The sequence below is a fragment of the Alteromonas profundi genome (assembly GCF_010500865.1).
Lineage (GTDB): Bacteria > Pseudomonadota > Gammaproteobacteria > Enterobacterales > Alteromonadaceae > Alteromonas > Alteromonas profundi.
This window is the reverse complement of the sequence record NZ_JAAAWN010000021.1, coordinates 1-57,671: the sequence shown is the minus strand read 5'-3', so window position 1 is coordinate 57,671 and position 57,671 is coordinate 1. Positions and strand designations below refer to the sequence as shown.

44 protein-coding genes (1 of these 44 running past the window's edge) are annotated in these 57,671 nt (G+C 44.4%); 23 read left to right on the top strand and 21 right to left on the bottom strand.

Going from position 1 to position 57,671, the window contains the following annotated elements; translation table 11 throughout:
- Positions 1–686 carry the final stretch of a catalase/peroxidase HPI gene (gene katG, locus GTH32_RS14400; protein WP_163087051.1) on the top strand. Its footprint begins 1,606 nt before the window's first position, so only the last 686 of its 2,292 coding nucleotides appear in the window; its start codon lies beyond the left edge, outside the window; its stop codon occupies positions 684–686.
- 52 nt (positions 687–738) lie between these two features.
- On the opposite strand, the gene GTH32_RS14395 is transcribed toward katG, so the two are convergent.
- Positions 739–2,064: a mechanosensitive ion channel family protein gene (locus tag GTH32_RS14395; RefSeq protein ID WP_163087049.1), complete on the bottom strand. Its 1,326-nt coding sequence runs from the start codon at positions 2,062–2,064 to the stop codon at positions 739–741.
- Positions 2,065–2,957: 893 nt separating this feature from the next.
- Between GTH32_RS14395 and GTH32_RS14390 the strand changes: the two genes are divergently transcribed.
- A complete protein-coding gene (locus GTH32_RS14390) occupies positions 2,958–4,310 on the top strand; it encodes a DEAD/DEAH box helicase (protein ID WP_163087047.1) in 1,353 nt (450 codons plus the stop codon).
- Between the two features lie 99 nt (positions 4,311–4,409).
- Here GTH32_RS14390 and GTH32_RS14385 read toward each other — a convergent pair whose 3' ends face one another.
- The 3 genes from GTH32_RS14385 to GTH32_RS14375 form a co-directional block, all read right to left on the bottom strand.
- Positions 4,410–5,477, bottom strand: coding sequence for a DNA topoisomerase IB (locus tag GTH32_RS14385; RefSeq protein ID WP_163087045.1), 1,068 nt, complete (start codon positions 5,475–5,477; stop codon positions 4,410–4,412).
- Positions 5,478–6,106: 629 nt separating this feature from the next.
- Positions 6,107–7,837 (bottom strand): M1 family metallopeptidase, encoded by a 1,731-nt coding sequence (locus GTH32_RS14380; protein WP_163087043.1) that lies wholly within the window; start codon positions 7,835–7,837, stop codon positions 6,107–6,109.
- A gap of 137 nt (positions 7,838–7,974) precedes the next feature.
- Positions 7,975–9,840: a CocE/NonD family hydrolase gene (locus tag GTH32_RS14375; RefSeq protein ID WP_163087041.1), complete on the bottom strand. Its 1,866-nt coding sequence runs from the start codon at positions 9,838–9,840 to the stop codon at positions 7,975–7,977.
- Positions 9,841–10,131: 291 nt separating this feature from the next.
- On the opposite strand from GTH32_RS14375, the gene GTH32_RS14370 reads away from it, so the two are divergent.
- Positions 10,132–11,355, top strand: coding sequence for an NHL repeat-containing protein (locus tag GTH32_RS14370; protein ID WP_163087039.1), 1,224 nt, complete (start codon positions 10,132–10,134; stop codon positions 11,353–11,355).
- A 166-nt stretch (positions 11,356–11,521) separates the two neighbouring features.
- Here GTH32_RS14370 and GTH32_RS14365 read toward each other — a convergent pair whose 3' ends face one another.
- Positions 11,522–12,541, bottom strand: a complete 1,020-nt coding sequence (locus GTH32_RS14365) for an alpha/beta fold hydrolase (protein ID WP_163087037.1) — start codon at positions 12,539–12,541, stop codon at positions 11,522–11,524.
- Positions 12,542–12,742: 201 nt separating this feature from the next.
- Positions 12,743–14,731: an Ig-like domain-containing domain gene (locus GTH32_RS14360; RefSeq protein WP_163087035.1), complete on the bottom strand. Its 1,989-nt coding sequence runs from the start codon at positions 14,729–14,731 to the stop codon at positions 12,743–12,745.
- A 792-nt stretch (positions 14,732–15,523) separates the two neighbouring features.
- Here GTH32_RS14360 and GTH32_RS14355 point away from each other — a divergent pair.
- From GTH32_RS14355 to GTH32_RS14325, 7 genes are all read left to right on the top strand, one after another.
- A complete protein-coding gene (locus GTH32_RS14355) occupies positions 15,524–16,798 on the top strand; it encodes a hypothetical protein (RefSeq protein ID WP_163087084.1) in 1,275 nt (424 codons plus the stop codon).
- 151 nt (positions 16,799–16,949) lie between these two features.
- Complete coding sequence (locus GTH32_RS14350; protein WP_163087033.1) at positions 16,950–18,257, top strand: ABC transporter substrate-binding protein; 1,308 nt, start codon at positions 16,950–16,952, stop codon at positions 18,255–18,257.
- 68 nt (positions 18,258–18,325) lie between these two features.
- A complete protein-coding gene (locus tag GTH32_RS14345) occupies positions 18,326–19,198 on the top strand; it encodes a carbohydrate ABC transporter permease (RefSeq protein WP_163087031.1) in 873 nt (290 codons plus the stop codon).
- Between the two features lie 3 nt (positions 19,199–19,201).
- Positions 19,202–20,032 (top strand): carbohydrate ABC transporter permease, encoded by an 831-nt coding sequence (locus GTH32_RS14340; protein ID WP_163087029.1) that lies wholly within the window; start codon positions 19,202–19,204, stop codon positions 20,030–20,032.
- Positions 20,033–20,043: 11 nt separating this feature from the next.
- The gene (locus GTH32_RS14335; protein ID WP_163087027.1) at positions 20,044–21,075 is read left to right on the top strand and encodes an ABC transporter ATP-binding protein; all 1,032 of its coding nucleotides are present in this window, start codon (positions 20,044–20,046) and stop codon (positions 21,073–21,075) included.
- 84 nt (positions 21,076–21,159) lie between these two features.
- On the top strand, positions 21,160–21,837 hold the full coding sequence (locus tag GTH32_RS14330) for an HAD family hydrolase (protein WP_163087025.1): 678 nt from the start codon (positions 21,160–21,162) through the stop codon (positions 21,835–21,837).
- 189 nt (positions 21,838–22,026) lie between these two features.
- Positions 22,027–23,736: a diguanylate cyclase gene (locus GTH32_RS14325; protein WP_246223272.1), complete on the top strand. Its 1,710-nt coding sequence runs from the start codon at positions 22,027–22,029 to the stop codon at positions 23,734–23,736.
- A 54-nt stretch (positions 23,737–23,790) separates the two neighbouring features.
- On the opposite strand, the gene GTH32_RS14320 is transcribed toward GTH32_RS14325, so the two are convergent.
- From GTH32_RS14320 to GTH32_RS14305, 4 genes are all read right to left on the bottom strand, one after another.
- On the bottom strand, positions 23,791–24,723 hold the full coding sequence (locus GTH32_RS14320) for an AEC family transporter (RefSeq protein WP_163087023.1): 933 nt from the start codon (positions 24,721–24,723) through the stop codon (positions 23,791–23,793).
- 125 nt (positions 24,724–24,848) lie between these two features.
- Positions 24,849–25,874 carry a LacI family DNA-binding transcriptional regulator gene (locus tag GTH32_RS14315; RefSeq protein ID WP_163087021.1) on the bottom strand — a complete coding sequence of 342 codons (1,026 nt, stop codon included), beginning with the start codon at positions 25,872–25,874 and terminating at the stop codon, positions 24,849–24,851.
- A 47-nt stretch (positions 25,875–25,921) separates the two neighbouring features.
- Positions 25,922–27,025, bottom strand: a complete 1,104-nt coding sequence (locus GTH32_RS14310) for a polysaccharide lyase family 7 protein (protein WP_163087019.1) — start codon at positions 27,023–27,025, stop codon at positions 25,922–25,924.
- 87 nt (positions 27,026–27,112) lie between these two features.
- Positions 27,113–29,833, bottom strand: a complete 2,721-nt coding sequence (locus tag GTH32_RS14305) for a TonB-dependent receptor (protein WP_246223271.1) — start codon at positions 29,831–29,833, stop codon at positions 27,113–27,115.
- Between the two features lie 8 nt (positions 29,834–29,841).
- Between GTH32_RS14305 and GTH32_RS14300 the strand changes: the two genes are divergently transcribed.
- From GTH32_RS14300 to GTH32_RS14280, 5 genes are all read left to right on the top strand, one after another.
- A complete protein-coding gene (locus GTH32_RS14300) occupies positions 29,842–30,111 on the top strand; it encodes an SDR family NAD(P)-dependent oxidoreductase (protein WP_343033440.1) in 270 nt (89 codons plus the stop codon).
- A 55-nt stretch (positions 30,112–30,166) separates the two neighbouring features.
- Positions 30,167–31,411: an Nramp family divalent metal transporter gene (locus GTH32_RS14295; protein ID WP_163087017.1), complete on the top strand. Its 1,245-nt coding sequence runs from the start codon at positions 30,167–30,169 to the stop codon at positions 31,409–31,411.
- Between the two features lie 12 nt (positions 31,412–31,423).
- Entirely contained in the window at positions 31,424–31,915 is a 492-nt protein-coding gene (locus GTH32_RS14290) for a gluconokinase (protein WP_163087015.1), read from the top strand.
- A gap of 55 nt (positions 31,916–31,970) precedes the next feature.
- Positions 31,971–34,211, top strand: coding sequence for a polysaccharide lyase 6 family protein (locus GTH32_RS14285; protein WP_163087013.1), 2,241 nt, complete (start codon positions 31,971–31,973; stop codon positions 34,209–34,211).
- Positions 34,212–34,376: 165 nt separating this feature from the next.
- Positions 34,377–35,495 (top strand): adenosylhomocysteinase, encoded by a 1,119-nt coding sequence (locus GTH32_RS14280; RefSeq protein ID WP_163087011.1) that lies wholly within the window; start codon positions 34,377–34,379, stop codon positions 35,493–35,495.
- 94 nt (positions 35,496–35,589) lie between these two features.
- Here GTH32_RS14280 and GTH32_RS14275 read toward each other — a convergent pair whose 3' ends face one another.
- Both GTH32_RS14275 and dld read right to left on the bottom strand, forming a co-directional pair.
- Entirely contained in the window at positions 35,590–36,876 is a 1,287-nt protein-coding gene (locus GTH32_RS14275) for a sensor domain-containing diguanylate cyclase (protein WP_163087009.1), read from the bottom strand.
- A gap of 142 nt (positions 36,877–37,018) precedes the next feature.
- A complete protein-coding gene (gene dld / locus GTH32_RS14270) occupies positions 37,019–38,722 on the bottom strand; it encodes a D-lactate dehydrogenase (protein ID WP_163087007.1) in 1,704 nt (567 codons plus the stop codon).
- 265 nt (positions 38,723–38,987) lie between these two features.
- On the opposite strand from dld, the gene GTH32_RS14265 reads away from it, so the two are divergent.
- On the top strand, positions 38,988–40,406 hold the full coding sequence (locus GTH32_RS14265; RefSeq protein WP_163087005.1) for an MBL fold metallo-hydrolase RNA specificity domain-containing protein: 1,419 nt from the start codon (positions 38,988–38,990) through the stop codon (positions 40,404–40,406).
- 75 nt (positions 40,407–40,481) lie between these two features.
- Here the strand turns inward: GTH32_RS14265 and GTH32_RS14260 are convergent, their stop codons facing one another.
- Positions 40,482–41,525 (bottom strand): YeiH family protein, encoded by a 1,044-nt coding sequence (locus tag GTH32_RS14260; protein WP_163087003.1) that lies wholly within the window; start codon positions 41,523–41,525, stop codon positions 40,482–40,484.
- Positions 41,526–41,626: 101 nt separating this feature from the next.
- Between GTH32_RS14260 and GTH32_RS14255 the strand changes: the two genes are divergently transcribed.
- From GTH32_RS14255 to GTH32_RS14245, 3 genes are all read left to right on the top strand, one after another.
- The gene (locus GTH32_RS14255; protein ID WP_163087001.1) at positions 41,627–42,508 is read left to right on the top strand and encodes a LysR family transcriptional regulator; all 882 of its coding nucleotides are present in this window, start codon (positions 41,627–41,629) and stop codon (positions 42,506–42,508) included.
- Positions 42,509–42,781: 273 nt separating this feature from the next.
- Positions 42,782–44,929: a methyl-accepting chemotaxis protein gene (locus GTH32_RS14250; RefSeq protein WP_163086999.1), complete on the top strand. Its 2,148-nt coding sequence runs from the start codon at positions 42,782–42,784 to the stop codon at positions 44,927–44,929.
- Positions 44,930–45,071: 142 nt separating this feature from the next.
- Positions 45,072–46,277, top strand: coding sequence for a M24 family metallopeptidase (locus GTH32_RS14245; RefSeq protein ID WP_163086997.1), 1,206 nt, complete (start codon positions 45,072–45,074; stop codon positions 46,275–46,277).
- 103 nt (positions 46,278–46,380) lie between these two features.
- On the opposite strand, the gene GTH32_RS14240 is transcribed toward GTH32_RS14245, so the two are convergent.
- Together GTH32_RS14240 and GTH32_RS14235 are read right to left on the bottom strand one after the other, a co-directional pair.
- Positions 46,381–48,099 (bottom strand): protein adenylyltransferase SelO, encoded by a 1,719-nt coding sequence (locus GTH32_RS14240; protein WP_163086995.1) that lies wholly within the window; start codon positions 48,097–48,099, stop codon positions 46,381–46,383.
- A gap of 109 nt (positions 48,100–48,208) precedes the next feature.
- Positions 48,209–48,766 (bottom strand): YceB family lipoprotein, encoded by a 558-nt coding sequence (locus GTH32_RS14235; protein ID WP_163086993.1) that lies wholly within the window; start codon positions 48,764–48,766, stop codon positions 48,209–48,211.
- A 378-nt stretch (positions 48,767–49,144) separates the two neighbouring features.
- Between GTH32_RS14235 and GTH32_RS14230 the strand changes: the two genes are divergently transcribed.
- Entirely contained in the window at positions 49,145–50,995 is a 1,851-nt protein-coding gene (locus GTH32_RS14230) for a TonB-dependent receptor plug domain-containing protein (protein ID WP_163086991.1), read from the top strand.
- Between the two features lie 90 nt (positions 50,996–51,085).
- Entirely contained in the window at positions 51,086–51,562 is a 477-nt protein-coding gene (locus GTH32_RS14225) for a DUF6314 family protein (RefSeq protein WP_343033439.1), read from the top strand.
- 1 nt (position 51,563) lies between these two features.
- Here GTH32_RS14225 and GTH32_RS14220 read toward each other — a convergent pair whose 3' ends face one another.
- Together GTH32_RS14220 and GTH32_RS14215 are read right to left on the bottom strand one after the other, a co-directional pair.
- Positions 51,564–52,421, bottom strand: coding sequence for an EamA family transporter (locus tag GTH32_RS14220; RefSeq protein ID WP_163086989.1), 858 nt, complete (start codon positions 52,419–52,421; stop codon positions 51,564–51,566).
- Positions 52,422–52,695: 274 nt separating this feature from the next.
- On the bottom strand, positions 52,696–52,923 hold the full coding sequence (locus GTH32_RS14215; RefSeq protein ID WP_246223269.1) for a hypothetical protein: 228 nt from the start codon (positions 52,921–52,923) through the stop codon (positions 52,696–52,698).
- A 219-nt stretch (positions 52,924–53,142) separates the two neighbouring features.
- Here GTH32_RS14215 and GTH32_RS14210 point away from each other — a divergent pair, with 219 nt between their 5' ends.
- Both GTH32_RS14210 and GTH32_RS14205 read left to right on the top strand, forming a co-directional pair.
- On the top strand, positions 53,143–54,168 hold the full coding sequence (locus GTH32_RS14210) for a serine hydrolase domain-containing protein (protein ID WP_163086987.1): 1,026 nt from the start codon (positions 53,143–53,145) through the stop codon (positions 54,166–54,168).
- Positions 54,169–54,328: 160 nt separating this feature from the next.
- Positions 54,329–55,198 (top strand): glucosamine kinase nucleotide-binding domain-containing protein, encoded by an 870-nt coding sequence (locus tag GTH32_RS14205; protein ID WP_163086985.1) that lies wholly within the window; start codon positions 54,329–54,331, stop codon positions 55,196–55,198.
- 76 nt (positions 55,199–55,274) lie between these two features.
- Here the strand turns inward: GTH32_RS14205 and GTH32_RS14200 are convergent, their stop codons facing one another.
- From GTH32_RS14200 to GTH32_RS14185, 4 genes are all read right to left on the bottom strand, one after another.
- On the bottom strand, positions 55,275–55,811 hold the full coding sequence (locus tag GTH32_RS14200; RefSeq protein WP_163086983.1) for a GNAT family N-acetyltransferase: 537 nt from the start codon (positions 55,809–55,811) through the stop codon (positions 55,275–55,277).
- An 84-nt stretch (positions 55,812–55,895) separates the two neighbouring features.
- Complete coding sequence (locus tag GTH32_RS14195; protein ID WP_163086980.1) at positions 55,896–56,444, bottom strand: phage tail protein; 549 nt, start codon at positions 56,442–56,444, stop codon at positions 55,896–55,898.
- 118 nt (positions 56,445–56,562) lie between these two features.
- Positions 56,563–56,967, bottom strand: coding sequence for a hypothetical protein (locus GTH32_RS14190; protein WP_163086978.1), 405 nt, complete (start codon positions 56,965–56,967; stop codon positions 56,563–56,565).
- A 22-nt stretch (positions 56,968–56,989) separates the two neighbouring features.
- Positions 56,990–57,427, bottom strand: coding sequence for a PEP-CTERM sorting domain-containing protein (locus GTH32_RS14185; protein WP_163086976.1), 438 nt, complete (start codon positions 57,425–57,427; stop codon positions 56,990–56,992).
- Positions 57,428–57,671: the final 244 nt, after the last annotated feature.

The following is a 57,671-nucleotide window of genomic DNA, read 5'->3' as shown; positions in this document are numbered from 1 at the left end:
AAGACATACAGCAAGACTTTAACGGAGCGATGTTCTCTAAAAAACAAGTATCGCTAGCTGACCTTGTGGTACTAGGAGGCGCGGCCGCCATTGAAAAAGCGGCAGCAGATGCAGGTGTCGAGGTGGAAGTACCGTTTGTACCGGGGCGCGGCGATGCTACCGCGCAACAGACGGATGTAGACTCATTTTCGTTATTAGAGCCTACTGCAGATGCGTTTCGCAATTATTACAATCCTGCTGAGAGCTATCGCCCACCTACAGAAATGTTGGTAGATAAGGCGGACCAGCTGTATTTAACAGTGCCTGAAATGACAGTACTGCTAGGCGGCCTTAGAGTGTTAGACGCGAATACTGGGGGGGTTAAGCATGGCGTGTTTACCGACAAGCCGGGTACGCTAACCAATGATTTCTTCGTTACCTTGATGGATATGGGGATCAAGTGGCAGAAGACAGATAGTGAAGAGGTGTATGAAGGGGTAAATCGACAAACCGGTGAAGTATTGTACACAGGTACGCCGGTGGATCTTATCTTCGGCTCTAATAGTGAGTTACGTGCGGTGGCCGAAGTTTACGCTTACGACGGCGCGAAACAACAGTTTGTAAATGACTTTGTAAAAGCATGGAGCAAAGTAATGACGCTGGATCGTTTCGATCTTCGCCACGATCTTAGCCAACCTATAAAATAGCCTGTTCAAGTGTGACTTATAAGGGAGCTTTAAGCTCCCTTTTTAATCAGCTTTAAGGCGTAGTATTTGATAGACCCATTTCTTGTTTATTTAATACACGTACTTCACGCTGAGGAAATGGAATTTCAATATTGTGTTCGCGCAAGGTTTCAAACACCGTAAGTAACAAATCTCCACCTACTCGGTTTTTACCGTCATCTACACCTTCCATCCAGAACTCTACAAACATATTAACCCCTGAATCGCCGAAGCTATCAATTTCACAATCGGGGCGTTCTTCAAAAGGAATATTTTCGCCACTTATCACTTGAGGATGTTGTGCTACTGCGTCTTTAATAATTTCTACCATTTGGCGGATATCAGTTTTATATGCCACCGAAAAATCTATTCTGTAGCGTTGCTTAGGATCTTTATGCGTCCAGTTAACCAGCAACGAGCTAATAAACTTCTCATTAGGCACTAAGATATCTTTACCGTCGTAGGTTTCTAATACCGCATAGCGCATTTTAAATTCTCGTACGATACCTTTTTGGCCATCTTCCAATTCAACGTAGTCGCCAACAGTTAATGAGCGGTCGAGGAGAATAATGATGCCAGAGATAAAGTTAGAAGCGATAGTTTGAAGCCCTAAGCCTAGCCCTACACCTAAAGCGCCGCCAAATACAGCAAGGGCGGTTAAGTTTATTCCCATTACGTTAAGGAGTAGGAGAAAAACAATACAGAAAAGCGCGACCTCGAAGAGTTTAGCGAAAACTTCTTTAGTCGTTACATCTAACGTATTGTGGTTACGAATGATATTTTGGCCCACGTTATTAGACGCCCGCCCAAGCCAAAATAGCAATGCACCAAAAATAATGACTCGGGTAACCCCATAGGCGGAAATCTGTACATTGCCCACAGCAATTGAGATAGATTCTAGTGCACCGGTAATCACCGGGAGTACACCTATTAGGTGTAGAAATAACAAGGGAAGGGCAACCCATCTAGCGAAGCTTGCAAACAAGCGGTTCTCAACAAAGTTTCGAATTAACGAATGAACAAACAACATGATAGCTAAGATAACCGCTACTTCTAATAACCAGGCGTTAAACTGAAATTGTTCGGAGACCACAGTAATCAGCTTCAGCGTACTTATAGTTAAAACAGGAAATAGCGTGCCTCTTAACTTGTAGATAAGCCCATGTAGCGCATGCGACCCTGCCGCGGGAGGCTTTCTAGTAAAGCTAAAGGAAAGCTTTACTTGGCGGGCAATGAGTAATGCTAGGGCGTAAATTAAACAAATTGCGCCCACCTGTAGCATAAAACTATCGCTATATACCAAACGTTCAATCGACAAAAATTGTTGTTGTATTGAATTGAAAAAGCTATCCAAATTCATAACTAAGATACCGCCAAAACATCCACTAACATGGAATTTAATAATAGGCGGTTTTTAACCTTTACGACGGGTAAGGTAAAGCTATTTATTGGGTAAGTCTTTTTTATTACACCTATTAGCAGCGAGCTCTACACCCAGAGCGTTACCCAATAAACCTGTCTTTGTGTATTGGTCTAACATTTATCTGTATATTGGTAATGATTGTTGTTGATCTTTGGTTTCCCATTTGATAAGTTTTGTCTACCGGTTTAGCAGAGGGCACGGTAAATAAATCATCTTACCCCGTCTTTTGCCTTAAACACTAATGTTTGTTCGTGAGACTTTTCATGTAACAGTTAATTTGCTTTCACCTGTGGTGGCGTAGGTGTGTGCGGGCCGCCGCGGGGTCTTTTATTGGTAAGGTGTTTTGGTTGTATTTTTGGTAATAATCTTTGACCGTGGTACCTAGCGTATTACGGGTATGTTACGAAAACAGCGAATAACACAGTCAGCACTAACTCAAGTAAATAAAAACAACATAACTCACTGAGTACCCTAGTAAGTAACAGGCTTCGTAAGAAGCCTGTTTTATTTTGGGCGTAAGAAAACGCGTGAACGATGAGTGATAATAGGGTTCATCACCACGATTACAAAGCCGCGTCACAAATAGCGCAGGTTCTTTGCTAGTGTTGGTTAAAAAATAAGCTGGCGAGAGAAGGGGAACAGTGGTAATATGCGCGCAAGATTTGTTGGTACTATTTAAATTTGATAAACGCTTCAGCCGTTAGTTCTTTGTCAGTCCCTCACGCGATTCACATTTTGACCTTTACCGTTTTAAGCTTGCTACAAACTGATAGCTCTCCAGCGCCATTCGGCTATGTCCTATAGTCATATTTATTTTTCAGGAGTCATCTATGCCATTTACTAAGTTGGGATTATCAGCCCCGCTTTTACAAGCTATTGAAAAACAGGGCTATACATCGCCATCTCCCATCCAGGAGAAAGCGATCCCACTGGTACTTGAAGGAAAAGATGTTTTAGCCGCTGCACAAACAGGTACAGGGAAAACGGCAGGTTTTTCTTTACCTATGCTACATAAATTATCTGAGGGGCGAAGGGCGTCGTCAAACAGTATCAGAGCATTAATACTCACGCCTACGCGAGAGCTAGCTGCACAGGTGGAAGACAATGTGCGTTCATTTAGTGAATTTTTGCCCCTCAAAACCGCAGTGGTGTTTGGTGGTGTTGGAATTAACCCACAAATGAAAGCGCTGCGTTCAGGGGTGGATGTACTGATTGCAACGCCTGGCCGGTTACTCGATTTATATCAGCAAAACGCAGTGAAGTTTAACGAGCTTGAAATGTTAGTGCTTGATGAAGCCGACCGTATGCTTGATATGGGCTTTATTCACGACATTAAGCGTATTTTGAAGTTGCTTCCAACAAAGCGTCAGACATTGCTATTTTCTGCGACTTTCTCACCAGAAATTACAACCTTAGCGCAATCTATTACTATAGACGCGGTTAAAGTTTCTACTGCGCCTGCCAATACTACGGTAGAAAAAATAGAGCAACGGTTAGTGCCTATCGATAAGTCGAAAAAAACCACTGGGTTAATCTGCCTGATCAAACAAAATAAGTGGAAACAGGTTTTAGTTTTCAGCAGAACCAAACATGGTGCCAACCGGATAGCGGAAAAGCTGAGTAAGGCGCGTATACCGAGTGCGGCTATTCACGGGAATAAAAGTCAAGGTGCTAGAACCAAAGCATTATCAGAGTTTAAGAATGGCCAAATTGATGTTTTAGTTGCGACCGATATTGCCGCACGGGGAATCGATATTAGTGAATTACCCGTGGTAATTAACTTTGATTTGCCTAACACCGCCGCCGACTATGTTCACCGTATCGGAAGAACTGGGCGAGCTGGGTCGAGTGGCCAAGCGTGGTCATTTGTTTGTCTTGAAGAATTACAGCAGTTAAAAGATATTGAAACCCTTATTCAGCGCCTGTTGCCACGCGAGATTATGGAGGGGTTTGAACCTCAGGTAAAAGTGCCAGAAACAACTCTATCGGCGCCTAAAAAAGCAAAGAAACCAAAGAAGCCCAAGCCAATGAATAGCGCATCTGCTGAGCGCAACGGCAACGATCGTCGTCACGACGCTGGGCGTTCTGCTCGCCGAAGAGCACACAGTAAGTCTGCAGGAAAAGGTAACACAGGACAACGCAATAAGACTCATAGCTCGACGCAACGCAGTGCCAGCGTATAAGCTTTGCTTAACACTCTAGTGGATTGAATAAAAAGCGTCTATCGTGAACGTGCTTTCCGTATACGTTTTTGCGCGTTGCCACACAAATTAACAGAAAATTCAGCTTTCTATTATTGTCATTAGAAGCTTTTCGACATAACGCGTGTGGTTATCCGAAGTGTCGTTGCGTGCATGTATCTGAACAACGTTTTCTAAAAGTCTTGTACGCTGAGTGGTGTTCTCTACGTACTTGAATATATTTGGGTGTATGTAATAGGCTTTACATACACTCGGGGTGTTTCCAAGCAATTTTGCAACGTGTTTACTAAGGGTTGTTGCCCACTTTCTATTACGCCCTTGAGTAACCTTTTCACCAACGTCAATCAAACTATCAACGGCGTAACGGCTGCCTGCCCATGTACGAAAATCTTTGCAAGAAAATTCGTTGCCCATATGTAGGTGAATGAATTCATTAACGTCGTCACTGGTTATGTCTTGCCATGTTTTATCATCGAGCTGGTACCTAAACAGAGTATACCCTTGTGACTCGGCACATTCGCACACTAATGACGCGAGCATGGGGTCATCGATGTGGATGATTCTGGTTTTGTGGTGCTTACCTGCATACCGTAATTCGACATATTTATCAGAGGCTTTTTGAACATGTTTGCGTCGCAACGTGGTAAGTCCATAGGTATCATTTTGCTTACTGTATTGTGGGTTTCCTATGCGTACGCCAGTATGGTCTAGAAGTAGACACGCGAGGGCACAAGCTCGATCTTTGTTCCAAATATTAGCGTCCAATAAACGCTTACACCGACCACGAAATTGTGCAATGTTTTTCCCAAAGTGGGCTAACTTTGCAAACTTTTCCGCCTGTTGCTGCTTATGCCATTTTTCATGGTATAAATATTGGCGACGTCCTTTCGCGTCAACACCAATAGCCTGAACGCTTTCGCTAGGATCTTTGCTAATGTAAACCTCTCGCCAATTCGGCGGAATGACCAACCTCTCTATACGCCTTAGTACGCGCTGGCCGGTAACTTTTTTACCCGAAGAGTACCGATAGTACGTGCCCTGCTTACCACATCGAACGCGCTTAATAGTAAGGTGTGGTTGTCTTTTATATACTTTATCTGTATTGGGTTGCAGGTCTACTTCCTCCGACTCATCTAAATTTGTACGCATTACGGTTAACCCTCAATGGTCTTTAGAGATTATTTCCGTATTGCCTAAATCTCTACGCGTTAACCGTCTAAACCGCTCACTATACAACCTAAGCATGTGTAACATTTTGTTCGCGAAGGTGCCCCCCGTGCAGGCTGGAAAATACTACAACTCACATAGATTTTACGCAGTAGGTGAGTGTTCTCACCTCATCAGCGGATAGCAAAGGAGTCACATTTTCGTGTCGATGCGCGCTGGATGCAGAAGACTGACAATTGCTTTTGCACCGCCATTTTTTAGCTGCGCTCTTCTTTCCCTCACTGACTAAATCCCTCTCGGTGTAGTGCCTTGTTCATCTTGTTCGAGCATAGGACTCTGGTGTTGATAGTCTTGTTGTATCTTTATTGATTGATGTTGACAGAAGGTGTCAATTTTCGGGGGTAACTAGGTGTTTTGTGCGCTTTCTTGGGGCAGATCTGCCGCCATAAAGTAGTAAAAGATCCGATACAATTTTTAAGCGGTATACTGGCAGAAAATGCCCACTTTGGCATTGGGCATCTATTAGTTCGCGGCAATAAGCCATGTAGGAAAAGAGTGACGTCGGCATCCCGCTCGATAGAGCTGTGATGATGCCAACGCCTACCTTAATATTACTGTTGTGACGTCCTCTTAGCTTTTGCTGCTCTATAGGCTTTAAAATCTTCATAGCGTTGCTCATAGCGCAGTATTTTACTGTTTGGATCGGCCATAACAGTATCAAATTTAGTTACTTCAACTGTTGCGTTATTTTGCATATCTAAGGTTACTACCTTGCCATTAATACTTACTTCTAAAGGCATTGGGAAAGGTAAGTCATTTTCAGTTTTCCAACTAAATGTAACTGCTGTATCGGTGCGTTTCACTAAAAGTTCCGGTAATTTTGCGCTATACAGATAGACATCGAAGAACCAATCTAAATTTTGCTCACTGTTTTTATTTACAATATCGATAAAGTCTTGGGTATTGGCGAAGACAGGAGAAAAGTTTCCTGGTTTAGGATCGGGGCGGCCGTAAACTAACTCTGTTACAGAGCGGAAAAATGCGTCATCGCCCATCAGTCCTCTTAGGGTGTGTAATACCCAGGCTCCTTTTGCATAAATATCGCCTGCGGGGCCTTTTTCATACACGTCTTCTTCCGACATGAGCTTATTGCTAACGATAGGGTGAGCGTTAACCAACCCCTTACGCTGCGCATTTAACTTCACAAAATAGGCTTCATTTCCGTGTAAGTATTGTGCATATAAGGGCTGCATATAGGTACCAAACCCTTCGTGAAGCCACATATGATCCCAGTTATCGTTGGTAAGTTGGTTGCCAAACCATTCGTGAGCAAATTCGTGTTGCATAAGCCAGTCGTAACCACCGTCGTCCTTGCGGTATTGGTTACCATAGGCGTTAATGGTTTGGTGCTCCATACCTAGATGTGGCGTCTGCACTATTCCTACTTTTTCCTCGGCAAAAGGATAGGGCCCTATCATGCGTTCAAAGAAAGTGATCATATCAGGCAGTTCTGCAAATAGCGCTTTCGCCTTGTCTTCATTTTCTGGCAGGTGGTAGTAGGTTAATGGAAAAGTATTTCCGTATATACTGGTAAACTCTTCGCTAAGCTGCTCATAAGGCGCAATATTTAGCGCTATTCCGTAAGTGTTATGTACCGATTTGGTTTTCCAATGATAGGTACGTTCTTCGCCTTGCTCTTTTATATCGATAAGTACGCCATTGGTTGCCGCTACTAAGGGCTTTGGAACTGATACAAATAATTCTGTTTCCTTGGGCTCGCCAAAAGGTTGGTCAATACAAGGCCAGAATAGGTCACAGCCTTCTCCTTGCACTGCGGTTGCAAGCCAAGGTGAACCATCCGATGTTTTTTCCCACATTACACCACCATCCCACGGGGCTTTTATTGGTGTGCGAGGATGCCCTGAATACACCACTCTAAGTTGTGCTGGAAAGCTTATCGTTGCGCTTGGCGCAATGATAAGCTCGCCATAGGTGTTTGTGTAATCGCTTTTCGCTAATTTATTGCCGTTTAGCCATACGTCTTCTATTTCAAAGCGAGTATCTAAATCAACCGAAACTTCCTTTTGAGGCGCGGGAGCATGCAGGGTTAACTTTGTATCACCGTGTAATATCTCCTTGTCGAAGTCGAAGGAAAAAGACAGGATGGCTTTATCAACAGTAATATCTTTTTGGCGCGGAGATATCTCTCCACCGGTTTTAAGTGTATATGGGGTAGATAACTCCTGCGGTTTTACGGTTTGGTCGTTAGGAGTAGGCGAAGACGTGGCGCAGCCGTAAACAAGGGTGCTGGCACAGGCAAGAGTAAGTGCTTTACGTTTCATTCGTGTTTTCCATTTTTGTATTGTTTATTGCTAATTAACTTAAGCACCGGGAGAATGTCTATTAACCTCGGTGGAAAAGGGTAATTATAGGGTCTAAGCGCCGCTAAGCGCTCAAACTCTATAAATGGATTAGCTGTTTATTCTATTGTTTGAAAGTGAATAGCACTGGGATATTCAGTATTGTGATAAATAGTATGCATTGCTTTTACAAAATCTTCTTGCTCAGCGTTAAAGATATTTTCAACATAGTTTTGGGGATTAATATCAATAAACGGAAACATACTACTTTGAATTTGTATTTGCAGTTTATGGCCGCGTTTAAAGGTATGAAGCACATCGTATAAATCGAATTTCACCGGGGTGGGCTGATTCGCCACAAAGGGAATAGGGGTGCTCATACTTTCCCGAAAACGACCTCGAATCACGCTCCATCTTACTAATTCGTGTCTATTACCCGTGGCGCTATCTACTTTATTGGTGTTTTCATCTTTCCCCGGAAAAACGTCTACTAGTTTAACTACAATATCCGCGGCGGTTTTATTGGTAGAAAACCATAGGTCAAGGTCGATGGCGCCTGCTATGGTTAGGTCTTCTTCCAATACATCGGTCTCAAATACAAGTACGTCTGGTCGACGAGCAGCGAAGCGTTGATCTTCCACCATATAGGGCTTATCCCATCCGCGGCTAACTTTGGCCGAGTGAGGTACGGGTTTGTTCGGATCACTGATATATTCACTTTTACCAGTAGCATTATTTTGTGGCGTTAAGCCTTCATTATTCGACAAGTACAGTGTTTTCGCATTGCCTGTTTTTGGTGGCCAGCTATCAAAGGTTCTCCAACGATTGCTACCTGTTTCGAACATGGTTGCGGTAGCAAGCGATGTTTGTCCTTCACCTTTTAAGTGCTGCTTGAAAAACGGTAATAACACCTCTTTTTGGAACCATGCGCTGGTATCAAAACCAAAATTAGCTTCTCCTAAACTTGCGCCTCCTTTAGTGCTATTCCATTGCCCATGTGACCACGGACCCATAACCAGTTTAATATGGGACTTTTGGTTTTTATGTGACATGGTTTGGTAGGTGTACAAGGGGCCGTAAAGGTCCTCTGTATCGTACCAGCCGCCTACAACGAGGGTCGCAGGTTTAGTATTTGTAAGGTGTTGTAATACGTCACGAGACTTCCAGTAGTCGTCATAGTTGGGATGGGCGATAACTTCATTCCAAAAAGGGCGCTCTCCATTGAAATAATTTTTATTCACATTGCTTAGAGGACCTAAGTCTTTAAAAAATTGATAGCCATCGGGCGTGACTTGGTCCATACCATTCGGCCAATACGCAAACTCGCCGTCACGTTGTTTGTCAAAGGTGTCGAAGAAAATGAAGGCCATTGGCGTTACAAACGCTCCATTGCGGTGGAAATCATCGAAAAACCAATCGGCAATAGGGGCTTGCGGGGAAATGGCTGTTAACGCAGGGTGGCTGTTAATTGCCCCCACTGATGTGTAATACCCAGGGTATGACGTACCCCACATGCCTACTTTGCCGTTATTATTGTCGATATTTTTTATCAACCAATCGATAGTGTCATACGTATCTGTTGCATCGTCAGTGGCAGAGCCCCCTCGCTTGTAAGCGTCTTGCGGTCGCATGTTCACAAATTCGCCTTCTGACATGAACTTACCGCGCACGTCTTGAAACACAAAAATGAAACCTTCTTTTTCAAACGACTCGCTGGGGCCTAAGCGGGTTTTGTATTTGTTCGCTCCATATGGCGCAACCCGATAGGGGGTACGTTGAAACATCATAGGATAAGCTTGGCTGTGATCGTTTGGGGCATACACAGAGGTGAATAGCGTTACGCCATCGCGCATCGGAATTTCATACTCAAACTTAGTGTAATTGGCGCGAATATACTCGGCCCTAGGATCTGCGTTGGCGGCGAATGAACTGACGCTGGTAAACAGTATCAAGATCATTACAAGCCGATATGTTATAGCTTTCATATCTTCCCTCTATCTTTATTAGTATTTCTTGTTATTTAGATGTCACTCGTATGAACCCCCCTTTGTAACCTATCTAGCAGGGTAACAGGTAAAAAAACAGATAAATTGAGTGTAATAGAGGATAGCTCACGGTGTAAGCGCGTCTATCTAAACATAAACTTATATGCAACCGAATGTAGATCATAGATGCTGGATATACCGTAAAAGACGCGTTAAGAAGACTGCGAGATATAATTTACTATTCAAAACTAATCTAACTGCAACGCTCATATGGGTGAACACAAGGTGGGAATGATGACTAAATACTTAACTGGGTTGCTATCTTTTACGTGGCTTTTTACCCCTATGTGCGAAGCGCAAAACGAGACCGCTCCTCACAGCGTTGAGTCACAACCTGCGCTAGTGTCTGTGGCAACGTTTCCACTTACCGACAAACCTATGCCGCGCTTTAAAGTTGATGCAAGTTGGCCGACCTTGCCTGAAACCTGGATGTTAGGACAGGTATCAGGGCTATCAGTAGACCGTCACGATTATATATGGATTCTTCAGCGTCCTAATTCTCTAGGGCGCACAGATACGGGGTTAACTGCTTCGCCGCCCACCGCGGTGTGTTGTGAGCCCGCTCCCCATGTTATCCGTTTCAATCTGAAAGGGGAGGTAGATAAAGCATGGGGCGGCGCGCAAAATGCGCCATATATCAAAGGCGTAAATCAATGGCCCGTTAACGTGCATGGTTTGTATGTGGATAACAATGATACGGTATGGGTTGCAGGTAATGGTAAAGATGATCACGTTGTGGTGAATTTCAATTTCGATGGTGAGTTTATTCAGGCAATGGGAGCGCGGGGCGCAACCAATGGTAATATGGATACCTCTACCCTTGGCAATCCAGCTGATATGTACTTTGATACTGCCCGCAATGAAGTTGTGGTGGCTGATGGTTATATTAACGCAAGAATTGCAGCTTTTGATGTTGAGCAGCGACAGGCTACACAGATTTTAGGTGCCTACGGGAAACAGCCTACCGGCCCCACTCGCGATGGCGACTTTGACCAGTCGCAAGCAACCCAAGCCCAAGCTCAAGGCGTTGATATTAAAAACCCAGTCTTTGGCGATATTGTGCATTGCATAAATCAAGATAGCGAAGGCTTTATTTATGTATGCGATCGTCGAAATAACCGTGTCCAAATATTCAAACGGGAAGATAGCGGCAGTATTACCTTCGTACGTAATTTCGCAGTAGCACCAACCACCGGAGGGTTAGGTACAGCAACAGATGTAGCATTTTCGCCAGATGAAACCTACCTATATATTGCCGATATGATGAACGGGCGCATTTGGATATATGATAAGGCCTCATTAAGTTTATTAGGCTCTATAGGTAAAAACGGCCGTTATGCCGGTGAGTTTATTTGGCTTCATAGTATTGATACTGATAGTAAAGGAAACCTTTATACTACAGAGGTCAATACTGGCCGACGACTACAGAAGTTCGTCTTACAGGGCGTATATTAATAACCGTAATGGGCGTGATGAAAAACGCCATCATTGGTATGTCTTCAATGCCAATAAGCGATACGTGTTGTGGAATGGCTACGTTTTCGTGATAAAGGGGGCCAGTAACGCGCCACGCCACAACGTTTTAGTATCGACTTGGTGGTAACCACCCGTGACGACGCGATCAGTCAGTCAATGCGCTTACAAATGGTGCTTTAAAACGCGCAAAGTTTTCTATGTGAGGTAGATGGCCAAGACCACTAAGCTCTATTAGCTGTATGTTGTTGTTGCGCTTTTTGACTTCTTTACCTAGTTTGTCATAGCGTCCTAACTCTCTTGTCACACCCGCTTTTTTGTTAGCGCGCCCCGGCGCTGTTCTATCGCGGGTACCGAGTATTAAGGTCGTCGGAACCTGAAGGTATTGGAACTCTTCGATAACAGGTTGGGTAAAAATCATATCGTAGGTTAATGCATTTACCCTTGCCAGCGTAGGCCAGTCGGGCCCATTGATCCACCCTTGTAAAAACGCGGCATGCTGAGCGTATTCTTGCGTCCATTCGCCATCATAGTAGTTTTTCTTTTGATAGTTCACTATCATGTTTGGCTTTTTAGCCAGCTCGCTTTGATACACCGTTTCTACGTCTGTGTAATGCTCATAGCGTAAATAGTTCTCTAATCCAATCGGGTTAACTAGAATCAATTTTTCGCTGCGCTCTGGGTACATAAGACTAAATCGCGTTGCCAGCATCCCGCCCATTGAATGGCCAACAATGATACTGTTTTCTATGGCTAATTTATCCATTAGTTTTTTCGTATTATGGGCCAAGCGGGCAAAACTGTAGTGATAGTTTGTAGGTTTTGATGATTTACCAAAACCAATTTGGTCTGGTATTAAAACCCCAAACCCCATTTTTTGTAGCATATTTGCGGTTTGCTGCCAGTAGGCGCCATTAAAGTTTTTGCCATGAAAAAGTGTTACCACCGACATCCCCTGTTTGGGGGGCAAGTACATGTATGCCATTGAGATTGTTTTATCCGCCTCAGCAAGCGCAAATGTATTTACCTCAAAAGGGTAATCGAACCCGCTAAGCGTCTTGTCATAAGAGGTAGCTTCTTGTGAGAGTGCAGCGCTAGCAAAAAAAAGAGTACCAACAGCAAGGGCAGAAAAGCGTCGGCAAAACCGCAACCAAGTAAATGGGAACATAGTAAACCTCAAAAGAGTTGGAAAACGACCTGTAATCTTGTTTGTATACTAAGCGTAGCGGTGGTGGGTTTAAAAATAGATGGGTTGAGGGTAGGAAAGGATAGCTGACGCCCACACGTCTGTTTAGATGCATATTCCACGTAGGCGTTTATAAACGAAATAAAGGGCGCTTAGTCTTACATAAGCGCCCTTAGAGAATGTTTACTGGCTAACGCCCGCCGTGGAGTTATACCGTAATACACCACGAGAAGGTGGGGCGTCTTCGGCTTCACAATATTGAATCCAGTCCACGGCAAGCTTTGTCGGCGTACCGTCTTCAAATTCAATCTCGAGAACTTCAAATTCGCCATAGAGTCTATTGCAGCCTCTGTGGTTCCCCGAATAGTCGAGCCCCGGCGCTAACCCTAACTGAAATGGGTAACGCGTGGCATTTTCATACACACCTACTTCAAGATCTTGTCCTTCGGGGGCTTGAAAATCTAATGTCCAGTAATCGTATGTGTTGGTTGCTTCAAATCTGAAATGGATATAATTGGATGTGGAGTAGCTCGCTATTTCGAACACACCTTCATTTTCGTCGTATGACATAGAACGCCCTTGTCCTACCCAATCCCCCCTATCGCTCACGATAGCCAGCAAGGTATCTGATTTGGGTAGTACGATAATTTCTTTTGATGTATAAGCGGTTAAGCCATTGTTACTTTGAACTTCCGCCAGGATCACAATTTCATTGGTATCTTCGGGAACATCCGACAGATCGAGCGCGACACTATTAACTTCCTGCTCAATGAACGTTACCCCATAGTCGCTCAACTCCTGCCAACTAACTTGTTGGACCTCACCGTTATTGGCAAAGGTGCCCTCTACAGTTAGTGTAGGAATATCCGAACGATTGGCGAAATAGTGTGAAAGCTGAATATCGGCTAACGCTTCGGTTGATGTGTAAAACGTAGGAAAAACAATTGAAACTGATTGCCCTAAAGCGTCGTAAGCACGAAAACCTGGTAAGGTATACTCTGTGCCGGGTTCTAACGGCTTCGTTGGCATCACTGTTACCACCGCACCGTTTACGTCTAACACAGCGTCTACGTTGTCCACTTGACTCGCAAAACTCTCAAAGTAGGCATTATCTACCTCTATGCGCGCAACGGGGCGAGAAAAATAGAACTCAATGGCGCTAAATACGGAAATTGAGCTGTCAGCATTCGGATTATTAACCCCAAGTGAAATAAAATTGTCCGCCCTGTATTCAGTGGCATTGTTGCTGTCTGTAACCTGGGTATCACTCGACCACATTGCCCCTTCTACTGCGTATGACCAATTTGATAATTCCGTGTTGCCGCTGAACGCATAATTGTAAAAAGCAGAGTCTGTGACGAAGTTGGCGGTAACAACGAGATCATTAGATACGGGAGAAGAAAGGGTAAGCTTTCCTTCATGAGGATATTCTTCAAAGTAGCCAACAAAGGGCTCGTTTATCAAAACCTTAAATGCATCTATTGCATTGGTTTCTAATAAACTGGCGCTACCGCTTAGCGCATACTTGGCAGTTAGTTTATTGCGAACATGTTCAATGCTAAGCGCCCCAATTGACAGGATTAAATCGCCAGCAGCGTATATACCAAAGTCATTATCAATATCTAGGCTTACGGAGATACTGTCACTATTGGCCGTACTCGCTATTGTCATGTCTCCTGCAACTATAAGTAGTTCACCGTAACTATTGATAGCGGTTTCTTCGAATGTTGTATTGAATGACATCATCCCAGTCGCTGCATTATAGGACTGGATTTCTACGGAAAGCGTCCCATCAACTGTGTCGTTTATTTCTGGACGGAAGCAGTCACTCAATTCAATAGAAATAACTTCGCCGACGTGTAATTCAGGTTCGTCATCGGAATATGAGCTAACCACTATACCGCCGTTTTGACATACACGCTGCACACCAGATACCGTACCCTTGGGCAAGGACACCAGGTTATTAGCCATAAAGCCAAGTTGTAGCATGCTGTCTAACGTATCAAGTGCTGCAATGCTGTAATCCAACGGAGAGTCTGCAAAAAAAGCGCCTGTGGGCGGAGGCGGGCTCAGTGGGGTACCGCCACCCGTCTCGCCCTTACCACCACCTCCACCACACCCCAATAACGTTACGATGCAGGCGAGGGAAAGCGCCACGGTTTTTCTCAACATGAAGAAGTTCCTTATCTATTTTTAATTTATTATTTAATTATTCTTAACGCTAATGTTGTTTGTATTATGCCCAATTATTGTAATTTGGGTAGATTAAAATATAGGCCCTGTGCGAATTACTTGTTACATTTTATTTTCACAAGGTAGGCGTCCATGACGAATTCTCTTTAGCGGGAACCCGTTGCGCCGTGAAATTCCCTCGTATCTACGGCGGGTGAATATTTTAACATCTTCCTCGCTCTTGTTTTTGTAAGTAGGTCTAAATTTAGGGTATATGCCTTTTATTTTAGCGATTGCTCAACGTTTCCTTCCCCTTTTGTGAAAATTGTTCGCCTCTTTTGGCCCCAGCTTTCACCCTATCTTGGGCGTTTCTTCCGCTACCGAGTAACTTCTTTACTTTTTGTCTTATTTGTATCTTATTGATTTCATTTGATTATGGTTATTTTTTTTAAGTTGTTATGAAAACATAATGTTAAAAAATAGTTGACGTTAAAAGGTGAATTTGATCATATGCTCGTTACATGGGCAGTTGATTGGAAGGTTTGGGTCACGCTAACGAGTAGCGATTTACGCAGCGTGTAACGACCGGTTAACAAATGAACGAGTGCTCAATAACTACCAAAGAACAAATTACTACCTAGAGGGTTCACTATGCTGGAAATTAACAAGTGTCATCAAACGTCAGGTCGTTCGTATTTTACTATCGCTAAATTGGGCTTAGTTGCTAGCGCGGTATTAGCAGCAACAGCATCGCCTTTGGTAGCAGCACAAGAATTGAGCGAAGAAAAACCTATGTATGTGCCGCCTAGCGAACCGAACGAGTTTCTTGATGGCCGCGTACAAGTTAACTTTTTAGCAATGCAAAATTACCAGGCTATACAAGCGAAAGACGGTGCATTTCGCCCTGAGGACGAAACACAATCAGATGGTTTTGGCCGTTTAAGAGTTAATTTGATGTTTAAGTTTAAAATTACTGACAACATTACAGCCGATATTGATATCGCAGAAGAGCCGAATGATTTTGGAAACAATGGTGACCGAGACTTTTCATTTCACCAAGACTTTGCAGGTATCGAATTTGATCTATTTGGCTTAACAAAGTATGAAAAAGAGAATGCCAGCCTAATTTTACGTGTAGGTAATATAGGCGCCTCCCCCTTCCAGTTTAAAGGCTTCCAAGATGGTGCTGACAACCAAGGCAATGCGCTAATTGGTAACGGCATTACAGATTACGCTACAGCGGAAAACGGCATTCAATTAAGTTATAGCGAGAGCTTTGATAGTGGAGTGTTACGGGCTTATAACGTAGCAGGCCATATGACGACCTCAAGCTTTGGTGAAGCCTTCCAAGAGGACCGCGGATACAATTATCGCCTGCAAGGTACGTTAGAATTTGCCGGTGGCTTTAAAGCAGGGCTTAATTTCTTTAAAGCGAATCAGGGCGACCAATTGGTTTTCAACGATGGTGTGGCTAGCCTAGATGGTGTTACTACTACTAACTATCGTTTCGGCGATGGTGAAAACTATAACTTCTCTGCCTCGGCGTCTAGCGAAAGAGATACCCACGTAGGTGCACTTCCTGGCCTTAACCAATCTATTATGCAGTTAAACTTAGCGTATCAACCTTCAGACCAAAGCAGCCTTATCTTGATGCTTGGTAAGGCCTCTGACGATTATACATTTGCTGATACACAAGGAAATGCTGTTGCCGGTATTACCTATTTCGGTGCCGAGGGCGTGCTTGACCCCGCAGGAACGACGTTTGACTCAAACCAGGTTATCGAAGCAGATTCTTCAGTTGAATATTGGGTAGTGGAAGCGCAGCAATACATCATCGAAGATACGTTTTACGTAGCAGCACGTTACGCAGAAGCTGAAAATACGTCTAATCTTATTGAACAAACCGACAATGAAGTTACTCGCCTACAAGTTTCAGCGGGTTATTGGATAAACGATAGAACATTATGGAAAGTGGAATACGTTGATCAAGACGAAGGCGTTAACTCAGGCGGCCAAATTGGTGCAGGCTTTGATGGAATTACGTCTGAAATTTCTGTGAAGTTCTAAGCCTCAAATTACTCATGCGCTAGCGACATGTTAACGCTAGCGCAGGTGTCCTTACCAAGTTATTTAGTTACAAGTCTGGCATGTCTTGCTATCCCCGCTTTGCGTGGGGAGGGGAAAGGCATACCTATTAAACGTAAAGGGGAACCACCCGATGTTGAAAAAACTATCTCTACTGCTTGCTGGCGCAATGACTATCAGTGCTGTGGCCAGTGCCGAAACAATTACCATTGCGACCGTGAATAACGGTGACATGATCACGATGAAATCTCTAAGTAATGACTTTGAAGAGAAATACCCAGATATACAACTAAAGTGGGTAACGCTGGAAGAAAACATTCTACGTCAACGGGTAACCACAGATGTTGCTACAGGTGGCGGTCAATATGATGTAATGACTATCGGCACATATGAGGTGCCCATTTGGGGCAAGCAAGGTTGGTTAACAGAGCTCGATGGGTTGGGAGAGTCGTACGATATAGACGACTTATTGCCGGCTATTCGAAGCGGTTTGTCGGTTAACAATAAGCTTTATGCTGCCCCCTTTTACGGTGAAAGCTCCATGGTAATGTACCGGACTGACTTGATGGAAAAAGCAGGCTTAACGATGCCAAAAGCGCCTACATGGGACTTTATTCGTGAAGCTGCAGCGGCCATGACAGACAAAGATGCTGGGGTATACGGTATCTGCCTGCGAGGGAAAGCAGGGTGGGGCGAAAATATTGCGTTAATTACATCGATGGCTAATTCATTTGGCGCCCGTTGGTATGACGAAAACTGGAAACCGCAGTTCGATTCAAAGGCATGGAAAAATACGCTTGAATACTATGTTGACGTAATGGACAAATATGGCCCACCGGGAGCTTCTGCCAACGGATTTAATGAAAATCTTGCGCTTTTCCAAACCGGCAAGTGTGGCATATGGATTGACGCGACTGTGGCAGGCGGTTTTGTTACCAATGAAAAAGACTCAGAGGTGGCCGACAAAGTAGGGTTTGCACTAGCGCCAGACAATGGGCTAGGGAAGCGTGGAAACTGGCTTTGGGCGTGGACTCTTGCCATTCCTTCTAGTAGTAAGAAGAGCGATGCTGCAATGAAATTTATTAGTTGGGCAGCATCAAAAGGCTATTCTTCGCTGGTTGCTGATAAAAAAGGTTGGGCCAATGTACCGCCTGGAACCCGTGCTTCACTCTATGCCAACCCTGAATACATGCAGGCTGCACCGTTTGCTGAAATTACCCTCGACTCCATAAATTCAGCAGATCCCAAAAACCCTACTGTGGAACCGGTACCCTATGTAGGCGTGCAATTTGTTGCTATCCCAGAGTTTCAAGGTATAGGCACCGCAGTCGGACAGCAATTTAGCGCAGCCCTTACAGGCCGAATGACGGTAGATCAAGCACTTAAAAGCTCACAGCGTTTGGTGGAAAGAGCCATGCGTAAAGCGCGATACCCTAAATAAAAAACTTCTGTTAGCGGGTAGGTGCATAGGGCGCTTACCCCATTAAACTCTACACAAGGGGGCTTGCAATGGCGACAACACAATCTCGTACGTTAGCCAAAATCATGCTTTTTCCTTCGGTCACCTTGCTACTTGCTTGGATGATTGTGCCACTGTGCATGACGTTGTACTTTTCATTTTTAGACTACAACTTACTCATGCCTGGCGATAATGAATTCATTGGCTTGTTAAACTATGAATTCTTTCTAACAGACCCTGCATTTATAGAGTCTTTCTTTAACACCTTACTGCTTGTCGGTGGTGTGTTGTTTATCACTATCGGTGGCGGCATTGGTTTAGCCATATTGCTTGACCAAGCCATATGGGGGCGCAACTACGTACGTATTATGGTGCTTGCACCATTTTTCGTAATGCCTACCGTGTCTGCGCTCGTATGGAAAAATATGTTCATGAACCCGGTGAATGGTCTCTTTGCCCATTTCGCTGAGTTCATTGGTGTAGCGCCGGTAGACTTTTTTGCTGAACTGCCCTTGTTTTCAATTATTATAATTGTTTCTTGGCAGTGGTTGCCTTTTGCAACGCTTATTCTACTTACAGCTATCCAATCTTTAGACCGTGAGCAGCTAGAAGCCGCTGATTTAGATGGTGCAGGGCCGTTTAGCAAGTTCTTTTATATCGTTTTGCCTCACCTATCTCGTGCGGTAACAGCTGTTATTCTTATTGAAACCATATTTCTATTATCTATTTTTGCCGAAATATTGGTGACAACCAGCGGCGGGCCAGGTTACGCGTCCACCAATATTACGTATTTAATCTATACCCAGTCACTCCTTCAATTCGATGTGGGCGGTGGTTCAGCGGGTGGCATTGTGGCGGTCATTATCGCCAATATTGTCGCCATCTTCCTCATGCGTCTAATTGGTAAAAACTTGGAGGGTTAAGTAATGGCGATAAGTAAAACGAATAAATCAAAAGTTGTTTACACCCTATTGGCATGGTCGATAAGTGGAATGCTCTTCTTTCCAATCCTTTGGACCATGATCACCAGCTTTAAGACAGAAGCAGAGGCTATTTCTGCTACGCCAAGTTTGTTCATGTTTGAATGGACGTTGGAAAATTACACCGATGTTTTAGCGCGCTCGCCCTACTTTGAACACTTTTTAAACTCAGTGATTATATCTTTAGGTGCCAGCTTACTCGGGTTGCTTATTGCAATCCCAGCCGCTTGGTCTATGGCGTTTGTGCAAACGAAACGCACCAAAAACTTACTTATGTGGATGCTATCTACCAAGATGTTGCCACCGGTAGGGGTACTTATACCTATTTACTTGTTGTTCCGTGACTTTGGGCTACTTGATACCCGGTTAGGTTTGGTAATTGTGATGACCCTAATTAACTTACCTATCATGGTATGGATGCTGTACACCTACTTTAGAGAGATACCCCATGAAATATTGGAAGCTGCACGTATGGACGGGGCAGGAATAAAGGAAGAAATCTTTCACGTGCTACTGCCCATTGCGCTTCCTGGTATTGCTTCAACCCTTTTACTTAATGTTATTTTGGCGTGGAATGAAGCGTTTTGGACGCTGATTCTTACTGCCGCGAATGCTGCGCCGTTAACAGCATTTATCGCTAGTTATTCAAGCCCAGAAGGCTTGTTTTATGCCAAGCTTTCTGCCGCTTCAGTAATGGCGGTGGTGCCTATCCTTATTTTAGGGTGGTTTAGTCAAAAACAATTAGTGCGCGGATTAAGTTTCGGCGCGGTTAAATAGGAGATACTCAAATGGGAAGTATTACTTTAAAGCAAGTGACAAAAAATTTTGACGAAGTGAATGTCATTAAACCGCTCGATTTACATATCCGTGACGGTGAATTTATTGTGTTTGTCGGTCCTTCAGGTTGTGGTAAATCTACGCTTTTGCGAATGATTGCCGGGCTTGAAGATACTACCAGCGGTAGTATTGATATCGACGGTGAAGATGCCACCAATATGCCGCCAGCTAAACGTGGGCTTGCAATGGTCTTTCAATCATATGCGCTCTACCCCCATATGTCGGTTCGCAACAATATTGCGTTCCCGCTTAAGCGGGCCAAAGTTGCGCCTGCGGTGATAGAAGAAAAGATAGAAAAAGCAGCCAGCATGTTAAACCTTACCGATTACCTCGACCGCAAACCGGGCCAGCTATCGGGAGGTCAGCGTCAACGTGTGGCGATTGGCCGTGCGATTGTACGTCAACCGTCAGCGTTTTTATTCGACGAGCCCCTGTCTAACTTAGATGCTTCGCTTCGTGTTAATATGCGCTTAGAAATATCGCAGCTGCACAAAAGCTTAGCTACTACAATGATTTATGTTACTCACGATCAGGTAGAAGCGATGACCATGGCTGACCGTATCGCCGTATTTAACGGCGGTATCATCGAACAGGTAGGCACCCCTTTAGAGCTTTATCAAAAACCGATTAATCGGTTTGTCGCTGGTTTTATCGGGTCACCTAAAATGAATTTCATTGACGTGACGCCTCAAGGTGACGATGCCACATGTAGCCTAGGCGTGCGTCCAGAGCATTTCAAAATTACTGAGGCAAAGGGGCTATGGACAGGTAAGGTGGGTGTGATTGAACACTTAGGCTCAGAAACTTTCCTACATGTTCACGTAGAGGGCATTGGCACGCTTACGGTTAAGGCCGACGGTGATAGCCCGGTAAGTTATGGCGACGTGATTAACTTAACGGCTGCACAAGACAAAATTATGCATTTTGATGCGGCTGGAGTAACAATTCCTTCCCTTTCATGGGGAGAAACCAGTGCAGCCTAATTATGCTATGGCGATATAAGGGGCGTTATTGCGCGGGCAATAACGTCAACTTTAAGTAGAGAGCGAGGGTAAAGGGACGTTGCAATGAAAAGTAATGATACATCGATTGAACTAATTATATTTGACTGCGATGGGGTACTTGTAGACAGTGAGGTGTTGTGTAAACGGGTACTTATTAGCATGCTTGCAAATATTAGTGTGAACGTGAGCGATAACTACTTTGATACTTACTTTTTAGGACAAAGCTATGAGTCGGCCCAAAAACAGATATTGGCTGATTTTAAGGTTAGTTTGCCAGATACCTTTCGCGATGATTATCTTGAAGAGTTATTAAAGGTATTTAATCACGAACTGACGACTACACCTCAACTTGAAAGTATTTTGCCGAGAATTAAAACGAAAAATTGTATCGCCACCAGTAGTAGCCCAGATAGGGTAAAGTTTGCCTTAAACACTACTGGGTTGTTGCCGTTCTTTGAAGGGCGGGTTACCACCAGTTCAGAAGTGAAAAATGGCAAACCAGCTCCAGACATATTTTTACTAGCGGCTCATAAAATGGGCGTTAAACCTGAACATTGTTTAGTTATCGAAGACTCCGAAGCCGGTATTAGAGGTGCGTTAGCGGCGAATATGCAGGTGGTGAAATATACCGGAGCGAGCCATTTAGTAGATAAAATGCAACCTATTAACGATAGCCTTGACCATGTACCTACATTTTCTCACTGGGAAAAGCTGTTCTCCCTGTATCCGCAAATAGCCTAGCGAGCATAATAAAAATACTAAATTGCGCCAATAGGCTTAAGTTTGGGGTATAGTAGGTGAAATAATCAACATATTGCTAATATTAGCCGTTGTTCCGCACAACGTTTTAATGGGGCCTTATAGATGTGGCTCGTGGTTCAAAGTTTTTTAATACTGCTTTGTTTTAGTTTCTCTGCGTGTGGAACGAATTTGCATAGCTCTTCAATGGCTTCGCTTTCGCCAATAGCGCTAGATGCTGAAATGACATTGGTTAACCCCAATGCAGGGGTAATGATAAATGACCGCGTAGGCTTACCTCCCCGTGACGCGTATAAGGCGTTGTTAAACGGTAAGTTTACACCCAACCATACACGCCAAGTGAGCTTTGGGTTTACCTCTAATGAAGTGTGGATTGCGCTATCTATACGCGTGCCAACTTTACCTCTAAGCCCTACTGGTTTTAACGCTAATGGTGATGTCACTCTACCAGGTGTCGCGCGGGTATTAAAAATAGACAATGCCTGGCTTGATACAATAGATATCTTCTTTTTTGCGTCAGGTGAGTTGGTACGAAAAGCGTCTATTGGTGACACCCAAACTATTGGGAACAGAATCTATAACTCAAGAATGCCGGCATTAGAACATCATTTTCCTCCCGGTATTACAGAGGTTCTTATCCGCGTAGTCTCCGCCGATCCTATGACTATCCCCGTGTACATTGGTACCCCCGCCCAAATGGAGAAACAGGCTTTAGTTAACGCCTATTTTTATGGTGCCCTCTACGGCGCTTTGATTATCCTGTTTGTTTATAATGTGATGCTTTTTTTCTATTTAAAAGAGCGTCGATACATCCTGTATTCTCTCTACCTTTTGGCATTTTTACTTTTCAATTTTACCTACACGGGGCATGGTTACTGGTGGGTATGGGGCAATGTACCCTATGTTCAACAATGGTTAATGCCTGCACTGATGTTCTGCTACATCAGTGCAGGCGTAACGTTTACCATCAGTTACTTAGACGCGAAGGTGTATTTGCCTAGGCTATACGCACTAAGATCGAGTATATACGCTGGATTATCAGTATTGGCCGCTATTATGCTGGTTTATGGCAGCCAGGCCTTCGCGGTAATGGCGCAATTAGTTATTCTTACTACGCTCTCTATATGGATGTTACTGATAGGTTTCTTTGCTTATAAAAACGGTAATGTATTAGCTAAATTTTTTGTTCCGGCCATCGCGTTAGGTACGGGTGGAGCCACAATATCGAGTTTGGCCACATGGGGAGTAATCCCTTATTCGCAGTGGGCATTTCGGGGGATAGAGATTGGAATATTATGTGAGATGTCATTACTTTCTATCTCGTTAGGGTTTAATTTTAAACAGGTTCAGGAAGCTAAGGTAAGTGCTGAAACCAGTGCTCGCATCGATCCACTCACCAACTTATATAACCGCAGGGCCTTTACTCAGTTGGTACATCCATTGTGGGAGCTAGGCAAACGAAATCAGCAATCTATGGCAGTGCTGCTTATTGATTTAGATTGGTTTAAGCAAATTAACGACGACTTTGGCCACCACGTAGGTGATAAAGTATTGGAAATGGTGGCTCAGCGAATAAAAGCGCGAGTACGAAGTTCTGATTTATTGTTTAGGTGGGGGGGAGAAGAGTTTTTAGTTTTCCTATCCAATGCTGATATTAATGAAGCTTTATCATTAGCGGAGACACTAAGACGGGAGGTTGCCCAAATGATAGTGTTAAAATCGGTCAAGGTAACCATGAGCCTAGGTGTAGCCAGCTCGTTAGCCTCCAACATTACCCTTGAGGGGTTAATTAAACAGGCCGATGAAGCCCTCTATATGGCGAAAAATGGAGGCCGAAATTGTGTAGTGGCAGCGCCAATGCCGCCAACGCCCAAGCACTAGCTGCGAAAAGGTCAGATTGCCACAAAGAATAACCCCCACCGCGGGCACATTTAGCTAGACTAAATGTAAGGCGGATAACGTACCAAAGCCTATTGCCGTAATGGGAAGAGAAGCAATGGTGCTAACGGCAATAATACTTGCTGCTAAACGGTGATCTCCCCCCAGATTACGTACCATTATATAGCTAGCGGCGGCGGTTGGCGCAATAGACAACAACAGTAATACGCCTAAGTACATACCTTCTATGCCAGCTAAATAGGCCATACCTACCAGTAAAGTAGGGTACACAATGCATTTACTTACGCAGGCGAGAACTATGTTATACCAATCACTTGAAAAAGAGCGAAACTGAAGCGATGCGCCTGTGCAGATAAGGGCTAATGGCAAAGTAAGCTGCGCAAAATATTCTCCGGTTTGTAATGCTACTTCGGGGAGTTGCCATTGATAGTAGGAAAAGGGGAGAGCAGCCACGATAGAAATAATTAACGGGTTTTTAATCATTCCTTTTATTTGATTCATAGGGGCACGTTGGCCATCTTGATAGTAATTGAGCACAAACACCGATACCACGTTATACAGTATGGTTACGCACCCCATATAAACCGAGGCCGCTGCTAACCCCTCTTGGCCGTAGGTATTCGCTGCATAAGCTAGCCCGATGATGCCCATGTTTGCCCTAAAGCCGCCCTGCACAACCACGCCGCGCGCATTTCGGGGGGTAACGGTGAAATGTGCTAGAATCATTAATATTGCGCACATCAGTAATGTGCCACCTAGCCCGATAGATATCAGAACGACGTTGGCTGCGTGGGAAAAGTCTGATTGACTGATGGATAAAAACAATAAAGCCGGTAGCGCAACGTTAAACACCAACTTAGAGCCGGATTCAATAAATGCATCGTTAATCCATCTGATACGGAAAAAGAACCAACCCATCAATAACAAGATAAGTACAGGGAATAGCGTGCTGGAAATAAATGATAGCATGGAAGATATTTGAGCAAGTTAAGTAGCGCTTACTTTACCAAACTTTGTGGTGTTTCGGCGCAACAATGTGGCGATATTTTACCTCAGCCGCTGGATTTTAGGCACGCTGTACAGTTAATAAATAGTTAATTTTGTTGAGGCGGCGTATCGCATGACTCGCGCTTAACTAGCGAGCAGGGCACAAGGATACGCGTATTTACCGAACTTGGATGATTAACTTTATTCATCAGCATGCGCGCGGCTTCACTGCCTATGTCATAGGGCTGCTGTTTCACTACCGTAATTGGCACTTTGAAAAATTCAGCCATAGGTATTTCCTCAAACCCCAATAATGAAACCTCGCCGGGTATATCAATGTTTGCTTTTTCTAGCTCCCTTAGTACATCTACAGTAATAGCAATTTGTTGCGTGAAGAACGCCGTTGGTGCCTGTTCGCTATTGAGCATATCAACAGGCGAGCCTTTCAAACCTTCCTTACGGTTCCAGTGTAAAATTAGGGTGTCATCCACAGCCACATTGTGCTTTTTATGGGCATCAACAAACCCTTGATACTTCTCTTGCCGCGACTTTACCGTTTCAAATTTCTGGGTTACAAAACAAATCTTTTTATGCCCCAACTTCAGTAAATATTCTGTGGCTTCGAAGGAGGCCTTTTTATAATCAGCCACCACAATACCGGTATCACAATCGTCGTGTTCTAACTGAAACTGCACCACAGGAACGGTATTGTTAGATATATCTTCAATGAGTTTGGCGTTATTTCCGCACGAGGCAATAATGACGCCGTCTACATTGAGTTGGCAAAGGGTAGTAAGCGCATTTTTCTCGGTTTTGGGTTCAAAATCTGAGTTGTAAATAAACAGATCGTAGCCTTGCTTTTTGCAATAATCATCCATTCCCCTAATGGCTTGACTGGTGTAATAACTGGATATATCACGCACGATCACGCCAAGGGTTCGGGTTTTATTTGTTTTTAAGCTACGGGCGATGTTGTTGGGAACATAGTTCAACTCTTCTACCGTTTTCTGCAGACGTAAGCGTGTATCGAGCGACATAAAGTCGAAGCGCCCATTTAAAAACTGTGATGCGGTACTCTTAGATACGCCTGCTTTCGTTGCCACATCAATAAGTCTGACTTTATTTTTATTCATTATCTCTTCTCTTACTTCCGGCGTTATATCAAGGGGCTGTGCGCCCCTTATTTTACCGCTACCGCAGCACCCACGTGTAAATGAGAAAACGAAACACTGGTATAATTACCGTCGGCTTTATCCGTTTCCCAGTCTCCGGTTCCTGGGCAGGCAGGGTAACGAAATGTTGGGGCATCTTTCGTGCTGCACTGGTTATACGCCCCGGCTTTAAAAAATAACCAGTCGTTTTTGTAACCCACCGGGTCGTCTTCACTATCTACCTGCCCATATGCGTCCACATTGTTAGCCAAATTTATTTGATGCTCAACGGTAGGGTGGTTGTCCGCGCTAAAGGTTAGATACATGGTATCGCCGTAAACGTTCACTATGTAACTAAAGCTTTCCCCCAAAGCAATACCTTGCTCTTTTGGATCTGTGTTGTCATTCCAACCATTGCCCCAAACCGGATAGGCGATATCAATACGATCTGGGTTTTTTTCCGGTAAGTTTCGCTCATAATTCCAAAATACAGTACCAGCTTCATGGTGAGGGTATTTTTTATAGTAAATTTTAAGCGGTTCATTACCCCAGCCGAACCCAGACTGCTCATCTCTTAACGCGTCTAGTTTACCTGCATGAATTTGTCCGACAACCACGGAAAACGCGGGTGGTTTATCTTCGTATTTAGCATGGGTAGATACATGATTCACTTTTAACCTGGCTTCCATACGCCCGCCTAGCGCTGCAAACTGGTCTGTATTAGGGTGAGATGCCAGTGCAAAATAGTTTTTCGGGTTATCAAAGCTAGGCACATTACCATCTTTATCAGGATAAACCTGCCTTAATTCGCTTCGGGTATTGGTTGACGTAGGCGAAGTGAACGCTTTATTCGCTGCCGCAAATACCATGTTGTTATCGGCATCAAGATAAAAAAATTCGTCTAGTTGATAGCGTGGTAAGTCGCCATTGTGCACGCGATCTGCTTTTCCATCACCGTCGGCGTCCACAGGTAATAAAATATTCCAAGGAGAAAGGTCGAACACGTCACCAGGCACTTTTTTATTTTGCTCTACCGATGTTTTTGACGAGGAAGAAGGCGTATTGTCGTTGCAACCCGCCACAAAAAAAAGGGCCAAGGTTCCCGCAATACAAAGTGGTTTAGCTTCCAGCATAATGGCGCTCCTAATGTGAGAAAGTTAATAGCGATAAAAAATGAAAAATAGGATGGCCGCAGCTAGGCTGCGGCCGAAAGGAAAGTCTTACCAGCGTGCACGAACACCTACAGTAAAGCGTCTGTCCGATTCACTGTATAGCCAGATGCTATCGAGTTCACTCACCTGCGTCACTGGCTCTGCGGTTAAGTTCACCGCATTTGCAATAACCGTGATATTTTCGTTTACATCATAGCTAAACGAGACGTCGAACTGACCCCGAGAGTCGCGGTAGTTGTTACCTAATGTCGGGTCGAAGTAGGCTTCTTCTGGGTTGGTTCGGTTGTAAACACCCGTCGCTAACGCACCCACAGGGCGAACACGTTTTTCATCTTGCGTGTCTAAGTACTTATCCCGCCAGTTGTACGCAAGACGTACTTGATAGCCTTCATATTCCCAGTAGAGTTGACCGTTGAACGTGTTATTTGAAATATCCAGGAGCGGGTTGCCATCAGGCTGTTCGCTATCAGCGTAAGTATAGTTAGTACTTACCCCCAAACCAGACCATATACCAGGTAGGAAGCTAAACTGCTGCTGATATGCCAATTCAATACCGGCCACTTTACCACTGCCACCATTTACATCTGTATCTATAACAATGCCGGTTAAACCTGCGTCTCGTTGTGCTTCTACATAGGCTAACCCTTGATCGCCTGTAACATAATTCACATCGTTTTGGCTTACCCCAGCAGTATCAAGTAGACATACGTTTACGTACTCTGTGACATTTTGCCCTTCTACGGTATCGGCACTCGCCATACATGAACTACTTGCAACTGTGAAAGATTCAACATCTTTATAGAAAAGCGCGGCAGATACCATTCCTCCATCACCAAAATAATGTTCCGCCGATATGTCGTATTGCGTAATTCGATAGGGGTCTAATTGATAAGAGCCTTGGGTACCTGTAACCAGGGAGTTGTCTACACTGATTGCCGGGCTAAGTTCGCCAAATTCTGGACGACGCATAACTTTAGCGGCGGCAAACCTTATTAGGGTGTCGTCGGCCAGAGAGTAAGTGGCATTAATACTTGGTAGCAAGTCTGAATAATCGTAAGTGCCGCTTTGGTCATAGGTGTCTGACTTCAGGTCTGTTTTTACATAGCGCGCGCCAACTACTGCAGTAAGTTTGTCAAAGTCTAAATGAAACTGAGCATACAATGCCTGCGTTTGTTCATCGATAAGCGCGTAAGACCCCGTATTGCGTACCATATTATCATCTAACGAGCCTGTAAGTTCATGACTACTTCCTGCCAGCATTTGTTTTACGCGGTCGTAAGTGCCGTTAATGTCATAGGCAAGTGCGGCACCATCGTAAACGTAATAATGCGTGAGCGCATTGGCCCCGGTTATGCCGGTTTGTTCGAATGTATTACCGTGGTTAATTTCTTTGAAACCGCCATACGCTTGATTGAATTCATCAACCCACGTAGGGCGGATCACACCATCATAGGATACGCTGGTTTGTAAGTTTTTAAGCTCGCTTCCGTTATTGCGCAGGTCGTAACGGTCCAGCTCATAGCTTCTATCGGTAGTACGAACACCCGCTTTCATCTTGCTTAGAAAGCTTAAGCTTGCAAACGGCTCGATATACTCTACATCGAAACGAATGGCTGTCTCTTCGTTTTCCTCATAATAGCGTTGGTGGGTAAATTGGCGTATCGCCATATTGCTTGGGTCAAGCAAGGCATCTTCGTCTGAAAACGATAAACCCGGTACCTGTTCACCCTCTTGGGTCATGGTAATAGTAAATAAATTTTCAGTAATTGTGCCGTCTTCTTCATATTGCGCACGCGAGATAGGGCGTAAATTAAATTCAGAATTCGTGCGCAAACTTTCTGCTTTCGTATAGGCAATTTCACCAGATATTTTAATTTGGTCGCTAATAAACCATTCGCCGCCTAACGCATTAGACATCGATTCGTTGGTGGTGAAGTCAGCCCAAGTTTTTGGTTGTACAAATGCGCTGCCAGAACCAAAATTGTGCAATTGACCTTGTGCATCGTCGTAGGCATCGTCAAGAATAAGGTCGCTGTAGTCTTTGCTATCATTGAGTACCGAGTACGCTTCCTGACCGCCGTCTAAGTCTGTGGTATTCACATCAAAGTAAATAAAGGCATCTGTATCTTTAGGCGCCCACTGTAGTGACAGACCTAACGCCGTACGTTCACGTTGTTCAGTTTTTTGCTCAACGGTGTTTTGGCTACGCACTAAATAATTCCCACTTGGGGTGTTTGCTTGGTCGCTAACTCCGTCATTATCTAAGTCTAACTCGGTGGGGGTAACCAAATTGAAAAATTGATCGCGACGCAAGGTGCGGTCTTGATACGACGCAACTACCGAGGCGCCGAATGTGCCTGCATCACCAAGATCCCAATTGCGCCCGGCAGCACCGGTAAACATAGGCGCCCAGTTTTCCGCTTTATCTGCATACTCGCCATCTAACGTAATCGCGACAAGTGGCTCATCAAGCTCAAGTGGCCTTACTGTGGTCATATTAATAGTACCGCCTAACGCACCTTCTATCATTTCAGGGGTGGGAGACTTTACTACTTCAACTGTTTTCAAAAAGCTCGAGGGGAAGTCTTCTAAACTAATACCGCCACGCCCGCTTCCCGAGGTAGAGCGTCCGTTTAGTTCTACACGGTTTTGCGATATGCCCCGTATGGTTACAGACTCCCCCACGCCAAAATCGCGACTAATTGATACGCCTGTTATGCGTTGCAGTGCCTCGGCAATATTATTGTCCGGTAGCTTATTCAACCTCAAAAGGCGCGGTGCTTACTTTTTCCCGTTCGCTGGCCGCTGAATTAGCCCCCGATAATATTCGCGTGAATGCCGTTACCCCGGGTCTTATTCTCGGCACGCGGTTTCATGCAACCCATACTACAGATGCATCAGCGAATAAAACCATTAGTGAAATTCCGCTACAACGAGCAGGTAACCCGCTGGACGTTGCTAGGGCAGTGGCATTTTTGGCCTCAGAATATAACGGCTTTATTACCGGCGCTACGCTGGACATTAACGGTGGCGTATACATGGCGTAATTGCCGTAACTGCCTACTATAAAAACAATATCTGCGAGATTACAGAGGTAGCAAGATGTTATCGTTGATCAAGAAAATAATGGCCTTTGGGCCCGCCTTTTTTGCTATTGGCTACACCATAGGTACCGGTAGTGTTACCTCTATGATTGTGGCGGGTAGTACTTATGGCATGTCACTTCTTTGGGTGCTTTTTCTCAGTTGTTTGTTTTCCGGCGCGCTTATTTATGCGTTTGGGAACTATGCCATTGTTACTGGCGAAACCGCGCTATATAGCTTTAGAAAACACCTAAAATTCGGTAAGCCTATCGCTATATTGATAATAGTAGGGGTGACCTTTGGGCAATGGAATTCCTTAATGGGGATCCTTGGCATATCGTCCAACATTATTTTCGACATGCTAGCCCTGTATTCCCCTTCATTAAATCAGTACAAATACGAGCTGGTGTTAGCCATTGCGGTAAGTGTTATAGGCATTATGTACGCAATCATGCTTATTGGTAAGTATTCAATATTCGAAAAAATACTGGTGATGTTTGTGTCTTGCATGGGCCTCTCTTTTGTTTTCTCGCTTTTTGTTGTCCACCCTATGCCAAGCGAAGTGGTTGCTGGCTTCGTTCCTACTATTCCTGAAGTCGCTGGGGGGAAGATGATGGTGGCTGCATTCGTAGGCACCACTATGGCGGCCGCCACTTTTCTCTCTCGTCCACTATTTATTCAAGGCAAGGGGTGGAATATGGAAAACCAGAATCAACAGCGTAAAGATGCGTTTGTTGCAGCGTTTCTGGTTTTCATAATTAGTGCATCTGTGATGGCTGTCGCCCATGGTGCACTTTTCCATGAAGGTAAGAAAATTACGCATGTACTCGACATGGTTAACGCACTTGAACCCATTGCGGGAAAAACTGCGCTTACCGTTTTCTTCTTTGGCACCCTGGCAGCGGGCCTATCGTCCGTTTTTCCTTGTTTGTTGATTGCACCGCTTCTGGTCGCTGATTATCGCTCGGGGAAGCTCGATACAAAGTCTACCCAGTTCAAAGTCATAACAGGGGTCGCGTGTATCGTAGCGCTTATCATTCCGGTGTTTGGGTTTAACCCCATAAAAGGGCAAATACTATCGCAGGTTTTCAATGTATTTGTTTTGCCATTGGTCGTGCTTGGAATTTTAATACTGATTAATAAGCGTGAATTGATGAAAGAGCATGGGCCGGGCAAATTGTTAAACAGCCTTCTTGGGTTGGCTCTATTGTTTGCCATCATTATTTCCGCCAATGGTGTTATAGCCATTGTCGAACAAATGTAAAAGGGGGGCCTTATGATCATTGTAGTTGCAGGTGTGTCAGGTACAGGTGAGTCATCGGTGGGAAAAGCACTTAGCGAGCACTTTAATCTCCCCTTTCTCGATGCCGATGATTTTCACCCTGCACAAAATATTGCAAAGATGCAGAGCGGTTCAGCACTCACAGATAAAGATCGCTGGCCGTGGCTAACAACATTAGCTGAAGCGCTAACCAAGCACCATCAAGAAAAGGGCGCGGTATTAGCGTGTTCAGCGCTCAAAGAAAGCTATCGAGCGCTATTAAGCGCAAATTATACTTTGCCAATTATATGGATAACATTAACCGGCAGCGCGCGGCTTTTAGAAGCGCGGTTATCGGCACGGCAAAGTCACTTTTTTGATGGGCGCTTATTGCAAACGCAACTAGCCACCTTTGAAGCGCCTAATTACGGAATTCAAATAGATGTGGCTGACCCGCTAGATAAGGTCGTTGCGCAGGCGGCTAGCTATATTAAACAGCATGCATAGCAAGACGTGTGTGAATGAAACTAAGCATGGTGTGCTAATAACGAGGAATTGGAGAATGATAAAAGTTAAACTTATGTCGCTGAAGCTGCTAAGCGTGTTTGCGCTATTAGTGTTTCACCAAGCCGTAATGGCGCAGGTGGTGAACAACATAGATGAATTCAATCAAGCGGTTAGAAATGCCTCCCCGGGCGACACCATAATAATGGCCAACGGGGAGTGGAACGATGTTGAGCTAGTGTTTAAAGGCGAGGGCCGTGAAGATAGCCCTATTACTTTAAAAGCCCAAACGCCAGGCGAAGTGATTATCACAGGTGTATCAAATTTAAGTTTGTCAGGAAAGTACTTGGTTGTAGATGGCTTAGTATTTACTCAAGGCCATACCCCTACTGGCGAAGTTATTGCCTTTCGTACCTCACCTACCGAGCTAGCAAGCTATTCGCGGCTAACCAATGTGGTAATCGACAATTTTAGCCACTCCGAGCGCCAGCTCTCCGACTTATGGTTGGCTATCTATGGGAAACACAACCGCATAGACCACAATTCATTTGTGAATAAACGCAACCGTGGCGTTACGGTTGCAGTAAGAATGAATTCTGAGGGAAGTAGGAAAAATCACCATGTTATTGAATATAATTACTTTGGTCCTCGTCAGGTATTAGGGGCTAACGGGGGAGAAACGTTACGCATTGGTACTAGCCACTTCTCACGCGAATACGCCAACACGTTAGTGCAATATAACTACTTTGATAGAACCAATGGTGAACATGAAATTATTTCTAATAAGTCCAGCGGCAATACGTTTAAAGGAAATGTATTTTTTGAAGCACAAGGCACCTTAACCATGCGTCATGGTCATTATACTCGTGTTGAAAATAACTACTTCCTAGGAAATCGAAAGCCTAATACCGGCGGTATCCGTATTATCAATGAGCATCAAACGGTAAGTAATAACTATCTCTATGGGCTAACCGGGCGACGGTTTCGCGGCGCCCTTGTCATAATGAATGGTGTACCTAATTCACCGCCAAATCGATACGATCCTGTGATTGAATCAGCGATGAATAATAATGTGGTTATCGATAGTGACTATATTCAGCTGGGCGCGGGCGCTGATGAAGAGCGTTCTGCTCCCCCGAGCAGTACTGAAATGAAAAACAACATTATTTTGGGAAAGCATAACCTAAACCCCATCACGGTATTTGACGATGTTTCTGGCATATCTTTTAGCGGCAACCTTATCAATGATAACGCGCAAAATCCCCTTACGTCTGGGTTTAAAAAGGTACCCTATGAGGTCAGTGAAAATGAGCGTGGCTTGTGGGTTCCCAGTAAAGATTTGTTAGACAAAATACGTTTTGGCGAGGTTAAACTCCCGGTGGAAAAAAATGCTACCGGCGCGCCTTATTACCCCAAAAATGATAGCCAGATTGCCTTTCAAAGCGGCAAAACCATACAGGTTAAACCGGGTATAGATACGCTAGTAAAGGCACTAGATAGCAGTAAGCCAGGGGACGTATTGCAGTTAGAAAACGGTGGTGAGTATTTACTTACTCGCTTCGCCACCGTTACTCACCCCGTTACTATTATGGCTAAAAACGGCGCTAAGCCTAAGCTTCGTTCTGAAAAGCCTAGCTTTATTGTCATTGAAAATGGGGGGGCGCTGCAGGTAGAAAACCTATGGTTTGATGGGGCGGCATCGCCTGATTATAAAGGTAATAGCGTTATTAGAACGAGCCGTTCATCTATGAACATTAACTATTCCTTGTCGGTGCAGTCAGTTAAGGTTACCGACTTAGACATAAATGGCTACTTTTACTTCTTTAAAGCGCACCCGGGGACCTTTGCAGACGCCATCGAGATTAAAGACTCGCACATGGAAAATATCACTGGTGCAGTGTTGTCGTTAAATAAAGAAACCGAAGATTTAGGCGTGTACAGTGTGGAAAATCTAACCTTAGAAGGAAACACATTTAAAGATATTAAGGAAGAAGTGGTTACGCTATACAGGGGAGGTTTCGATGAAAGTACTTTTGGCCCCATGGTCACCGTGGACAATAATACGTTAACTAATGTAGGTAAAGGAAACACCCACCGCACGGGCGCATCTATGTATTTCCACGGGGTGCAGAATTTGCACATTAGCAATACATCTTGGGCAGACAGTGCACCGCTTTCGCTATATCTTACTAACGGCGAGCCAATTACGCGTATTGAAAAAGTGACAATGAAAAATACACCTAAGATAAAGGCGAATAAAAACGACTATACTGCTGAGCAGGTGGTGTATCAAAACTAAACGAGAAATGGGCGGCCAAAAGGTCGCTCAATCTTTATATTTTTAATATAATTTAATAACTTACACTTCTACTGCTGCATGTATAAATACAACTTATGATAGTTGTAGAAAGAACAGTTTATAACGTACTATAGCCCATTCTTCTTTTCCTATTTGAGCTTCTTTATGTATCAGAATTTTCAAGCTGAGCTGGCATGGGCTAGCTTACACATGCCGCGTACGCGCGCTGCAATTTCGTCTTTATCTTCGTTAAACGGCGTTAAACTAGCCTGCAATATGCACCTAGACCTTAAAATGGCCCCCTTGGTGGAGGGGCTATTAGCGCAAGGCTGCGAAATCTTCCTTACTACGTGTAACCCTACCACTGTGCAAGATGACGTAGTGCAGTACCTTGTTGATAAAGGAGCCTCCGCGCACGCGTGGCGAGATATGAGTAACGATGAATGGTCGGCATCGTTTGATAAAGCCTTGGCATGGCACCCCACCCATTTGTGTGAAATGGGCGCCGATTTAACCACTCGTTTGCATGAAAAGTTACAGGCCAAGGAGAGTGTGCCTAATATTGTCGCAGGATTGGAAGCTACGGGGTCAGGTATTACACGGTTAAACGGCGTTGCGCCTCACTACCCAATTTTTAATTGGGATGATCTACCGGTTAAAGAAGGATTGCACAATCGCCATATGGTGGGGTTAAGTGCATGGCAAACTTTCTTTCAAACTACCCATCTTACGCTGCATGAAAAAGTGGTGGTCGTTATAGGTTATGGTCTTGTAGGTCAAGGCGTCGCGGCCTCGGCGAAAGCGTTTGGTGCACAGGTGCAGGTTGCAGAGCTTGATCCGGCCCGCGCTCTTCAAGCTAAATACGATGGTTGGCCTGTAGTAGATTTAGCCAGTGCGGTTGAAACCGCCGATGTGGTTGCAACTGCAACAGGCGCTTATGGGGTGGTGGGCGCAAAACATTTAGATGCAATGAAAGAGGGCACGTTTATTTTGAATGTTGGTCACGTAGCCCAAGAAATTGACGTGCCATACCTTAAACAAAACGCTGAGCATAGCGAACCTATGCCATATGTAAACGCGTATAATTTAAACGGTAAAACCCTGTTTTTACTGGCCGATGGTTCTATGTTTAACCTTACCGCCGGGTATGGCGATAGCTTGAACGCCTTTGATGTAACGCTTGCGGTAATGGCTGCGGGTATTGGGCATATTGTGGGTGAAGGCAGTAGCCATAAAAAGGGACTTTATCTATTGCCTGAAAAGGCGTGGAAGGCGGCTCTTTAAGGTTTCTATATTTTCGGCCCCTTGCTGAAATTTTAGCAAGGGCCAATGATGCCTGCTAGGTTGTAACCGTGAACAAATACCCTCTCAATTTTGACTATTTCACACTTGATGCGGTGAAACATTGGTTTCGCCCATTACGTTTTGCGGTGTACATATTTTCGTCTGCCGTTTCTATTAGTTCCTCCGCGTAGCTATGTTCATTACTTAGCGAGGCGAGGCCTATGCTTACGGTAACTGACAATTCGCGGCTTTTATAGTCCACTTTAGCGGCTGCTACGGCGCCGCGAAGCCGCTCGCTTAGGATAAGGGCGGCGTCTATGGTTAACCCCGGCGCTACCACAAGTATTTCTTCTCCGCCCCAGCGGCAAGCACTATCAACATCGCGAACGTTAGCATGGATAATAGACGCTACCGATTGCAGTATTCTGTCGCCCACACTGTGCCCGAAGTTGTCGTTGAATCGTTTGAAATGATCGATGTCGATAAATAGCAAACTAAGCGGAGAAGCATATCGCTTAGCACGCTCAAATTCAGTTTGAACTAAGGACTCAGCATAGCGTCGGTTGTACAAAGAGGTTAGCTTATCAATGGTAGAAATATGATTGAGTTCGCGGATAAGTTTGTTTTTTTCAGTGGTATCTCGTACCAGCGCCGTCATTTCTGTTTCTCCCTCTACGCTAATACGTGCAATAGATATTTCTAAAGGAACATGTGAGCCATCTTTTCTCAAACCCATAACGTCGGCGCGCATGTGCATGGGGCGAGAGGGTACATTCGAATGTTCGAAGCTTTTTAAATATTGGCTGTGTTTTGATCGGAATTTTTTTGGTAACAGGCTATTGATTGACTGGCCAACGAGGTGATTGTTTTGAAAGATATGTTTTGCAGCATTATTGGCAAATAAAATGGTTTCATTGGTATCAATAGAGATAACCCCATCGTTGGCTGAGTCTACGATAGCCCTAAAACGTGAGTTTGCTTTCTCAAGCGCTTTTTGCAGCGTCTTAATTTCCCCAATATCAATAAAGGTAATAAGTGCTCGCTTAGTCATCTCATGGCTTGACTCTACTGGCGAAATAGTGGCTTTCCACCACCGGCTTACACCTCTGTGATTGGCCGTTATTTCAATCTGTTGTGGTTCGTTTCTTGCCAAGGTGATAGTGACAGCGTCAGTCAGTTGGCTTGCTAAATATTGCGGCACAATGTTGCTTAAAGGCTGATTAATAATATCAGCCATAGGAAACTGCGCTATCACCAATGAAGGTGCATTACAGGAGACTAAATTTACAGGCTGTGTTTGTTCAGCTTCGACAACCCAAATAGGTGTGTCGACTAATTCAAGTATAGCTTTTAACTCCGGGTGGTCATTATCGGTGAACATAAGACTACCTTTGCGGCCTATTTGTTATTCTCGTCTGACCACAGTATACCCATTAACCCAAGGTTGCTATTAGTATACTTTCTGTTAATTCTTACGCTTGCGCAATGCTGTTAGCATAGCGCCGTTATTCATTTATCCAAAGCTATACGCAGCACGAGCAGTTTCGTTTGGTCTTATCCGTTTTTCCAATGCCAGGGTTAAAGGTGTTGGTAGGGTCTAACGATTGATAGAACTTCCTTAGTCCTTCTTGGGCTTCGTATAGATGTCCTACGTTATGCTCAGCGGGGTATTTTGCCCCCCGTGTATCAAGAAGTTCCAGCATCTGCTGTTTTACCACTTTGGCATTGACCCCTTTTTTTAATACATAATCTTGATGAAAAACATGACAGAAAAAGTGACCGTAATAGAGCTTTTTCTCAATTTTATCGGCTATATGGGCGGGGAGCTCTTCTTCCCACTGACATTCATTTCTACGAAGCGCGATATCAAGCGCCAGTATTTCACCCACCCTTTTTTCATGCAGTAGTTGGTAACGTATAGCACTACCTGCTGCGGCAAAGCGATGTAAAAAGGCAGCATTGGTTTCTTCATCGTTACATTCAAAATAGGCGCCGGAATTAGGGTTATGTGAAAAAAAATCGGCTAGATAACGCCTAGCCTCTTCTATTCCTTCATCGCTCATTTTTAATATAAGGTGGTGCTCATATTGATTGCGGTATTCAGTCATTCTAGAGGGCAGGTGAGAGGGAAATAGTTTCGCTACGGCCTGCATAATTCGATCGGTGAGATAGTGAGGAGCAAATCGTCGTTTATTCAGTACGGCGTCAATTCTTCCCTTAGCGGCAAACATTTTAGGTAGCTTGTCCGTACCTAAGTGCTTAACGGCGAGAAAGGTGTCTTTGCCATAATCACGGGCGATATCAAAAACTTCGTGGTGAAGGTATTCTCCAACCTCAGGTATGTTGCTAAATTCACCCAATATATGACGTCGAATTTGAGTTAAGGTATGCGGTTTGTTAGTGCCAATGTAGAATGTTTGCTCTTTTTTTGCCTCCGGGTATGTGTCCAGGCGCACCGCAAATACGGCTATCTTCCCTGCACAGCCGCTCGCTTCGTATAAACGCTTTGTGTCAGCGTTAAATCGACTAGGCGTATCCGCATCTACGTCTCGCAGTATAGCTTGATAATCTGTAGCGCTGGCTTTTCCTTTTGTCGCAAGGAGGGAGCAGTCAAAACGCTTATTTTCAAGGTTGTCGAGAATTTCCTCAGGGGTACTGCCAAGCTCTATTTCAAGGTGATTAACCAAATGCAACTGGCCGTTTCTATCTACCTGAGCAAATAAAGAAAGTTCCGTATACGCAGGCCCTCGCTTTACTAATGCACCACCGGAATTATTGGCAACCCCGCCTACAATTGACGCGCCCAAACAGGAAGAGCCAATAACAGAGTGGGGGGCACGATTAATTGGGGCGAGCGCTTTTTCAAGCTGAAACAAGGTTGCGCCAGGAAAACTGACGACTTGCTCTCCCTCACCCAGCAATATAAGTTTGTTCATAGCCAAGGTGTTTATAACTACCACTTCACGGTCGTAATCATCACCAGAAGGTGTAGACCCCTCGGTTAGGCCGGTCTTTGCTGCCTGCATCACAATAATACAATTATTTGCTACGCAGGTTTGTAGCACACGCCAAAAATCGATAAGTGTTTGCGGAAATACAACCGCCAGCGCAGCCCCTTTTCCTGAACGCCAGCCTGACCGATAATGTTCGGTTTTTTTATCACCAGTGACTACATGACGGGGTGAAAGTACGTCGGTCAATTGACGAACGATAAGGTGTTGAGACATATTTTTCCTCCTAGGCACCGTATTTTAACCGAAATTACCGAGAATAAACGAAAATTGCACTGTAGCACGCAAGCGTAGCGAAAGCTTCGGCAGAGAATGCCTGATAACGGCATGTTCACGTTAGGATAAGTGAATAGACGTGATATGGGAGGGGGAAGCGTTATTGCGCACCTCTTGCTACTTATCGCTGCAATAAATTTGAATAGTCTCCTTACTGGTCTAATCTTTAGTCAGAACAATCGCGTGTAAGAACACGGAGAGCTTGATGGCAACGCTTACCTTTTATGGCGCCGTAGAGGGCGTAACAGGATCGATGTATTTGCTTCAAGCAGCTGGTAGCAAGGTATTGCTCGATTGTGGTTTATTCCAAGGGCGTCGTGAAGAAGAAGCCGCCAATCTTCGACCGTTTCCTTTTGCGGTAGCAGAAATAGACGCTGTAGTGCTTTCTCATGCACATCTTGATCACTCAGGGCGTCTGCCGTTGCTGGTTGCACAAGGTTATAATGGCCCTATTTATATGACCAACCCTACCTGTGATTTGATAGCGGTGTTACTGAAAGATGCCGCTTCACTACAATTACGCGACGCTGAGTGGGAAAATAAACGTCGACGCCGTGCAGGCAAAGACGAGGTTAGCCCCCTTTATAGCGTAGAGGATGTGGAAGCGACCCTAGCCTATTGCAAAGGAAAGGTTTACTACCAGCGCTATACACTCGTGGATGGCATTGATATTTGCTTTCAAGACGCGGGACATATTTTAGGTTCAGCGATTGTGGAAGTTTTTGTAACCGAAAACCACCAGCAGAAAAAACTAGTATTTTCCGGTGATTTAGGTAATTCTCAGGCCGCCTTACTACGCGACCCTAGTGTGGTTGAAAGCGCCGACGTGTTGCTATTGGAATCTACATACGGCGACCGCGACCATCGCTCAATGTTAGCGACATTAGAAGAATTTGAGCAGGTGATTGAGGATGCATCGCAAAACGGCGGTAATATTTTAATTCCCTCATTCGCGGTGGGAAGAACTCAGGAAATTATCTTTCGTCTCGGTGAGTTATACCAGCAAGGGAAACTCAAGCAGCAAGTTATCTATCTCGACAGCCCAATGGCGATAGCAGTAACGGAAATTTATCATCGCTATCAGCATGTGTATAACGACGAAGATATGAAAGCGATAGAAAGTCACCGTGCAAATCATGGGATAAAGAGCAAAAGCTTGCATACGTTCTTACCTACACTGCGCTATAGCACCACCACAGAAGAATCAATGGCACTAAACCGTATTGTAAGCGGAGCCATTTTTATTGCCGGTAGCGGCATGTGTAACGGGGGACGTATTCGCCACCACTTAAAGCACAATTTATGGCGCAACCAGTCTCATGTTATTTTTATTGGTTTTCAAGCGCTCGGTACGCCGGGAAGAGCCTTAGTAGATGGTGCTAAAACCTTTAAAATTGCTGGTGAGAAAATTGCCGTTAAAGCGCACATTCATACCTTGGGTGGCTTTTCTGCGCATGCCAGTCAAGCTCAATTGCTAGACTGGTTATCTCACTTTAAAGAAAGCCGTCCCCAGCTATTTTTAGTTCATGGTGAAGCCGGGGCAAAGCTTGCGCTTAAACAGGCTGTTGATGCCCACCAGTGGAACGCTGTTATCCCTACGTTAGGGGAAACAATAACCTGGTAAACGTTGTCGATTCCAGTCTCCTTTTATGTGGAACTAGCAAAGATAACGCCGTTCAGTTAACCCTCAACGTAAGGTTTAGCCCAAGAGCCAACAATTCAATATACCTCCACCTACAACCAGCAATAAAAATAAAACAAAACCTAATAACATGGGTTTGTACCCGGCTTGGGTTACCACAGACACATGGGTTTTTAGGCCAAGAGCCACCATGGCCATAGTTAGCAACATAGTATCAAGTGACATCAGCACAGTGATCAAAGCGGCCGGAATACTTGCCATTGAGTTTACCCCTATAACAATAAGGAAACATAACGCAAACCAGGGCATATGGCGGAGTGAAAATCGGGGAGTACTTTGATTGTCTTGCTTTTTTTTGAGGGTGCTCTGGCACAGGGCAAGTATGAGTAGAAAAGGGGCCAGTAGTATTACCCTTAGCATTTTTTCAAGTACGGCACTTTGCGCACTTTCAGGCCCAATCGCCGTACCGACTGCTACAACTTGCGCAACCTCGTGAATCGTCGACCCGGTGTATACACCGAAATCGGCAGCGCTAATATTTAAATAAGGCCAAATAGCCGGGTATAAAAACATGCTAATAGTACCGAAGATCACTACGGTTGCCACAGCAATCACTACGCTTTCGCTTTTCGCTTTAACCACAGGCGCAGTAGCTAAAATAGCAGCGGCACCGCAAATGGCTGAGCCAGCGCCAATAAGCAAGCTTGTGGTGTAGTCTAATTTCAATATGTAGCGCCCTACAAATAGCGAAAGCATCAACACGCTGATAATCACCAGAATGTCGATGGCCAGCCCTCGCCATCCCAATGTTAGAACCTCTGCATACGTGAAATGTAAGCCAAATAAGATAACCCCAAGTTTGAGTAATGTAGACTTTGCTATATTTACGCCTTTGTCTATAACAGGCTCGAACTTTCGACCTATACTATTGACTGTACCTATACCCAGTAAAATTCCTATAGTCAGAGGGCTAACACCTAAATCACTTAAAAGCGCAGTGTGTGCAAGCCCTATCGCGATAAGTGCCAATAATAGCGCGAGAAAAAGGCCAGGTATTTTTGAGTTGTGTGTGCGTTTATCTACCTCTTCGCGTTGTTCCATCAATGTTGCCTTTGTCAATTTGGTTGTATTGGAAAACTACGGTTTATTGATGTATAACTCAAATTGTCTTTTTTCATGTTTGCATTACTTTTTGGAATGCAATGAATTTACATAGCCTCCGCGTATTCTATTACGTGGCTACACAGCGCAGTTTTTCGTTAGCGGCCCACTCGTTATTTATTACCCAACCGGCCGTTTCTAAGACAATCCGTGAATTAGAAAATCACGTGGGTCTTGCGCTGCTAGAAAGAGCGTCTAAAGGAAAAGTCATCCGGCTCACTGACGCAGGCGAAATGCTATATGCCCATGCAAAAGAAGTATTTGCTATTGAAAAGGCAGCTGAAGAAGCGCTGAAAGCACATGCGGGCCTAACCCAGGGAAAACTCACTATAGGCGCCAGTAGCACTATTGCTAATTACTGGCTGTCGTCGCTAATGGCTACATTCCATCAACGTCACGCCCATGTTTCTCTTGAACTCATTGTTGGAAATTCAGCAGATATCGAAGAGGCACTTATTCACTGCAACGTAGATATTGGCTTTATCGAAGGAAAATGCACTAGCCCAGATATTAATGCGAAGCATTGGATTGATGAACCTTTAGTATTGGTGCGCGCTAACGCACCTGCATCTAGTGATGTAACGCGCCAGGGCTTAGAAGATGCAATGTGGCTGGTACGTGAACAAGGCTCTGGCACCCGCAGTGTTGTGGATGATTACTGGAAAGAGCACAATTTTAATGTAAAAAATCTTCTCGTAATGGGGTCAAATGAAGCTATTGCCAACGGGGTGGCGAGCGGTTTAGGGGTTGCACTTGTGCCAGAAGTTGTGGCCGCAAACTTGATTAAAATTGGGCGTGTTGAAGCGCTCAGCGCTAGGCAGCAATGGCAGCCTAAAAATAGGCCCTTGTACAGTTTAACCTACAAAGGTAGGCCTTTGTCGCCTTCTGCCACAGCCTTTCTTTCGCTTCTTGATAGCAAATAACTCCTTTAAATTTATTGTCCGTAGCCGGTGCTTAGACACGGTAATGGAGCTAGTAAATACAACGTATGTGAAGTTTTATTTGCCTCGTCTGTATATGCACTAGTTTTGTGCAATTGCCTCTGAAAAGCTTGAATAGCCTGCTTAGCGTATTTGTTTTGAATTAAAAAAGCCTGTACACACAATCGCCTAGCCTCTTTACATTCAGTGGCGCAAATTTTGCCTTTATATCCTTATTGTCGTGTATTTGGTGGGTAGTTTTAGAGGTGGCCGGGAATGACGTATTTAAAAAGTAGTAGCATGAATTTGAGCAGGCAAGAGAAAACATGGCTTACCTGGTTCACCAGTACAGGCAAAATAGCTATGTATAAGTCATGTTTTCTTAACCGTCATAAGTACAGTGCGGTGGAGCATACTTTTGAAGGTATTGCGGCGACGCGGGTTAAAATTCTTAACCAATGGGTAGCGCACCAGTGGGATCAAATGGAGTACATTGCCCATCATATAAATGAGGAGCACGGAGAGGTGGATGTACGATGGCTCAATGAGCGTTTAATTGCAGCGCCAGACTTTTCCGAGTTATTTGTGATTGATGTTAAAGGGGAGGTTACTGCATCCACCTATTACCATCACGTTGGCGCCGGAGACTTACCCCCTGCAGCATGGAAAAAAGGAACGCAAGAGCCTTTTTTACATGGCCCCTATATAGATAAATTAACCTTGGATATTGGCCCCTCAACCTCGAAATTTCATGACGAAGTTACCTTAATGTTTTACCAACCCATTGTATATCAGGGTAAAGCCATTGGTGCGGTCTGTGGCCGTGTACCTAACGATGTTTTAGGCGATCTTATTCAGCGTGAAGCAGGGCATATTTATCCTGAGTCAGGTGATAACTATATTTTTATGGTCGACTCTCATTTTGACCCCAGTATCAAACCCGGTACCGCATTGTCCCGTTCCCGTTTTGAAGATAATACCTTTTCTCATGGTGAAAATTTAAAAAGCGGCGTGACCACCAATTGGGGAACAGTAAGCGTTGATCGTCATACCGAATTTGAAATACGTTTTACGGATCCTGCCACGAATCAATTGCATCCAGGCGTGCGAGAAACCATTAATAAAGGGGAAAACCTTTTTATTACTTATCCAGGTTATTCTGACTATCGCCACATCCCGGTTATTGGTAAAGGTGTCACTTTTCAACTTAAAGGCTCGCCGGATAGATGGGGAATGATGTGCGAAGGCGATCTTGAAGAAGTTTATCGTCGTCGTTCTATTAACCTTAGTTTGATGAAAGGGTTTGGTTTAACTGCCGCTGTAATTTTGGGGGTTAATAGTTCTTTGCACTATGCTACCGATTTTGCCCAATCTACTATTGACGGCATATCATTGGCGCTATTGTTGGCAACAACCTTGGCTTTTCCCCGGCTAAGTACCAATCGATTGGCCTCGCGGTTAGATGAAATGACAGAGGTTATTCGTACCATCGCAGAAGGCGAAGGGAATTTACGCCAACGAATTTCAACCGATAGGCTAGTGGCTGATGAAACTGGCGATATGGCACGATGGATAAACAGCTTTATCGATAGCCTCGATGGCATTGTTGGTCAGGTTATTACCTCAAGTGACAATGTAAAACATACTAATGAAGCCATGTTACATACCAACCGAGAAGCTTGTCAGGTGTCCACGGAAGTGAGCGATGCTATTGAGGATATACTTAACCTATTGAAGGAGCAGATAACGGAAATAGGGCAGGCTTCCAGTACGGCAGAGGCATTGAAAGAGGCAATGGATACGGTTGTTAGCGAAGCGCGACAACAATATGAATCGGTGCGCACAGGCACCGAAGATATACGCAATATTGTAGAAACCTCCGCCACTAAAGTGCATTCGTTACACAGCAGAACTGTAGAGGTAGGGAAAATTATTGGTGTTATTAGTGAAATTACTAATCAAACTAACCTACTTGCACTAAACGCCGCTATTGAGGCTGCGCGAGCCGGAGAGCACGGCCGCGGGTTTTCGGTGGTAGCGGAAGAAGTGCGAGGGTTAGCGCAGCGAACCGCAACTTCAGCTAACGAAATACAACAAATGATAGAAGGCATTCAGCAAGAAACGCGAAGTGCTGTTTCATTTATGGAATCGGGGGTGCAAGACGTTGATCGCAGCCTTAAGAAGACTGAACAGTCCTCGGCGGAAAATGCCAATTTACATAGTTTAGTGGAACACATGTTCCTTGCCATTAAGCAACTTAATGAAAACAGTAAACGGCATGAGGAAGCAGCACAGCGAGTAGGTGTCTCGGCTCAGCAAATGAATGGCTCTATTAGCACCTTGCAAGAACGTTCTAGCTCGGTAAAAAACACCGCGCACAAACTCAATCAATTAGTCAGTGTGTTCCAAGTTAGCGTGCATTGATATCCATGGTCTCTTAGCCGCATTTTTGTTCTAAGAGGCTTTATCGTCGCGTCTTAAGCTGTTTTCGCTTATCTCGACATTTAATCTGTATGTTGTAGAGTGTGCCCCGTCTATCTAATACAAGTATAAATGGCAGGGATATATGAGCACGGACATCGGCGGAAAAACAAAACAACAAGCACTTGATAGCCTGTCAGACATGACTAACGATCTGAGGCCTATTGGAAAAAGTGAATACCTTGCACGTATTAAAAAAGCGCAGCAGTACATGCAACAAAATAATATCGGCGCATTGTATTTGAACGCTGGAACCAATTTAGCGTATTTTACCGGCATGCAGTGGTATGCCAGCGAACGATTAGTAGGGGCTATATTACCAGCCAAGGGGGGCGTAGTTTATCTTGCGCCTACCTTTGAAATTGCGTCGCTAGAAGAACGTAAGGTAATTTCAGGGGAGATAAAAGGGTGGCAGGAACACGAGAGCCCTTATTCTTTGTTCGCACAAGTATTGAACACTGTTAACGCCGCCGGTGGTGAGAAAATTGCGGTTGATGAATCTACCCAGTTCTTTGTTGTTGATGGGTTCAATAAAGCCCTACCAGACGCTGGGCGTATCATAAATGGTGCTGAGGTAACGGCGCACTGTAGAATGCACAAGTCAAAGAATGAAATTGCGCTTATCCAGCGGGCGATGGATATGACATTAACGGTGCATAAAGCCGCAGCGAGTATTCTTTATGAAGGGATAACCACCACTGAGGTGGAAGCTTTCATCAACCAAGCGCATAAAAAAGTAGGTGCTAGCGGAAATTACTTTTGCATTGTTTTGTTTGGCAAAGCCACGTCTTATCCGCACGGGGTAAAAGACCCACAAGTACTTAAACACAATGATCTCGTGTTAATAGATACCGGGTGTAAAGTGCATGGTTATCTTTCTGATATTACTCGTACCTACTGCTTCGGTACACCCACAGAAAAACAAAAAGCGATATGGGAGAGTGAAAAACGGGCACAATATGCTGCGTTTCAGTCTGCTCAGGTAGGTGCCTCATGCGGGGACGTGGACAAAGCTGCTCGCGAAAGCTTAGAGGCTGATGGGCTAGGCCCAGACTATACTCTACCTGGGTTACCTCATCGCACAGGGCACGGCATTGGTATGGATATACATGAATGGCCTTATTTAGTTAAAAATAACCCGCAACTTTTAGCCTCTGATATGTGTTTTAGTAATGAGCCTATGATTGTTGTACCTAACGAATTTGGTATTCGCCTGGAAGATCACTTTTATATGACTAATGACGGGCCGGTATGGTTTACCGAACCTAGTGCATCTATTGATGCTTTGTAAGCTTGCGCATGAGACAGGCGTGGGCAAAAGCGCAAGCTGTGAGTAGTTAGCGGGTAAGCCTTCAGCGAACGAGCCAGCGCTATGAACATTCACCGCTGGCTTTTTAGGATGAGCAACTGTAATGAGAAATACCACCTGCGCAGAAGTATTCCTTCGGGCGCGGTTGGCAATATTTTCTTTCTGTATCCTCACTTTGTTCATCATAAGGTTTAGTCAGTACAGATTGCAGCTCATGTATAAGTGAGAATTCACCTTGTTGTGCTTGCCGGTAGGCCGGTACTATATGCCACTCCCTCCATGTGAACTTAGGGTTTACACGCTTCATCTTGCTTTTAACTTCTTCAACGTTTCCACTTTCTTCTAGCAGTGATGTCCACCGCGAAAACCACGTATTCCACCTTTCAATTTGAGAACGATTAGGTGGGTTATAAAAGCATTTATCTACACCAGAAATATCAGTGGGTAGGTCACAGAGTTTTCGGAAGAAGAGAGAGTAATCTACGCGGGTTTGTACCATCAACTGCAATAGCTGCATGAGTAAATCATGATCGTAGTGCGACAGTCCTAATTTCGCCTTCCACATACTCGCCATTTCTTGCTCCATAACAACGACAAAGTCGTTACACACAGCATCTAGCTGCGACAGTACTTCAGGCGCGTTGGTTAGAAGGGGCTGAAGCGAACGACAAAACATCTCAAAATTCTTTTGCGCGGCGGCGGGTTGATTTAAAAAGGAGAAATGCCGGCCTCCACCGGTCCACGGCTGAAATGCTGGATCGAATAACTCACAAAATCCAAAAGGCCCGTAATCTAAGGTAAAGCCCCCGCAAGCACAGTTATCACTATTAAAATTGCCCTGACAATATCCTACCCGTATCCAATTCGCTACCAATGAGGTCAATCGGCCGCGAAACGCAATAGCTAATGCGAGTAACTGTTTTTCAAAAGGTTGTGTTTTATCTATCTGGTCTTCATATTCTCGCTTGATAAGGTGAGCGACCAAAGCTTCTAGTTCGCGCAATGCGTTAGGGTGTTCATTACATCTAGCCCGTCTGGCAAACAATTCCAATTGCCCAACGCGAATAAACGAAGGCGCTACCCGCGTAGAAATTGCGACTAAATTAGGCACCATAACATCAGGATCCTGTGAGCATGAGCCCTCGCGATACCAAGGACGATCTACAGTTTGGGAGGAGGAGGTAAACAAGCTCAGTGAACGAGATGTTGGAACGCCTAACGCATGCATGTGTTCTTGAACTAAAAACTCCCGCACACTAGAGCGTAAAACAGCTCGGCCATCAGCGCCGCGACAGTATGGAGTGCGCCCAGCGCCTTTTAGCTGCATCTCCCAGTGTTTGCCGTTTAAATTTGCTTCAAGCACCGAGATAGCACGGCCATCACCATAGCCGTTACCTGTTTGAAATGGGCATTGCTGGGTATACTCTGTGCCATAGATAGACAGCGCATAACCCGTGGCCCACCCATAGTTAAGCATAGGTGAAGGAAGGTTTGTTGTGTCTCCAGAGAAAAGTCTCATAAACGCTGGCGTGTGCGCTAAGGCATCGTCGAATCCAATCTCATTAAAAAAGGTATTACTGTGTGCTATATACACAGGGTTCTCTATGGGAGTAGGTTTCACAGGTACATAGTGACCTGAAAACACCTGCCTTGGATTGTGATCATCGCCGCTTGCCGTGGCGTTTGGGTCTGCTGATAAGGTATTTATAAATGAATAATCGACACATTCTGCGAGGTCGTTTAAGGTTTTTACTTCTCGCCCAGTGTCTTGGTTATTGTCGAGGTTTGACGTGTTATTAGCCATAGAAAGACCTGTGCTGAGTTAGCGATGAAAAAAGGCAGATTTAGGAGGTACTTAACCTGCCATTGATATAGCGAGACGCTATAAAGGTTGCGAAAAATGCATAGTGTGGTTAGCGTTTTGGGCGTAACGCTAACTGCCCTTTTTCCACGGTTAATTCAATAGGGATCGTGGAAAGTAGGTTAACGGTTTTATTTGTGGTGTCTAGCCGATATACCGGGTTTGACGCTAAGTAGCCATTGAGTAATTGCATAACTTCGCCGCTTAAGGGCGCTAAATTACCCTTGTATCCACCGGCATCAATAGTGCTGTCAAGTAATGCCAATGAGCGAACGAAAATCGCTTTCTCTTCACTGTCGTAATAAGGCGTACCTTCTAACGATAAACGTACCTTGGCCGGGTAGCTAAACCCAAATGCCTTAATACTTGCCGTGGCATCGGTGCTTAATCGCACCACGTCTTTGCCGTCGGGGCCTATACTTACGCCTATATCATCAACTTCTAAGAATAGAGGAATGCCCGCAATAGACGCCTTTTCTTGCAGGTTACTGAGTTGATTGTCGAGTACGCGTTCAATCTCACTGTTAGATACCGTATAAACGGAAAGTTGTGACAAGGTAGCGCACCCACTCAAGAGGACAATAGCGGCAAGCGTGGTTAGACATTTCATAATATGGACTCTTTTTATGTCGTTCTATAGTGACTAGTAAGCCGCACCTCAATAATTAGATCTATTTGAGACAATAATTGTGGGTGCTTGTTAAAAGAGGGAGTCACCGTTTCGGGGAAATTCCCATGCCTTTAAAAAAACGGGCAAGTTACAGTATAAGGCATTTTGTTAGCGAACCCATCATCAAGCCCAGGTAAGGTGAAACCTCGCCAGTGTATTCACTTGATGCGCAATCATATACAATCCCTGCCGCAATTCACTGTGCACAGGTTTACTTCACTCTTATCGCTCGGCTCTGTGATCGAAAGTTGAGGTTAAGATAGCGCAAACAATATAAATAGAATAACACCGCTTGATAATCGTCATAAAGGATAAAAAATGGTTCGCACTGTATTCACCCTGGTGGTTTCTTCATTCCTTGTTTTTTCAGGGGGGGCTTATAGTGAGGGAGCGGACGAAAAAGATATGGAAAAAATCACCATTGAAAGTCGCGCAACCGCAAACGATAAGCCGGTAGGTACCTTTAATTCGCCGATATCCAACCTTGAATACGATCCCCGGGTCGATTTGCAATCAAGAAACATGGCAGAAGCGCAAGGTGATGTAACCATTCGTGGGGGCATATTCGAAAATACCGGTTTTAGAGTGGGAAGTGCTACGTTATATGATCCACAAACGGGGCATTACTTCGCTGAAATACCGATTTCCCCCGATATGCTAACCGCGCCCGCCATATTAACGGGGGTAGACAATGCACTTTATGGGATGAATAGCTTAGTAGGTAGCATTTCCTACCAATGGCGACCTATTCAAACCGGGGGGAATGTGACATTGGGTATCGGCAATAACCATTTCAATATGCAGCGCATTCATGCCGGGGTTAAATGGCCTAATGTGCATACTTCGCCTCTAAGCCTTGGTGTAGAAGGGGAGTATTCTTCTTCGCGAAGCGATGGCACGATAGATAACGGCGATCACGATTTTGAGCGTGTATCAGCTAGAGTGCAAGTTACCAGTGATGTCTCGCAAACTGACTTATTCTTCGGCTATCAAGAGAAATTTTTTGGCTGGCCGAATATGTATACTCCGTTCAATGTAAATGAAACCGAAGCTTTAGACGCCCGCCTAGTTATGCTCAATCACCAGCAAAACTATGCTGAAAATAGCACTGTAGAATTCTCCGCTTACTATAGAAAGCATAGCGATCACTATGTATATTCAAGAGAAAACCCCGAAGCGTTTCAGGCTTTTCATGAAACTGAAGTGTCCTCGTTGGCGGTTTCGGGGCAGCACAGCTTACCTTCGCGTATGGCGATAAATTATTCCGCTCAATTGATGAGCGACACCATTGAATCAACCACGTTGGAAAATAGTTTTACCTCAAGAGACTACTATAAAATTAGTGTGGTACCTGAATATATAGCGGAATTAGGTGAACGGGAGCAACTGCGTTTTCGTTTAGGCGGAGCCTTTGATGATACCAATAGAGACGACTCACAGTTTTCAATTATTAGTGACGTTCAATGGACCAAACACAGCGCTGACAATTCCACCCGCATACTTACCGCTTCTTATGCTAAAGCTACTCAGGTAGCAGGCTATACCGCTATCGGGGGGAGCACCAGCAGCGGCCTTTTTCGAAGCAATAATGCATTACTTCGTGAAACCAGCAACAACCTAGAAGTAGGGGTATCGTTAGATAAAGCGACTTGGCGTCTAGACTCCGCAGTGTTTTACCGGTGGGACAACGAGTTAACAGATTGGACTTATAGCTTAGATTCAACATCGGCGCGCAGTGCCAATCCCGTGGATATTGAAACGCTGGGGGTGGAGTTAATTGCCATCAAACGACTAGAGAATGCAGATTTAATTGCCAGCTATGCTTACCTAGATAAAGATGAAGAATTTAACGAGCCGAGTATAGATGCTAGTTTTTACGCGTTAAATTACCCGCCTCATCGTATTACCCTTGGTGCGGTATGGTTTATCATCGACGAATTAGCGCTTAAAGTTGATAATGAATGGCGTAAACAAGAAGATAACCTGCTAAGAAACGGCGACGACAACGCCTTTTTCACCCATTTGAATGTTACTTATACGTCGCCCGACGTCGAAGGCCTAAGTATCGTGTTTGCTGTCGATAATTTGTGGGACGAATCTTTTGAAGAAATTCCGGGAACGCCGGGGCGCGGAGAACAAATATCGCTAAGCGCTAACTACGCCTGGTAATTAACGATTGTAAGCTGCTGGTTTATTTAACCTTACAGCCTAGCGGTAAATGTATCTACAAGATAGGTGAAAAATAACGACGTGAATAGCGTGGCAAACACAGCAACTACCGGGAGTACGGAAGCACCCTCTCCGGGTAGCCTGCCAACACTTTTGAGTGATTTTGAGGGAAGGTGGGAACTCTCTAGAACCATATTGCAAAGCAATGGCGATACTTTTTCATTTAAAGGTGAAGCTAAGTTTGTACGTCATAATATGGCAATGTTATACCAGGAAGATGGATATGTGACCGCGCCGAACGGTCATGTAATGCCTGCTCAACGTCAGTATATTTGGCAACAAAGTAGCCCCAGTAAGTTTGATATGCTGTTTGATGATGGCCGTTATTTTCACAGCTTTAGCGCTGATGAACCCTGTGCTAAACATGTGTGCGGTGACGATCTTTATAGGGTTAACTACCACTTTTCTAAATGGCCTGCATGGTCCTCAAAATGGCAAGTAAAAGGCCCACGAAAAGACTACGAAATGCTTAGCTATTATACCCGTATAGGCAACCGTGATAGCTAGGTTAATCGTTCTTTTTTGAATATTTTTGTGAAAGCCAAAGAGCAAAAGCAATGATAATTCCGCCGATACAAAGTCGGCTGTAGTCGGTATCTTTTTGCCAAAGAATAAGGTTTACCACAAGTCCGGCAGGAATAAGTACATTGTTCATAATCGCCAAAGTGCCAGCCGTTACTTTAAGCGCACCTAAGTTCCAGAAATAGTAACCAAGCCCGGATGCCACCACGCCAAGCCACAACAGAACGCCCCACTCATTATGCGCATCGGGAAGTTGATGAGGGTTACCAAAAATAAAAAATGCCGGTAAAGCTACCGCAAGGGCACCAAGGTAAAACCAAGCGAATACATGATGGTTTGACACCGCAGGTGGAAACCCGAATGCTAGCTTTCTATAGCCTACCTGGCCTAGCGCAAAACAAATATTGGCACCTTGAACGATGAAAAAACCTGTCCAATAGGATTCGCTTACGCCCTGAAAGCGAATGACAGCCGCCCCCGCAGTAGCGATAAGTGCACAAAGAAGATAAAAGGGAGTAAAGCGCTTAAATAAAGCGTCGTTAAGCATGGCTACATAAAGAGGAGTAAAAATAGTAAAAAGGAGCACTTCTGGAACCGACAAATATAAAAAGGAGTGGTAAAAGAAGATGTACATCATTCCCAGCTGAATTGCCCCTAACGCTCCTAACGCTAGCTTTTGTCTTGCCGAAAGTAAGGAGACTTTAAGAAACGGCAAGAATATCAATGAGGCTAAGGTAACGCGGGTTAATACAGCGAAATAGCTATCTACCTCACCGGCTAAATACTCGCCAATTAATGAAAAAGAAAAGGCCCATAATACTGTTACGGCAACTAAATAAACCACGCGTCACTCTACTTAAATTTTAATGCTGCAGTAAAGTATTGCATTGAACCGGTTTTATCAACCAAGCAACCCTTTTTTCGCTTTCAAGGCGAAAAGGTGAATGACGGTTTACTGGCACATCAATCGTTTGCACGGGTTATGACTGGCTTTTGTCCTCACTCATACTAAACGTACATTCATTAAGACCATACTTTTAGCCCCTAGGTGTTTACTTGATTAAACGTAGGCTGGCGAGGAACATTAGATACTCAAAACAAACCCATACCCGCGGCTGTTAATGTACGCTTGCTATAGGGGCCGGACTCAAAGAAGATGAATTACTCTTTTCTTCTTTTAAGTCGCCAGCTTCTTCTACTAGCGCTGTCATGGCATCGATGATATCAAGAAATTTTGACAGTTGTTCTGGAGTAAGACCATTCGATAAGGTTTCTATTTTATTGATAAGTTGATTAGTCGGTAAGCGCATAGCGTCAAATTCTCGTTGTTTAATAGTAATATGCATGTCAATTCTTAAGCTTTCATAAGGCTTTAAACAAGTTTCTTGCCAAGTTAGCAAGGTGTTCAAAAATACTTTGAAACAAAAGGGGGAGTAAAAAGTGCACAACGCTATTTCTTTTTGCTTACATATTTAAGTAAGCTACTACTCATATTGGCCATGCGACTTATCACTTGCCTTAATTGCAAATAACTCCCTTTAGCCCTTTGTAAAATGGTGGCGTAAATGACAATAAGTAAAACCAACGTACTTCGGCTATTGGCTGTGGTCGTTACGTTTACCAGTATTTATCTGTTTGCCCCATGGCAATATGGGTTGTACTACCTAAGACCATTGCCAAACACAGTGCAGCAAGAGTTGGATGAATTTATTCAACAAGGTGTAGATGGGGTAATTATTTATGTTGATAAAAAAGGGGCAGAGCCTAGGTACTACGTTAGCGGGGTAGATAATCGTGTCACCCAAGCGCCTGTTCGTCATGACGCCTTATTTAAAATTGCCAGTATTGCAAAACTTTATGACGCTGCCGCAATAACTAAGCTTATCGGTGAGGGCAGGCTATCATTAGAGAGTAAATTATCAGACCTTCTGCCCTTTACCGAAAAGCGTATAGAAAATGCGCAAGATATTACGGTTCGAATGTTAGTACAGCATCGAAGTGGCATCCCCAATTTTACCGATCATGCGCTTTTTCACTGGGGCGAATTAGATATAGATATTATGGATTTGGTGCTGGATCAGCGCGCAGATTTTGCGCCAGACAGCGATTATGCGTACTCCAATAGTAATTATGTGTTACTGCAAAAAATAATCGCAGCTATAACCGGGGCGCCTCATGGGCAATATATTCAACAAACGTTGCTTACGCCACTAGGCCTAACCCAGACATTCTTTTCTGTGAACCAGGTTGAGAAAGAGGCACTTATGAGCGGGTATCATCTTGGCTACGAACAAGATGTACGCCATTTAGATCAAGGGTATGTATCCACTGCTAAAGAGGTGGCTATTTTTCTTAGAGCGTTGAACGAAGGCACCTTTTTTACCGAATATGAGCAACAGGTTTATCGAACTTTATACAAATATAATCACTCGGGGTGGGTGTTAGGTTATCAAAGTATTGCGAAGTATCACGAAGAAGATGCCACTGTGGTTATTCAATTTGTCAGTACCACAGGAAATGACTTAGTTATTTTAACTGACATTCTTTACCACCGTATCGTTGAAATACTCGCTTTAAATAACGGCAGCTAGAAGCATTTGAATGAGGGGCTCATACGTTATGAACAGTAATACCTCTATTATGAGAGTGTTTAGATAAGCAGGGTACGATGAGTAAAAAAAGTGCGGGAATTAACACTGTGATGCGCTAATATATGAGGTTAATAGGCTGATTAAGAAGCAAAAAATCGACATGACTAAAGAAGCATATATTATTGGCGTGGATGGAGGCGGTACCCGTTGCCGGGCACAGTTAGAAGATATGCACGGCAATATTCTTGGGCAAGCTGAATCGGGCTCAGCTAATATTATGACGAACGCTGAGCAAGCTTTACGATCGATTATTAGTGCTAGTGAAGAAGCCGTGTATCGCGCGGGGCGTCCAATAAGTCTCGATCAGGTGTATTTAGGAGCGGGCTTAGCCGGTGCTAACATTCCAAGTGCAGTAAAACAGTTTCATTCCTTACCTAATCCTTTTAAAGCGGTTCATGTTATGAGCGACCTACATAGTGCGTGCTTAGGGGCTCATAATGGCAGCCCTGGCGCACTTGTCATTTGCGGTACTGGTTCCGCAGGTACTGCATACCAAAATGGTGAATTTTTCGACAGGGGAGGATATGGCATTGCTGTAGGGGATAATGCCAGTGGTGCATGGCTAGGCTTAGAGGCAATTAAATATACGTTGTTGGCCTTTGATGGCGTAAAGGAAAAGAGTGTATTATTTTTCTCAGTGTGTGCTCATTTTAACCTAAAAACAGCAGCCGAACTTACCGCACAAGTTAAGGGTTTTAAAGGGGGGGATTATGGCGTTTTAGCGCCGGTGGTCGTAGACGCCTTTGATAAAGACTGTTCTATAGCAACGGCATTAATTACAAAAGGTGCCAGCTATTTATCCACGATTGCGGCTAGCTTATCAGATAATTATCGTTTACCACTGAGCCTGGTCGGGGGGCTAAACGGTATTTATAGCCCGCTACTAACTGAGCAAGTTCAGTCGTTGTTAGTTGCTCCCAAATCATCACCACAAACAGGCGTTATTGAATATATGAAACGAAAACTGTAGAGTGTTTATTGCCCGCTAATCAGCCTCCCGTTCTTCCAAACCGAGTATTTCCATAGCGTCATCAAATATTCTTTACTTATTGAGAGCCAGGTGCTGCCACCTTCATCAGGATGTCAGTTTGTGTGCGAGCGACTTCAATAAAGTGAAGTTTTTCATAGAGTGTAATAGCTGAATTTTCAACACCTACGGTTAATATGCAAGGAAGGTTATTTTTGTGACTTTGCTGGATAACCTGCGTTAAAACCTGCGAGGCGATGCCCTGGCCCCTAAATTCTTGCCTAACATATAAGTCTATTATGCGAGTTTCACTCTCTGCGTAATTCACCACAACATAGCCTACAGGTGTGTTGTTAATCGTGCATTCACTTACCGAAGAGCCATTGTCTACGCGCTTAACCGTTAGATTTTCGGGTAAATAAATAACACTCCAGAGCGCGTTTGGCCATTGGAAGTGATAGCTTTGGTGTCGGGCGTTAAATTGAATGTCGGCTTTTGGGTGGAGCTGAGTGTCAGAAATAAACGCAAAACGCTCACGCAATAAATGAAAAAATAACGAGCGAAATATCTTAGAGGCGGCAGGTTTACTCACTAACGTAGGTTCAACTAGGGCCATATAATTGCCATTTTTTATAATACTATCGAACACCCAATAGACAACTGAGTAACGCAAAAAACACGTTACCCAGCGATCAATAAGCTAGTTGCGGGAAGGAAATATCCCCTGTGTTGCTATGCAATAATTAACGACAAGATATGGCTGCATATTGCTTATTGAAAGACCGCTTCCGGTTGGGGCGCAGGTGGCTTCAACAGCGCTAGCATTCATATCACTGGTTGGCGTGCTAGTGCTATACGTGGCTGACGCGGCGCCTAAATCGTCGGCCCACACGTTATTTATTGCATCGTTTGAGTTTCCTGCACCGCCGACACATTTAGCAACTGCTGTAACCTCATGGGTGTGTGCGGGTAAATTAGCTTCATCCAGTGTGATCGTTTCAATGCCACTTTTTTCTCCCAAACGGCGGTCGCTTAGCCCCGGACCATTGCCATAGTGCATAGCTGCGCGTCCACGTAAGTCAGGCAATGCAAACGTCGTTCGCCCATCACCGCCATACATGATTCCCAGTAATGAAAAAAGGGCAGTATTTGAGGCGATAGCTAAAAGCTGGCCATTACATGACGCCCAGCCCCTGGGCGTGAAATTAAAACCAAATGCGCGAATTTCACCTAAAAATGGTTCAGACATAGTAACTCCTTAATAGTTTTGCCTCAGTGGTGCAAATCCCTACAACGGCACTGGGAAACTAGGGCAACTATCTGTTAGTCGTCGGTATTGACGAATGTTAAATGGTTTATCGTTCTTCTTAGCTCAACAAACTAAACGACGCTGTGTATTTATTAGAGGTTAACTGACTTTTATCTAACCGAAGATAACTTGACTCAAATGATGACAAGTGGGTTAACGTATATAGGCTATCGGGAAGTCCTGAACGACCAGAAAAAACTAAAGTAAACTGTTCTAGTTTGTTCTCATCAGGGCCATCAATTATGCTTTCTAGTTTCAAAAATCCGCTACCCTTTTCACTTCGAGCGTAAAAGTTCTGCTTCAGGCGAGCGGCATACTTCGCTTTATAAGAACCCTTTCCTTCAAGGTGCAAATCGTTAAAATCAATTGCGTTACCAATAGATGATGCCAGCGCGTGCGGCATGGCTGATAGCGAGACAATGGCCGAGCTGCCCGCTAGCATAAAGTGTCTTCTGTTAAACATAGGAAGGTATCCTTCTGTGACGTTATTTGCCTAACTGGGTTTTTCTAAGTATGCCCAATAGTGCGATGGTAAAGAGGGCAAACATACCTGGCTCTGGCACAGAAGTACTTGGGCCTGAACCTCCCGCATCCTGCGTCGTAATTTCAAGGGTTGAGAAAAGAAGGTGAAAACCGTTGTTTAGTGTGGATGAAACGCCCCCTAATAAAAGGTTTGTTTGCAAACCACTGCCTCCAACATCAAGTGAAGCGCCGATTGAACCGGTTTGTAACGCCGCGAAGAATGAAGAGTCTAAATTGATAGTAAACGCGTTGTAAACGTTGTCACCACTGGCCTTACTTTCAAATAGGCCATCGAGTAATGAAGTTAAGTTTTCACCATTAACCGCAAAGGCGTCTAATTGGCTACCTGGCGATGCAGTATCAATATCAAACACGCCAAACGTTAATGTTGCGCTTATCACGGATTCTGTAAAAGCTGTATAATTGAAAATCCAACTTAGCGCTTCTGGGTTCTCAAAGAGTTCATTACCATACCCTTTATCGAAAGGAGCAAGCTGCCCCGTTTGTACGTCTTGTATTGAATCGCCCCGAGTTCATCGGAGACCAGTTTGTTTAAGTCAGGCCACTTTACCTGACTCGTTTAAATTATCATAGTAGTCTGTTTCATATTGAGCTGGTGAAATATACCCAATTGAAGATAATAAG

What these genes read in the sequence shown, in the direction of transcription:
- GTH32_RS14395 (WP_163087049.1), bottom strand. Translation starts at nt 2,064, where the DNA reads ATGAATTTGGATAGCTTTTTCAATTCAATACAACAACAATTTTTGTCG.
- GTH32_RS14390 (WP_163087047.1), top strand. Translation starts at nt 2,958, where the DNA reads ATGCCATTTACTAAGTTGGGATTATCAGCCCCGCTTTTACAAGCTATT.
- GTH32_RS14385 (WP_163087045.1), bottom strand. Translation starts at nt 5,477, where the DNA reads ATGCGTACAAATTTAGATGAGTCGGAGGAAGTAGACCTGCAACCCAAT.
- GTH32_RS14380 (WP_163087043.1), bottom strand. Translation starts at nt 7,837, where the DNA reads ATGAAACGTAAAGCACTTACTCTTGCCTGTGCCAGCACCCTTGTTTAC.
- GTH32_RS14375 (WP_163087041.1), bottom strand. Translation starts at nt 9,840, where the DNA reads ATGAAAGCTATAACATATCGGCTTGTAATGATCTTGATACTGTTTACC.
- GTH32_RS14370 (WP_163087039.1), top strand. Translation starts at nt 10,132, where the DNA reads ATGATGACTAAATACTTAACTGGGTTGCTATCTTTTACGTGGCTTTTT.
- GTH32_RS14365 (WP_163087037.1), bottom strand. Translation starts at nt 12,541, where the DNA reads ATGTTCCCATTTACTTGGTTGCGGTTTTGCCGACGCTTTTCTGCCCTT.
- GTH32_RS14360 (WP_163087035.1), bottom strand. Translation starts at nt 14,731, where the DNA reads ATGTTGAGAAAAACCGTGGCGCTTTCCCTCGCCTGCATCGTAACGTTA.
- GTH32_RS14355 (WP_163087084.1), top strand. Translation starts at nt 15,524, where the DNA reads ATGTATGTGCCGCCTAGCGAACCGAACGAGTTTCTTGATGGCCGCGTA.
- GTH32_RS14350 (WP_163087033.1), top strand. Translation starts at nt 16,950, where the DNA reads ATGTTGAAAAAACTATCTCTACTGCTTGCTGGCGCAATGACTATCAGT.
- GTH32_RS14345 (WP_163087031.1), top strand. Translation starts at nt 18,326, where the DNA reads ATGGCGACAACACAATCTCGTACGTTAGCCAAAATCATGCTTTTTCCT.
- GTH32_RS14340 (WP_163087029.1), top strand. Translation starts at nt 19,202, where the DNA reads ATGGCGATAAGTAAAACGAATAAATCAAAAGTTGTTTACACCCTATTG.
- GTH32_RS14335 (WP_163087027.1), top strand. Translation starts at nt 20,044, where the DNA reads ATGGGAAGTATTACTTTAAAGCAAGTGACAAAAAATTTTGACGAAGTG.
- GTH32_RS14330 (WP_163087025.1), top strand. Translation starts at nt 21,160, where the DNA reads ATGAAAAGTAATGATACATCGATTGAACTAATTATATTTGACTGCGAT.
- GTH32_RS14320 (WP_163087023.1), bottom strand. Translation starts at nt 24,723, where the DNA reads ATGCTATCATTTATTTCCAGCACGCTATTCCCTGTACTTATCTTGTTA.
- GTH32_RS14315 (WP_163087021.1), bottom strand. Translation starts at nt 25,874, where the DNA reads ATGAATAAAAATAAAGTCAGACTTATTGATGTGGCAACGAAAGCAGGC.
- GTH32_RS14310 (WP_163087019.1), bottom strand. Translation starts at nt 27,025, where the DNA reads ATGCTGGAAGCTAAACCACTTTGTATTGCGGGAACCTTGGCCCTTTTT.
- GTH32_RS14295 (WP_163087017.1), top strand. Translation starts at nt 30,167, where the DNA reads ATGTTATCGTTGATCAAGAAAATAATGGCCTTTGGGCCCGCCTTTTTT.
- GTH32_RS14290 (WP_163087015.1), top strand. Translation starts at nt 31,424, where the DNA reads ATGATCATTGTAGTTGCAGGTGTGTCAGGTACAGGTGAGTCATCGGTG.
- GTH32_RS14285 (WP_163087013.1), top strand. Translation starts at nt 31,971, where the DNA reads ATGATAAAAGTTAAACTTATGTCGCTGAAGCTGCTAAGCGTGTTTGCG.
- GTH32_RS14280 (WP_163087011.1), top strand. Translation starts at nt 34,377, where the DNA reads ATGTATCAGAATTTTCAAGCTGAGCTGGCATGGGCTAGCTTACACATG.
- GTH32_RS14275 (WP_163087009.1), bottom strand. Translation starts at nt 36,876, where the DNA reads ATGTTCACCGATAATGACCACCCGGAGTTAAAAGCTATACTTGAATTA.
- dld (WP_163087007.1), bottom strand. Translation starts at nt 38,722, where the DNA reads ATGTCTCAACACCTTATCGTTCGTCAATTGACCGACGTACTTTCACCC.
- GTH32_RS14265 (WP_163087005.1), top strand. Translation starts at nt 38,988, where the DNA reads ATGGCAACGCTTACCTTTTATGGCGCCGTAGAGGGCGTAACAGGATCG.
- GTH32_RS14260 (WP_163087003.1), bottom strand. Translation starts at nt 41,525, where the DNA reads ATGGAACAACGCGAAGAGGTAGATAAACGCACACACAACTCAAAAATA.
- GTH32_RS14255 (WP_163087001.1), top strand. Translation starts at nt 41,627, where the DNA reads ATGAATTTACATAGCCTCCGCGTATTCTATTACGTGGCTACACAGCGC.
- GTH32_RS14250 (WP_163086999.1), top strand. Translation starts at nt 42,782, where the DNA reads ATGACGTATTTAAAAAGTAGTAGCATGAATTTGAGCAGGCAAGAGAAA.
- GTH32_RS14245 (WP_163086997.1), top strand. Translation starts at nt 45,072, where the DNA reads ATGAGCACGGACATCGGCGGAAAAACAAAACAACAAGCACTTGATAGC.
- GTH32_RS14240 (WP_163086995.1), bottom strand. Translation starts at nt 48,099, where the DNA reads ATGGCTAATAACACGTCAAACCTCGACAATAACCAAGACACTGGGCGA.
- GTH32_RS14235 (WP_163086993.1), bottom strand. Translation starts at nt 48,766, where the DNA reads ATGAAATGTCTAACCACGCTTGCCGCTATTGTCCTCTTGAGTGGGTGC.
- GTH32_RS14230 (WP_163086991.1), top strand. Translation starts at nt 49,145, where the DNA reads ATGGTTCGCACTGTATTCACCCTGGTGGTTTCTTCATTCCTTGTTTTT.
- GTH32_RS14215 (WP_246223269.1), bottom strand. Translation starts at nt 52,923, where the DNA reads ATGCATATTACTATTAAACAACGAGAATTTGACGCTATGCGCTTACCG.
- GTH32_RS14210 (WP_163086987.1), top strand. Translation starts at nt 53,143, where the DNA reads ATGACAATAAGTAAAACCAACGTACTTCGGCTATTGGCTGTGGTCGTT.
- GTH32_RS14205 (WP_163086985.1), top strand. Translation starts at nt 54,329, where the DNA reads ATGACTAAAGAAGCATATATTATTGGCGTGGATGGAGGCGGTACCCGT.
- GTH32_RS14200 (WP_163086983.1), bottom strand. Translation starts at nt 55,811, where the DNA reads ATGGCCCTAGTTGAACCTACGTTAGTGAGTAAACCTGCCGCCTCTAAG.
- GTH32_RS14195 (WP_163086980.1), bottom strand. Translation starts at nt 56,444, where the DNA reads ATGTCTGAACCATTTTTAGGTGAAATTCGCGCATTTGGTTTTAATTTC.
- GTH32_RS14190 (WP_163086978.1), bottom strand. Translation starts at nt 56,967, where the DNA reads ATGTTTAACAGAAGACACTTTATGCTAGCGGGCAGCTCGGCCATTGTC.